Source organism: Nocardioides nitrophenolicus, assembly GCF_016907515.1.
GTDB classification, from domain to species: domain Bacteria; phylum Actinomycetota; class Actinomycetes; order Propionibacteriales; family Nocardioidaceae; genus Nocardioides; species Nocardioides nitrophenolicus.
In genome coordinates this window covers 3,937,050-3,992,315 of the sequence record NZ_JAFBBY010000001.1, presented here as the reverse complement: position 1 = coordinate 3,992,315, position 55,266 = coordinate 3,937,050, and the positions used below count along the sequence as shown (strand labels likewise).

Here is a 55,266-nt window from a genome sequence, read left to right as displayed (position 1 = left end):
GGTGTGGGCGGGGTGGACGGTCATCGGGGCTCTCCTTCGGTGGGGGTGTGCAGGTGGGCGACCGGGCCCCGGCCGCGGCCGAGGGTCCAGTCCTTGCTGAGCTGGAGCTGGCGGGCGACGAAGGCGTCGGCGCGGGCGGCGGCGGTGGCGAGGTCGGCGCCGTGGGCGAGATGGGCGGCGAGTGCCGCGGAGTGGGTGCAGCCGGTGCCGTGGTCGTTGGTCGTCGCGATGTCGCCGCCCCGGGTGACCAGCACCCGGCCGCCGGGCCGGCCCAGCGCCTCGAACTCCTCCTCGTTGGGCGTGGCGACGGTGGCGACCGGCAGCAGCACGTCGCGATAGGCGGCCACGACCTCGGCCGGCGCGAGCACCGCGCCCGACGTCGCCACGATCACCGGGTCGACGACGAGCAGGCGGTCGGCGCACCGCTCGGCGACCAGGCGCACCACCTCGGGCGTGGCCAGCATCCCGGTCTTCACCGCGACCGGCGCGAGGTCCTCGAGCACCGCGTCGAGCTGGGCGGCGACCACCGCGACCGGCACCGGATGGATCGCCCGCACCCCCGTCGTGTCCTGCGCGGTGACCGCCGTGACCACGCATGCGCCGTGGACGCCGAGCGCGGCGAAGGTCGCGAGGTCGGCGGCGATGCCGGCCCCGCCGCTGGAGTCGGTTCCGGCGATGGTGAGGACGACCGGCGGGCTCATCGCACTGCCTCGACCAGCGCCGCGACCACCGCCGCCGGGTCGGGAGCCCGCATCACCGCGCCCATCACGGCGACGCCGTAGGCGCCGGAGTCCCGCGCCCGTGCGGCGTTCTCGGGCGTGACCCCGCCGAGCGCGTAGACCGGCAGCGGTGCCGCGGCGAAGGCCGATGGGTGGAGCGGCGGTCCGTAGCCGGGCTTGCTCGCCGTCGGCGCGTACGGCGACAGCGTGGCCCACCACGCCCCGTCGGCCGCCGCCCGCTCCAGGTCGGCCCGGCTGTGGCAGGAGCGTCCCCAGCGGGTCGCGACCACGGGGACCGGGGCACCGGCCGGGAGGTGCACGCCGCCGCAGCCCGGCACGGCGCGGTGCGCGGCGACCACCTCCAGCCCGCGGCCGCGCGCGTGGTCGGCGAGCGCGGCCCGCTCCCCGTCCGGCAGGTCCGGCTCGCGGAGGAGCACGGTGCGCAGCCCGCCGTCGGCGGCCGCGCTGATCACGTCGCACAGCGAGCGTCCCGAGGGCAGCTGGCCGCGGTCGGTCAGCAGCACCACCCGGCGGCTCACGAGATCAGCCCCAGCACCGGGCTCGACGCGCGGGCCCCGGCCCGGCGCGGCACCCGGCCGGCGCCGTACGCGAGCCGGCCCGCCTCGACCGCCAGCCGCAGCGCCGCGGCCATGGCGACCGGGTCCTCGGCCCGGGTCACCGCCGTGGCGGCGAGCACGGCGTCGCAGCCCAGCTCCATGGCGAGGGCGGCGTCGCTCGCCGTGCCCACGCCCGCGTCGAGGACCACGGGTACGTCGACCGCGGCCCGCACCGCCGCGATCGCGTGCGGGTTGAGGACGCCCAGGCCCGAGCCGATGGGTGAGCCGAGCGGCATCACGGCCGCGCAGCCGACGTCGACCAGCCGGCGGGCCAGGACCGGGTCGTCGGTCGTGTAGGGCAGCACCACGAAGCCGCGCCGGACCAGCTCCTCGGCCGCGTCGAGCAGCTCGACCGCGTCGGGCAGTAGCGAGGTCTCGTCGCCGATCACCTCCAGCTTCACCCAGTCGGTGCCGAGCGCCTCGCGGGCCAGCTCGGCGGTCAGCACCGCCTCGCGGGCCGACAGGCAGCCGGCGGTGTTGGGCAGCAGCCGCACCCCGGCGTCGCGGAGGGCGGCGAGCAGGCCGCCCTCCGCGAGGGAGGAGGTCCTGCGGATCGAGACGGTGACCAGGCCGGGTCGCGCGGCCGCCAGCACCGGCTCGACGAGCGCGGTCCGGGGCAGCCCACCCGTGCCGAGCAGCAGCCGCGAGGACAGCGGCTCGCCGGCGATCACGAGCGGGGTGCTCATCCGCCCTGCACCGCCGTCACGAGCTCGACCACATCACCGTCGGCCAGCCGCCGCGACGACCAGCCGCCGCGCGGGACGACCTCCTCGTTGACGGCGACCGCGATCCCGTGGGGGCGGGCGGCGCCGAGCCGGAGCTCCAGCAGGTCGGCGACGGTCGCCGCGTCGACGGCGACCGGCTCTCCATTGCAGGTGATGGTCAGGGTCATGGTTCTCCTCCGAAGGTGCGACGGGGATCGAGGCACGGCTCGACGTGACCGGTCTCGAGGTGGTCGGCGACCAGCCGCGCGGTCAGCGGCGCCAGCAGGACGCCGTGCCGGTAGTGGCCGGCGGCGAGCACCACCCCGGCGACGCCGGCGGGGCCCACCAGCGGCAGGCCGTCGGCCGTGGCGGGACGGTCGCGGGCGGTGCCCTCGACCAGCTCGGCGCGGTCCAGCGCGGGCCACAGCGCCCGCCCGGCGGCCAGCAGCCGCAGCGCTCCCCCGGCGCTCACCACCGGCGGTCCGGCGTGCGCCTCCGAGGTCGCGCCGAGCACCACCCGGCCGTCGCCACGCGGGACCAGGTAGACGGCCTCGCCGCCCACCCAGCCGCGGACGGTACGACGGGGCGGGTCGTCGGAGCGCAGCCGCAGGATCTCCCCGCGCACGCCGGACACCAGCCCGCGCCACGGCTCGGGCAGCGCGGTCCCGGTGGCGACGACGGTCGCCTCGGCGTCCGGCCGTGGCGTCCCGCGCAGCTCCACCCGCGCCAGCAGGGCCGCACAGACCGCGCGCGGGTCCACGCTCGCCTCCTCCGGCAGCAGCGCGCCGCCGGCGACCCGCGCCAGCGACGGCTCCGCGGAGCGGACGCCGGCCCGTCCCAGCAGCTCGACGCGATGTCCGTGCCGGTGCAGCAGCGCGGCCTGCCGCTCGACCTGCTGGAGGTCACCGGCGTCGTAGCCGGCCAGGAGGGTCCCGGTCCGGCGCAGCTCGACGCCGAGGCGCGCCGCCAGCGCGGGCCACAGCCGCAGGGAGGCGAGGCCGAGCCGCAGCAGCTCCTCCTCGCCGTGCCAGACCTCCGCGGCCGGACTGAGCATCCCCGCGGCGGCGTACGACGCTCCGCCGACCGGGTCGGGGTCCACGACGACGACGTCGAGGCCGCGCCGGCCGAGCTCCTCGGCGACCGTCAGCCCGACGATCCCGGCGCCCAGGACGTCGACCCGCATCAGCCGACCGCCGCGACGAGCTCCTTCGCTGCCAGCAGGGGATCCGGTTGTCGCCAGATCGCGCCGATCGCCGCCACGCCGGCGGCACCGGCCGCGCGCACCTCGCCGGCGGTCGCCGCCGTGATGCCGCCGATCGCGACCAGCGGCAGCACTCCGGCCGCCTCGCTCACCGCGGGCACGCCCAGCGGGCCGGGCAGTCCCCGCTTCGAGGCGGAGGCGAAGACCGGCCCGAAGCCGGCGTAGTCGGCCCCAGCATCCGCGGCGGCGGCGACCTCCGCGCGGGAGCGACAGGTGGCGCCCACCAGCAGCGCCGGAGCCAGCCGGCGGGCGTCGGCGACGGCCAGGTCGTCGGCGCCGAGGTGCACCCCGTCGGCGTCCGCGGCGAGCGCGACGTCGAGCCGGTCGTTGACCACGACCAGGGCGCCCGCCGGGCGCACGGCCGCGACCACCGACCGGGCCAGCGCGACCAGCGCGCCGGTGGCCAGGGACTTCGCCCGGACCTGGAAGCCGTCGACCCCGGCGTCGGCCAGGGCGGGCAGCAGGGAGAGGTCGTCGCGTTGCGAGACCAGGCAGAAGAGGTGAGGCGTCATCGTTTCCGTTCCTTCGCCGGCATGATCCGGATCAGGTGTGACGGTCGGAGCGGCTCCAGCTCCCTCTCAGCCCGCTGCCGCGGACTCCCGTGGGTTGTCGGCCGCGACGTTAGCACCCTCGTGCGTCGTGAGGTAGCGCCGCACCGCCAGGGCGGCCGCGCGACCCGCCCGGTTGCCGCCGATCGTGCTGGCCGAGGGGCCGTAGCCGACCAGCTGCACCCGGGGGTCCCGGACGGCGGTCGTGGCGGTCTGAACGTCGGCGCCGCTCTGCAGCAGCGCGATCCCGCCCCGCTCGCTGCGCAGGTGGAGCGGCGCGAGGTGGGCGACGGCGGGCCGGAAGCCGGTGGCCCACAAGATCACGTCGGCCCGCTCGAAGGACCCGTCCGCCCAGCGCACGCCGTCGGGCTCGATCCGCGCGAACATGTCGCGGCGCCGCTCGTAGACGCCGAGGCGGGCCGCCTCCTGCTCCTGGGGGCGCAGTGCCAGGCCGGTGACGCTGACGACGCTCGCGGGCGGCAGCCCCTCGCGGACCCGCTCCTGGACCAGGCCGATGGCGTGCCGGCCGACGTTCTCGTCGAAGTCGTCGCGCCACACCGGTGGCCGCCGGGTCACCCAGACCACCTCGGTGAGCGGCGCGAGCTCGCCGAGGAACTGCACGGCCGAGGCGCCGCCGCCGACCACGACGACCCGCTTGCCGCGGAAGTGCTCGGGGCCGGGGTAGTCGGCGGTGTGCAGCTGCTCGCCGAGGAAGGTCGCGGCGCCCGGGTAGGCGGGCACGAACGGCCGGGTCCAGGTGCCGGTGGCGTTGACCAGGGTGCGCGCGGTCCAGGTCCGCTCCCCCGCGTGGACCACCAGCAGCCCGCCCTCGTCGGTGACCCGGTCCACCCGCACCGGCCGGACCACGGGCAGCCGGTGGTCGTCCTCGTAGCGGCCGAACCACGCGGGCACCACCACATTGGCCCGCTCGCGCGAGTCGCCGGGAGCCGGTGCGTCCGGCAGGTCCGCGACACCGTGCACGTCGTGCATCGACAGCGAGTCCCACCGGTGCTGCCAGGCGCCGCCGGGACCGGGGTTGGCGTCCAGGAGCACGTGGTCGATGCCGAGCCGGGTCAGGTGGAAGGACGCCGACAGGCCGGCCTGGCCGGCGCCGATGACCACCGCGTCGTAGACGTGCACGCCGGCAAAACCACCGTTCCGGTGCGGATATGCCCCGCGGCGTGACATTGTGAGTGATTCTTCGTTAAAACCTCACGGAAATCACCACCTCGGCTCGCTCGGCGTGCCCGGATGGTGGTTTCCTTGGGGGGACATCCGAATACCGTCATCACACGAATGGGAATGGGGTCCCGTGAACGTGCGCAAGTTCGTCTCCTTCTTTGCCTTCGCCTTGGCAGGCGCGGGGCTGGTCGCCGTTCCGGCACCCGCGGCGCAGGCCGCCGACCCGGTCTACTGGTCCTACGCCGCCAGCACCGGCGCGACGTACGTCAAGGTCCTCGACGGTGTCGTCCAGTCCGACCTGACCGCGCAGTCCGGTGTCACCGGCGGCGCGAAGTCCAGCAGCTCCAAGAACAGCACCGCCGCCGTCAACGTGCTCAACCTCGCCCAGCTCGGCGCGGTCGAGACCAAGACCGACGCGGTCGTCTCCCAGGTCCTCGGCCAGCCGCAGACCACGCTCAAGTCGTGGGCGCGGGTGGCCAATGTCAGCCTGCTCGGCGGCCTGATCACCGCCGACGCGCTCGAGACCACCGTCAGCACCACCGGTCGGGCCGACGGCAACGGCTCGGCGACGGCCAACCACAAGCTGGCCAACATCAAGATCGCCGGCGCCAAGCTGCCGCTCAACATCCCCAAGAACTACGCGGTCACCATCCCCGGCATCGCCAGCGTGACCCTCAACTACACCCTGCACGGCAAGGTCGAGCAGCCCGAGGGCGACCTGATCGGCACCATGAGCTGGGCCGTCGGCGTGACCCTGCTGCAGCCCTTCGGCGGCTACTCCGCCGGCGTCACGCTGCTGGTCAACCCGGTCAACCAGTACCTCTCCGAGGTCCAGCCCTCCTCCGGCGCCGGCCTGTTCGGCACCGCCTACGGCAGCCGGGTCCAGGCCAACGTCTCCGACGCCGTCACCGTCGTCAGCGACCCGACGGCCCGGGTGATCACGCCCTTCGGCTCGAGCAACGGCCAGACCAAGACCAACTCGACGCTCGCGGTCCGGGTGCCCGGCATCCTGACCACCGGCGCGATCTCCTCGACCACGAACTCGACGAAGGACGCCTTCGGCAACGCCGAGATCACCAACACCAACCGCACCGCCGGCATCGACCTGCTCGGCGGCCTGGTCAAGGCCACCGCGGTCAAGGTGACCGCCCACGGCAAGCTCGCCGACGGGCAGTGGACCTCCGACATGAAGCTGGAGCTGGTCAACCTCGTCATCGCGGGTCAGCGGATCCCGATCGACGTCGCGCCCAACACCATCCTCAACATCGCCGGGCTCGGCCAGGTCGCGATCAACCTGCAGCAGACCGACACCAGCGTCGGCTACCAGAACATGATCACCGCGGTGAAGGTCACCCTCGACACCGCCCAGGCCGGCCTGCCGGTGGGCGCGGTGATCGAGCTCGGCGTGGCCTACACGGGCATCGTCCCGCCGGCCGCCTGAGCAGTCGCACGCACGACCGTCGAGGGGTCGGGTCGCCATCAGGCGGCCCGGCCCCTCGGCCGTTGCGGAACGGCGATATCCTCGGTAGCCGTGGCTGAAGCTGAGTTCCGTTACTCCGACCTGCTCCCCACCGGCAAGGACGACACGCCCTACCGGTTGATCACCACCGACGGCGTCGAGACCGTCGAAGGACCGGACGGCCGGACCTTCCTCAAGGTCTCCCCCGAGGCGATCCAGCAGCTCACCGCCGAGGCGATGCACGACATCAGCCACTTCCTGCGCCCGGCGCACCTCGCCCAGCTGCGCAAGATCATCGACGACCCCGAGGCCTCGGGCAACGACCGCTTCGTGGCGCTCGACCTGCTCAAGAACGTCAACATCTCCGCGGGCGGCGTGCTCCCGATGTGCCAGGACACCGGCACCGCGATCGTGATGGGCAAGAAGTCCGAGGGCGTGCTCACCGGTGCCGACGACGCCGAGTGGATCTCGCGCGGGGTCTACGACGCCTACACCAAGCTCAACCTGCGCTACAGCCAGCTCGCCCCGCTCACGACGTACGACGAGAAGAACACCGGCTCCAACCTGCCGGCCCAGATCGAGCTCTACTCCACGCCGGGCGCCGACGGGAAGTCGCCGGAGTACAAGTTCCTCTTCATGGCCAAGGGCGGCGGCTCGGCCAACAAGTCGTTCCTGTTCCAGGAGACGAAGGCGATCCTCAACCCCAAGCGGATGCTGGAGTTCCTCGACGAGAAGATCCGCTCGCTCGGCACGGCCGCGTGCCCGCCGTACCACCTCGCCGTGGTGATCGGCGGCACCAGCGCGGAGTTCGCGCTCAAGACCGCGAAGTACGCCAGCGCGCACTACCTCGACAACCTCCCCACCGAGGGCTCGATGGACGCCCACGGCTTCCGCGACCTCGAGCTCGAGGAGGAGGTCTTCAAGCTGACCCAGTCCTTCGGCATCGGCGCGCAGTTCGGCGGCAAGTACTTCTGCCACGACGTGCGGGTCGTCCGGCTCCCTCGCCACGGCGCCTCCTGTCCCGTCGCGATCGCGGTGTCCTGCTCCGCCGACCGCCAGGCGCTCGGCAAGATCACCGCGGAGGGCGTCTTCCTCGAGCAGCTCGAGACCGACCCGGCGCAGTACATGCCCGACGCCGGTGTCGCCGAGGACATCTCCGGCGGCGAGGTCGTCAAGGTCGACCTCAACCGGCCGATGAGCGAGATCCTGGCCCAGCTCTCGTCGTACCCGGTCAAGACGCGGCTCTCCCTCACCGGCCCGCTCGTCGTGGCGCGCGACATCGCGCACGCCAAGATCCAGGAGCGCCTCGACGCCGGCGAGGAGATGCCCGACTACCTCAAGAACCACCCGGTCTACTACGCCGGCCCGGCCAAGACCCCCGAGGGCATGGCCTCCGGCTCGTTCGGCCCCACCACCGCCGGCCGGATGGACTCCTACGTGAAGTCCTTCCAGGCCGCCGGCGGCTCGATGGTCATGCTCGCCAAGGGCAACCGCTCCAAGCAGGTCACCGAGGCGTGCGGGGAGTACGGCGGCTTCTACCTCGGCTCCATCGGCGGCCCCGCCGCGCGGCTCGCCCAGGACTGCATCAAGAGCCAGGAGGTCATCGAGTACCCCGAGCTCGGCATGGAGGCGGTCTGGAAGATCGAGGTCGAGGACTTCCCGGCCTTCATCGTCGTCGACGACAAGGGCAACGACTTCTTCACCGACCCGGGCGGCGCGGTGACCGTGCCGATCACCGGCATCCGGGTGCGCTCGGCCGAATAGCCGCCGGGTAGCCCGCCCTGCCCCGGGTACCGCCGGGGCATGGCTGTCACCGCGTTCCAGGACCTCCCGCTCGCCGACCGCGACCGCTCGTGGGACGGCGACGCCGCCGAGAAGCGCGTGCGCCGCTGGGCGGGCGCGGAGGACGAGCCCAACGAGAAGTACCGCGACGCCCACGTCTGGTACGACGCGGACGCGAAGGACAACTTCACCGCCTACAAGCTGCTCATCGCCGATGTCGTCGACGACCGGCTGGTCGCCGTCCCCCGAGGCGTGATGGCGGCCGGCAACGTGCTGCAGGGCGCCCGGGGCGGCGTCGACCTGCCCGACAAGGACGTCGACCGGGTCAAGAGCCACCTGGCGAAGTACTACCACAAGCTGGACGACACCGCGCCCTGGGACGAGGACTGAGCGGGAACCCTGGAGCAGTGCGAGCCGTTCACCAGGCATGCGCTGCCCCATCGACGAGACCACGCTGGTGATGAGCGAGCGGAACGGCATCGAGATCGACTACTGCCCCCAGTGCCGGGGCGTGTGGCTGGACCGCGGCGAGCTCGACAAGATCATCGACCGCTCCGTCGGCCTTCCCCAGCCCACCGCGGCCCCGCAGCCGCAACAGCCGCAGTACGACGGCTACCGCGAGCCTCGCCAGCAGCAGGGCTACTCCAAGAAGCGCAAGCGCGAGTCCTGGCTCAGCGAGCTCTTCGACTGAGCGCGGCCCAGGGGGGCGCGCAGTACGGTCGGAGGGTGAGCACTCCCGGCTTCCGCACCGAGCACGACTCCATGGGCGACGTCCTCGTCCCCGCCGACGCCCTGTGGCGCGCCCAGACCCAGCGCGCGGTCGAGAACTTCCCGATCAGCGGCACCCCGATCGAGCCGGCCCTGATCCACGCCCTCGGCCACGTCAAGGCGGCCGCCGCGAGCGCCAACGCCGCGCTCGGCGTACTCGACGCCGAGGTCGCCGACGCGATCGCCACGGCCGCCCGCACGGTCGCCGCCGGCGAGCACGACGACCAGTTCCCCATCGACGTCTTCCAGACCGGCTCCGGCACCAGCTCCAACATGAACGCCAACGAGGTGATCGCCTCGCTCTGCGCCCGGGCCGGCGTCACCGCCCACCCCAACGACCACGTCAACGCGAGCCAGTCGAGCAATGACACCTTCCCGACCGCGATCCACGTCGCCGCCGCGCTGGCCGTCACCGGCGAGCTGGTGCCGGCGCTCGAGCGGCTCGCGGCGTCCTTCGAGGCCAAGGCCGAGGAGTTCGCCGGCCTGGTGAAGTCCGGGCGCACCCACCTGATGGACGCGACCCCGGTGACGCTCGGGCAGGAGCTCGGCGGCTACGCCGCCACCCTCCGGTACGGCGTGGAGCGGCTCGCCGCCGTCCTGCCCCGGGTGCGGGAGCTCCCCCTCGGCGGCACGGCCGTCGGGACCGGCATCAACACCCCGCCCGGCTTCGCCGCCGCCGCGATCGCGGCGCTGGCCGAGGCGACCGGCCAGGAGTTCACCGAGGCGCGCAACCACTTCGAGGCCCAGGGCACCCGGGACTCGCTGGTCGAGCTGTCCGGCGTCCTCAGGACGATCGCGGTCGGGCTCACCAAGATCTGCAACGACCTGCGCTGGATGGGCTCGGGCCCGACCACCGGCCTCGCCGAGATCCACCTGCCCGACCTCCAGCCGGGCTCCTCGATCATGCCCGGCAAGGTCAACCCGGTGCTGCCGGAGGCGACGCTGATGGTCTGCATGCAGGTGATCGGCAACGACGCCGCCGTCACCGCGGCCGGCGCGAGCGGCAGCTTCGAGCTCAACGTCGCGATGCCGGTCCTGGCCCGCAACGTCCTCGAGTCGGTCCGGCTGCTCGCCGCCGCCTCCCGCACCCTCGCCGAGCGCTGCGTCGACGGCATCACCGCCGACGCCGACCGGATGCTGCGCTACGCCGCCTCGTCGCCGTCGGTGGTCACGCCGCTCAACAAGTACCTCGGCTACGAGGCGGCCGCCACGATCGCCAAGCAGGCGCTCGCCACCGGCAGCACCATCCGCGAGACCGTGCTCGCGCTCGGGTACGTCGAGCGCGGCGAGCTTACCCTCGAGCAGCTCGACGCCGCCCTCGACCTGCCGTCGATGACCCACCCCTGAGGGCCGGTCGGCGGATTCATCACGGGATGTAGGCGAATGGCCGCTTCTGTAGCGGAGTTCCGCTACAGAAGCTCGCACTCACCTACATCCCGTGATGAATCCGTATCCCCCCCACCAACGCCGTCCTCAGCCGCGCCGGCGCCCGGTCAGGGCCGCGGCCGCGATCACGGCGACCGCCGCGACCACGACCTGCCACAGGTGGCGGATCCAGTCGATGCCGTTGGTCGCGTTGTCCCAGGTGGCCTCGTGGCCGTCGAACGGCTTGTTGTTGTGCCCGAACAGCCCCCAGTACAAGAAGCTGCCGACCAGCATGCCGACGATGCCGCACAGCACGGTCAGCCAGAACGGGAACTTCGCGCGGTCACCGGGCGCCACGGCCTTGCCGATGACTCCGATGATCGCGCCGCCGACGATCGTCACGATGATGGTCCACAGCATGGCGCTCTCCTCCGGTCACACGGGGCACCCGAGCCCCGTCCCTCTGCATCATGCACCCGGAAGGGCGCCGCGCCGCCGGATCCGGGGACGTCGGCGTGGCGCGCGGCACGAGCGACGCGCTCGCGCCAGCCGGCTCAATACCAGCCGTGGGACTCGCTGTGTCCCCAGGCGCCGCAGGGGCTGCCGTAGCGGGCCTTGATGTAGCCGAGGCCCCACCTGATCTGGGTGGCCGGGTTGGTGGCCCAGTCGGAGCCGGCCGAGGACATCTTCGAGCCGGGCAGCGCCTGCGGGATGCCGTACGCGCTCGAGCTGGGGTTGTCGGCGTTGACCCGCCAGTTGGACTCGCGGGTCCACAGCGAGTCCAGGCAGCCGAACTGGCTGGAGGAGAAGCCGAACTCGCCGAGGAGGGCGCGGGCGATGTCGCGCGGGTCGGAGTCGGAGAGCTCGCGGCTGTCGGTGATCGCCGTGGTGCGGGAGCCGGCCAGGTCGACGGACTTCGCCGGCACCGCCTCGGGGCGGCGGTCGTCACGCGACACGACGGGCTCGCGGCGCTCGGTGGTCTCGGTCGGCAGCGCGCTGGCGCCGACGTTGGCGATGGCGTCGAGGTCGGCGGCGCCGGCGGCCGGCGCGGTGGTCTCCTGGCCGATCACGCCCGCGGCGACCGACACGCCCGTGACGGCCACGGCCACCGAGGAGAGCAGGACGACATTGCGGGCAGCCTTGCGTGGGGCCTGCGCGATGTGGGCGTGCTTGGGGGCACCGCGGTGCTTGGGCACGGGCTTCGCGTGTTTCGACAAGTGCTCGTATTCAGGCTCGACTACATGGGGGTGGCCACCGCCCGATCGGGCCCGACGTCGCTGTCGTCACCGCCAGCGGCCAGCGACCACCATGCCTGACGAGGAGGGCTCAGGCAAACCGAACGGCCGAAAACCCGCCGTTCCGTACGCCGCAAGCGACCGCACGCTCCCCACCTGTCACATCCGTCCCAGAACCGGGGTCAGTAGACGTAGATCGACTGTCCTCGCGAGCTCGCCACCGAGACCTTCGCCCGGTTCTTCGGGACGAAGCGGACGTACATCGCGCCGTACTCGTCGTAGCGCTGGGCGTCGAAGCCGCGCGGCAGCCGCAGCACGAAGCTCGTCGGACCGGTACGCCGCACCGCGCGGGCCACGATCACCTTGGGCGGGATCTCCGGCTCGATGTTCTCCACGATGAGCGCCAGCCGGCCGACCGGGCGCTTGCCGTTGCTCTGCGACACCCGGACCCGGATCGCGTAGCGCTCCGGATGTGCCATCGAGACGTCGCCCTTGGGGAAGCGCGCCCGCACCTTCGCCGTCACGGCGGCCACCGGGTCGGGGGTGCTCCGGTAGGACACGCCGGCGTAGTCGGCCTGGGGGGCGAGGGTGACCTGGTAGGAGACCTGGTGGCCCCGGTCGGCCGTGGCCACCCGGTAGCTGCGGCCCGTCGCGCCGGGGATCGGCGTCGCGTCGCGGTACCACTGGTAGGACGTCACGCCGAAGGTCAGGGCGGAGTCGTTGGCGAACCAGGCGTCCACCCAGATCCGGTCCCCGACCGAGAGTCGCTGCCCGGGAACCTCGATCAGTCCGACGCCACCGTCGAGCATCCGGTCGACGCGACTGAGGTAGTACTGAGCGGCCCAGGTGACCGGAACCTTCTGGGTCGTCCCGGCGACCAGGTCGAGCGTCAGCTGCTGGCTCCCACCCGCGACGTACCTCGACGCGGTGAGGGTGACCGTCTGGCGGCCCGGCTCGAGCAGGTAGGTCTGGTAGCTCTCGGCGGCCTCGCGCACCGTGTTCGAGACGGCGTCGTGGGCGAGGACGCCGTGGGAGACCTGCCTGCCCTTGGTGTCCTTGCTCTCGAAGCTCACCCGGGTGCCCTGCGGCGTGGCCAGGTCGCCGAGGTCGCGAGCGGCCTTGCCGAACCGGACCAGCCGGGCTCCTGCGGGCGGCGGCGCGTCGGTGCGGGTCATCTCGGTGGTGAGGGTCTCGCCGAGCACGCTGGCGCGGATCCCGCCGTCGGCTCCGCTGCCGTCGTACCAGGTGGGGAGGGCGGTGCTGGTCCCCTCGCCCGTCGAGATCAGGACGGCGAACGAGCCGCCCTTGGTGTAGTCACCCGGCCGCAGCACGAACCGGCCGTCGGGGCCGGTGGTCGAGCCGTCGTTGTCCGCTGCCCGATGCCCGGCACGGAACAGGGTGACCTCGACACCGGCGACCGGCGCGCCGTGGTCGTCGACCACGCGCCCGGTGATCGGTGCCCGCGCCGCCGCGGCACTCGCGGGCACCGAGCCGACGGGAGCGAGGAGCCCGAGGACGAGGGCGGGCAGCAACAGGTGACGTGGCTTCACGCCGCGGAGCCTGCCCACCCCCTCTCGGCTCACACCACGACGTTCTCCAGCATCTCGGTGACCAGCGCCGCGATCGGCGAGCGCTCGGACCGGGTGAGCGTGACGTGCGCGAAGAGCGGGTGCCCCTTCAGCTTCTCGACCACAGCCACCACGCCGTCATGCCGGCCGACCCGGAGGTTGTCGCGCTGGGCGACGTCGTGGGTGAGCACCACCTTGGAGTTGGCGCCGATCCGGGAGAGCACGGTGAGCAGCACATTGCGCTCCAGCGACTGCGCCTCGTCGACGATGACATAGGAGTCGTGCAACGACCGGCCCCGGATGTGGGTCAGCGGCAGCACCTCGAGCATGCCGCGGTCCAGGATCTCGTCGACCACGTCCTTGGAGGTCAGGGCACCGAGAGTGTCGAAGACGGCCTGCGCCCAGGGCGACATCTTCTCCGACTCCGAGCCCGGCAGGTAGCCGAGCTCCTGGCCGCCGACGGCGAAGAGCGGGCGGAAGACCACGACCTTCTTGTGCTGCTGGCGCTCCATCACGGCCTCCAGGCCCGCGCACAGCGCGAGGGCGGACTTGCCGGTGCCGGCCCGGCCGCCGAGGGACACGATGCCGACGTCGGGATCGAGCAGCAGGTCGAGGGCGACCCGCTGCTCGGCGCTGCGACCGTGGATGCCGAACGCCTCCCGGTCCCCGCGCACCAGGTGCACCTGCTTGTCGGGCCCGACCCGGCCCAGCGCCGTGCCGCGCTCGGAGAGCAGCACCAGGCCGGTGTGGCACGGCAGCTCGCGCGCGTCGGCCAGGTCGAGGGTGCCGTCGTCGTACAGCTCGTCGAGGTCGGCGGCGCTCACCTCCATCTCGGCCATGCCGGAGTAGCCGGTGTCGGAGTCGCTGATCGTCTCCCCGCGGTACTCCTCCGCCGCGAGGCCGACGGCCGAGGCCTTGATCCGCATCGGCAGGTCCTTGGACACCAAGGTGACGTCGTGCCCCTCGTCGGCGAGGTTGCGGGCCACCGCCAGGATCCGGGTGTCGTTGTCGCCGAGCCGGAAGCCCGACGGCAGCGACGAGGCGTCGGTGTGGTTGAGCTCGACGCGGACGGTGCCGCCGTCCTCCCCCACGGGCACGGGCGTGTCGAGCCGGCCGTGGCTGACCCGCATCTCGTCGAGCATCCGCAGCGCGCTGCGCGCGAAGTAGCCCAGCTCGGGGTGGTGCCGCTTGCCCTCGAGCTCGGTGATCACGACCACCGGCAGGACGATCTCGTGCTCGGCGAACCGGCGCAACGCCCCCGGGTCGGCCAGCAGCACGCTGGTGTCGAGGACGTACGTACGGCGCTGGGTGCTGCTCTGTGCCCCATCGTGACTGGTTCCCACGACTCACCTCACCGGACCGCACGCGCCACGAGGGCCGCCCCGGCCCTATTCCTTGTGGACGGACCGGGCTGCGCAGTCGTGATGGTTCACGTCGGGCCTCCCGATGTGGCCGGCTTCCCCACCTGCCACTGCCTCGGAAAGTACGCCGGGCGGCAGGCCGATTCGCGCGCCACGCCGCGTCCGCGACGTTAATGTCAGATGACGCGTCGGTAAGCGAGGTCGGTGATCGCGCGGCCCTTGGCGATGCCCTTGCGCTCGAACTTCGTCACCGGCCGCTCGGCCCAGCGCTCCACCACGCCGCCCTCGAGCGCCGGCTCGGCGTCGAGTACGTCGACCATCTGCTCGGCGTAGTCGGCCCAGTCGGTCGCGAGGCGCCACAGCCCGCCCGGGGCGAGCCGCGAGGCGATCATGGCGGCGTACTCCGGGTTCACCAGGCGCCGCTTGTGGTGGCGGGTCTTGTGCCACGGGTCCGGGAAGAAGGTCCACAGCTCGCTGATCGTGCCGGGCGCGATCAGGTGCTCCAGGGTCCACACGGCGTCGACGCCGCTGAACCGGACGTTCGTCGCCCCCGCCTCCGCCACCCGGCCCAGGCCCTCCGCCACACCGGGCCGCCAGACCTCCAGCGCCAGCACGTTGGCCTCGGGGCGGGCCGCCGCCAGCGCCGCCGTGGCCTCGCCGACCCCGCCGCCGATCTCGACGACCAGCGGCGCCTCCCGGCCGAACCACCGCGCCCACGAGAAGTCCGGGTCGTCGACCGCCTCGTCGGGGATCACCCAGCGCTCGGCGTACGCATCCCAGGCGGCCTGCTGCCGCGGGGTGAACCGGCTGCCCCGTCGGGTGTAGGTCAGCACCTCGCGCATCCGCCGACCGTCCTCGGTCTGCTTGTGGTGCGGTCGCGCCGGCCGCACGCCCCCCTTGCTCTGCTCAGCCACCCGGCCATTCTCCGGGCTGACCGACCGCGGCCCCAAACCCCGGGCCGGGTGCCCGCGCTAGTGCTGCGGTGGCCCGTACGACACGTGCCCGGGAACGGTGCTGGACGTGCCGATCAGGTTCCCGTCGAGGTCGTAGGCCGGCAGCGTCTCGACCCCGCCGTTGCGCTCCACCTCCGCCTGGTGGGCCAGCGCCTCCTCGGGGCTCGACGGACTCCACCACAGGTCGGCCTTCGTCACGAACCCGAGTCGGCCGTCGTCCATCGTGACGGCGATCAGGTCCGGGGCCTCGTCGAGCGAGTCCGCCTCGGCGTCCGAGCCGTAGGTCAGCCCGGCACGTGTGCGCGGGAAGTCCCGGAACGCCAGCCGCACCGTCGCCGGGTCGGTCATGGTCGTCGCGGTCGTCGTGGTCGTGGCGGACTGAGGCGGGGGCGCCGTGTCGTCGGCGAACGAGGTGCCCGCGGCGAAGGCACAGCCGAGCACCGCGACGACGGCGGCGAGGCCCGCGGCGATCCTGATGTCCACGTCCGCTCCCCTCAGCAGTCACCGAGCCAGGCGACCACGTTACGCCGGTCCACGACACCCCGACAAAGCAGGAGGCCCCCGCTGCCGAAGCAGCGGGGGCCTCCCTCGAAGCAGGTCAGATCACTTGGTGATCTTCGTGACCCGGCCGGCGCCGACGGTGCGGCCACCCTCGCGGATCGCGAACTTCAGACCCTCGTCCATGGCGATCGGCTGGATCAGCTCGACCGTCATGTCCGTGTTGTCGCCCGGCATGACCATCTCGGTGCCCTCGGGAAGGGTCACGACGCCGGTCACGTCGGTGGTCCGGAAGTAGAACTGCGGACGGTAGTTGTTGAAGAACGGCGTGTGACGGCCGCCCTCCTCCTTCGAGAGGATGTAGACGCTGGCCTCGAAGTTGGTGTGCGGGGTGGTGGTACCCGGCTTCACCACGACCATGCCGCGCTCGACGTCCTCGCGCTTGGTGCCACGGAGGAGCAGACCGACGTTCTCACCGGCCTGGCCCTCGTCGAGCAGCTTGCGGAACATCTCGACACCGGTGACGGTGGTCTTCTGCGAGCCCTCGCGGATGCCGATGATCTCGACCTCCTCGTTGACCTTGACGATGCCGCGCTCGATGCGACCGGTGATGACGGTGCCACGACCGGTGATCGTGAAGACGTCCTCGACCGGCATGAGGAAGGGCTTGTCGACCTCACGCTCGGGCTGCGGGATGTACTCGTCGACGGCCGACATGAGCTCGAGGACCGACTGGCCCCACTTCTCGTCGCCGTTGAGGGCCGGGAAGGCCGCGACGCGCACGACGGGAACGTCGTCGCCCGGGTACTCGTACTCGGAGAGGAGCTCGCGCACCTCCATCTCGACGAGCTCGATGAGCTCGTCGTCGTCGACCATGTCGCACTTGTTGAGCGCGACGACCAGGGCGGGGACGCCGACCTGGCGGGCGAGCAGGACGTGCTCGCGGGTCTGCGGCATCGGGCCGTCGGTCGCGGCGACCACCAGGATCGCGCCGTCCATCTGGGCGGCACCGGTGATCATGTTCTTGATGTAGTCGGCGTGACCGGGGCAGTCGACGTGCGCGTAGTGGCGCGCCTCGGTCTGGTACTCGATGTGCGCGATCGAGATCGTGATGCCGCGCTGCCGCTCCTCGGGAGCCTTGTCGATCTGGTCGAACGGCGAGGCCTCGTTGAGGTCCGGGTACGCGTCGTGCAGGACCTTCGAAATGGCCGCCGTCAGCGTGGTCTTGCCGTGGTCGATGTGACCGATCGTGCCGATGTTGACGTGCGGCTTGGTCCGCTCGAACTTCGCCTTAGCCACTGGGGCTCCTCCTGGTGTGTTGTTACTTGACTCGTACTAGTGGGGTGGTGCGCCGAGGGTCTGCAGGGAGCAGTCCCGGTGGGGACTACTCGCCGCGCGCCTTCTTGATGATCTCGTCGGCGATGTTCGTGGGAACCTCGGCGTACGAGTCGAACTCCATCGAGTACGACGCCTGACCGGAGGTCTTGGACCTCAGGTCGCCAACGTACCCGAACATCTCGGACAGCGGCACGAGGGCGCTGACGACGATGTCGCCGTGACGCTCCTCCTGCGCGCGGATCTGACCGCGACGGCTGTTGATGTCGCCGATGACCGTGCCGAGGAAGTCCTCGGGGGTGGTCACCTCGACGGCGAACACGGGCTCGAGGAGGACCGGACGCGCCTGGCGCGCGGCCTCCTTGAACGCCTGGATGCCGGCGATCTTGAACGCGAGCTCGGACGAGTCGACGTCGTGGTAGGCGCCGTCCTCGAGGGCGACCTTCACGTCGACCATCGGGTAGCCGGCGAGCACGCCGAACTCCATGGCCTCCTGGGCGCCGTTGTCGACCGAGGGGATGTACTCGCGCGGCACGCGACCGCCGGTCACGTTGTTGACGAACTCGTAGCCCGCACCCAGACCGGTCTCGGGGTCGATGTTCGGGGCGATCGAGATGACGATCTTGGCGAACTGACCCGAGCCACCGGTCTGCTTCTTGTGGGTGTAGCTGTGGTTCGCGACCTCCGCGCGGATGGTCTCGCGGTAGGCGACCTGCGGCTTGCCGACGGTCGCCTCGACCTTGAACTCGCGCTTCATCCGGTCGACGAGGATCTCCAGGTGGAGCTCGCCCATGCCGGAGATGATGGTCTGGCCGGTCTCCTCGTCGGTCTTGACGACGAAGGTCGGGTCCTCCTCGGCGAGTCGGCCGATGGCCACGCCGAGCTTCTCCTGGTCGGCCTTGGTCTTCGGCTCGATGGCGACCGAGATCACCGGGGCCGGGAAGGTCATCGACTCCAGCACCACCGGCTTGGCGTTGTCGGAGAGGGTGTGACCGGTCCGGGTGTCCTTGAGGCCCATGACGGCGACGATCTGGCCCGCGCCGACCGACGCGATCTCCTCACGCTTGTTGGCGTGCATCTGGTAGACCTTGCCGATCCGCTCCTTGCGGCCGTTGCTCGCGTTGAGCACGGTCGCGCCGGCCTCGAGCTTGCCGGAGTAGACGCGGACGAAGGTCAGCTTGCCCAGGTGGGGGTCGGCGGCGATCTTGAACGCGAGGGCCGAGAGCGGCTCGTCGCTGGACGGCTTGCGGACGACCTCGTTCTCCTCGGTCTCCTCCGCGCCCGGCTTGTGGCCGACGATGGCGTCCACGTCGAGCGGCGAGGGGAGGTAGTCGACGATCGCGTCGAGCAGGGGCTGGACGCCCTTGTTCTTGAACGCGGTGCCGGTGAGGATCGGGTTGACCTTGTCGGCCAGGGTCGCGCGACGGATGGCGGCCTTGAGGGTCGGCACGTCGAACGTGTCGCCGTCCTCGAGGTAGGTCTCCATGATGTCGTCGTCGGCCTCGGCGAGGGTCTCGACGAGCTTCTCGCGGTACTCCGCGGCCTTGTCGGCCAGGTCGGCGGGGATCTCCTCGACGACGTAGTCCTCGCCCTGCTGGGTCTCGCCGCGCCAGACCTTGGCGTTCATCTCGACCAGGTCGACGACGCCGATGAAGTCGCCCTCGGCACCGATCGGGATCTGGAGGATCAGCGGGGTGGAGTTGAGCTTCTGCACGATCGAGTCGACGACGCGGTAGAAGTCCGCACCGGTCCGGTCGAGCTTGTTGACGAAGCACATCCGCGGGACGGCGTACTTGTTGGCCTGGCGCCACACGGTCTGCGACTGGGGCTCCACGCCGGCGACACCGTCGAAGACAGCGACGGCGCCGTCGAGGACGCGCAGCGAGCGCTCGACCTCGACGGTGAAGTCGACGTGCCCGGGGGTGTCGATGATGTTGATCTGGTGCTTCTTCCACCAGCAGGTCGTCGCGGCCGACGTGATCGTGATGCCGCGCTCCTGCTCCTGCTCCATCCAGTCCATCGTGGCGCCGCCATCGTGGACCTCACCGATCTTGTAGGTGATGCCGGTGTAGAACAGGATGCGCTCGGTGGTGGTGGTCTTGCCGGCGTCGATGTGCGCCATGATGCCGATGTTGCGAACGACGTTCAGGTCCGTCGTGATGTCGACTGCCACGTGAGTCAGCGTTCCTTAGGTAAGGGGATGGAGCCGGTGGACCGGAGCGGGCGCCGTGGTGACGGGCCCGCCCCGGTGAGGATCACCAGCGGTAGTGAGCGAAGGCCTTGTTGGACTCGGCCATCTTGTGGGTGTCCTCGCGCTTCTTCACCGCGGCACCGAGGCCATTGGCGGCGTCGAGGATCTCGTTCTGCAGGCGCTCGGCCATGGTCTTCTCGCGACGCTCCTGGGCGTAGCCGACCAGCCACCGCAGCGACAGGGTCGTGCCGCGGTTGCCCTTGACCTCGACGGGGACCTGGTAGGTCGCGCCACCGACGCGGCGGGACTTGACCTCGAGCGCGGGGCGCACGTTGTCGAGCGCGCGCTTGAGGGTGATGACCGGGTCGACGCCGGTCTTCTCGCGGGTGCCCTCGAGAGCGGAGTAGACGATCCGCTGAGCGACCTGCTTCTTGCCGTCCTGGAGCACCTTCGACACCAGCTGGGTCACCAGCTGCGAACCGTAGACCGGGTCGACGTCGATCGGGCGCTTCGGCGCGGGGCCCTTGCGCGGCATGTCAGCTCTTCTCCTTCTTGGCGCCGTAGCGGCTGCGAGCCTGCTTACGGTTCTTCACGGCCTGGGTGTCCAGGGCGCCGCGGATGACCTTGTAGCGAACACCGGGCAGGTCCTTCACACGACCGCCGCGGACGAGCACGATCGAGTGCTCCTGGAGGTTGTGACCCTCACCCGGGATGTAGGCGGTGACCTCGACGCCGCTGGAGAGGCGCACGCGGGCGACCTTCCGGAGGGCGGAGTTCGGCTTCTTGGGGGTGGTGGTGTAGACGCGGGTGCACACACCGCGTCGCTGGGGAGATCCCTTCAGGGCAGGCGTCTTGGTCTTCGACACCTTGTCCTGGCGGCCCTTGCGGACCAACTGCTGAATGGTGGGCACCTGGTGGTTCCCTTTCGGTCTGTTCTCACGGCCGGGCACGGTGCCTGGCTCGGGGTGAAGCGTTGCTGCGGAGTGCCGGAGTGCTCCCCCGCGGCCCGCGCCGATGAGGGCGATCGGCCGGAGGGCATGCTCGACGTGCCGGGTGGCCCCAGACACGAGAATCGAGATTACCGGCCGTCCCAAAGGCGGGTCAAAATGCCGAGCCTAGCCTGGGGACGACCCGGATCAGGTCAGCCACCGGGTGATCGGGTCGATCGCGAAGTAGACGACGAACAGGCCGGCCACCACCCACAGCAGCGGGTGCAGGTCGCGGGCCTTGCCGCGCACCAGCTTGAGGAACACGTAGGACACGAACCCGGCCCCGATGCCGACCGAGATCGAGTACGTGAACGGCATCAGCACGATGGTCAGGAAGGCCGGGATCGCGATCTCGACGTCGTCCCAGGCGATGCCGGTGATCTGCTGCATCATCAGGAAGCCGACCAGCACCAGCGCCGGCACCGCCGCCTCCGACGGGATCATCGCGACCAGCGGCGAGGCGAAGATGGTGACCAGGAAGAGCACGCCGGTCACCACCGAGGCGAGGCCGGTGCGCGCGCCCTCGCCGACCCCCGAGGCGGACTCGATGTACGACGTGTTCGACGAGACGCCCGCCGCGCCACCGGCGATCGCGGCGACCGAGTCGACGACCAGGATCCGCTCCGCGTGGGGTGGCATGCCCTCCTCGTCGAGCAGCTTCGCCTCGGCGCCGATGGCGGTCATCGTGCCCATGGTGTCGAAGAAGTCGGCCAGCATGAGCGAGAAGACGAGCAGCAGCACGGTGACCACGCCGACCTTGTCCCACGAGCCCAGCAGGTTGAACTCGCCCAGGGTGCCGAAGTCGGGAGCGTGGAAGTCCCCGGTCCAGGCCGGGACGGTGAGCGCCCAGCCGCCGGCCTTCTCCGCCGACGTGCCGAGGTCGCCGATCGCCTCGACGATCACGGCCACCACCGTCATCACGACGATCGAGATCAGGATCGCGCCGCGGACCTTGCGCACCCACAGCGCCAGCATCAGCAGCAGGCCGACCACGAAGACCAGCACCGGCCAGCCGCTCAGGCTGCCGTCGGCGCCGAGCTGGACCGGGACGGTCGTCTGGGCGGCGTCGGGGATCCGCTTGACGACGCCCGCGTCGACGAAGCCGATCAGGGCGATGAACAGGCCGATGCCGACCGAGATGGCGACCTTGAGCTGCGCGGGGACGGCCCGGAAGACGGCCGTGCGGAAGCCGGTGAGGACGAGCACCAGGATGAGCACGCCCTCGATCACCACCAGGCCCATCGCGTCGGCCCAGGTCATCTGGCTGGCGACCGCGAACGCCAGGAAGGCGTTGAGGCCCAGGCCGGTGGCCAGCGCGAGCGGGTAATTGGCGACCACGCCCATCAGGATGGTCAGCACGCCCGCCACCAGCGCCGTGCCCGCGGCGATCGCGGCGAGGTTCGGGGCGCTGCCGCCGCCGAGGTACTGGCCGTCGATGTCGGTGGCGTAGCCGAGGATCAGCGGGTTCAGCACCACGATGTAGGCCATCGTGAAGAAGGTGACCACGCCGCCGCGGAGCTCCTGACCGAGGCTGGAGCCTCGCTCGGAGATCCGGAAGAAGCGGTCGAGCGGGTTCGCGGGAGCGACGGGTTCGGCCGAGTTCACGGCCGAAGCATGGCAGGCCCCACGACCGGGGTCGAGCCGGAGGTGGTCCCGACGCGCTCCTCGGCCGCCCGGCGGACGACCACGGCGAGGCCGACGCCGGCCAGCACCAGCGCTCCCCCGACGACCAGGGTCCAGCGCGCGCCGAACTGCTCGCCGATCCAGCCGATGACGGGCGAGCCGATCGGTGTACCGCCCATCACGATGGTCATGTAGAGCGCCATCACCCGCCCGCGCAGCGCCGGGGCGGACTCGGTCTGCAGCAGCGCGTTGCACGAGTTGAGCACGGTGATCACCGAGAAGCCGAGCAGGGGGCACAGCAGCACGAAGGTGAGGTACGTCGGCACCAGGCCGGCCGCGATCTCCAGCACGCCGAACGCCACCGCGGCGCCCATCAGCAGCCGCACCCGCACCCGCGAGCGGCCGGCCGCGACCAGGGCCCCGGCGAGCGAGCCGATCGCGAGGACCGAGCCGAGCACGCCGTACTCCTCGGCGCCCTTGCCGAAGACCTCGGTGGCCATCAGCGCCGAGGTGATCTGGAAGTTCATGCCGAAGGTGCCGACGAAGAAGACCAGCACCAGGATCATCAGCATCTTGGGCTGGCCGCGCAGGTAGGTGATGCCCTCGCGCAGCATGCCGGGCGTGCGGGCGGCGGGGCGCGGCGAGTGGAGCGTCGAGGCGTCCATCCGGCGCAGCTGCGCGATCACGGCGAGGTACGACAGCGCGTTGGCGAGGATGACCCAGCCGGTCGCGCGCATGCCGCCGCCACCGAGGCCGATCAGCAGGCCCGCGAGGCCGGGGCCGATCAGCCGCGCGGCGTTGAACGCCGCCGAGTTGAGGCTGACGGCGTTGGTCACGTCGTCGGCGCCCACCATCTCGGAGACGAAGGCCTGCCGGGCGGGGGCGTCGAAGGCGGCGCCGATGCCGAAGACGAACGCGATCACGTAGACGTGCCAGGTCTCGGCGACGCCGAGCACGGCGACCAGGCCGAGTGCGAGCGAGGCCAGCGCCATCATCGCCTGGGTGACCTGGAGCAGGACGCGCTTGGAGATGCGGTCGGCGACCACGCCGGCGTACGGCGAGAGCAGCAGGACCGGCAGGAACTGCAGGCCGGTCGTGATGCCGAGCGCGGCGCCGCCGTTGCCGGGGATGGTCAGGACCAGCCAGTCCTGCGCGACGCGCTGCATCCAGGTGCCGACGTTGGACACCAGGCTGCCGGCGAAGTAGAGCCGGTAGTTGGGGTGGGACAGGGAGCGGAATCGGGGGCTCGTGGTCTCTCCTTCGGGTCGATCGGTGTCGGTCGGTCTGTCGGCGGCGTCAGTCGGCTTCGGACAGGCGCTGCAGGATGGGCGCGGCGCGGCGCAGCACGTCGCGCTCCTCGGCGGTCAGGTCCTCGAGCCGGCGCGAGAGCCAGCGGTCGCGCCGGGTCACGTCGGCGCTGACGACGGCCCGGCCCTCGTCGGTGATCCGGACGACGACCTGCCGACCGTCGCTGGGGTGCGCGCACCGCTCCACCAGCCCGGCGTCGGCCAGGCCGGTGACGGTGCGGGTGATGCTCGGCGGCTGCACCTGCTCGCGGGCGGCGAGCGCGCCGATGGTCAGGTCGCCCTGCCGGTTCAGCGCGTAGAGAACCGCCATCGAGGTGACGCTCAGGTCGTTGTCGGGGTGCCGCTCGCGGAGCAGCCGTCGCCGTAGGCGCATGACCGAGAACCGGAGCTCGGCGGCGAGCCCCGCGTTGGTGCGAACACGCAGTTCCGGAGTCGGCATATCGTTAGCATAAGTCATTACCTCTGCTAACTATTCCGCCGGGAGTAGCATCGATCCCGTGGAGCTCCGCGACGACCAGCCGACCCAGCACGAGTTCGGCAGCCGGACCTACCTGATCGCCCCCGTCGAGCCGCTCGACGTCGACGGCGTGCGCACCGTCCAGGTCGGCACCCTGCTCTTCCTGGTCGCCTTCGTCGGCCTGCTGCCGTTCTACGGCCGGCTCGAGGAGGACGGCCGCACCTGGCTGCTGTGGATGTGCCTCACCGGCGTCGGGCTCGGCCTGCTCGGCTCGGAGTACTGCAAGCGCCGCCGCCAGGTCCGCGCCGAACGCGACCTCGACGCCGATGAGTGACGCCCCCGCTCCCCTCCCCCCGACCCGCTGGGCGCTCGGCGGCTCACGGACCTCCGGGTACGCCGAGCGGTTCGCCGAGCTGATCGCCGACGGCGCCGACGTGGTCGGCGAGGCCCGGCTCGCCGACACCCTCGTCGAGCGCGGCGCCACCATCCTCGACGCCGGCTCCGGGATGGGCCGGATCGGGGCCCACCTGCTCCGCCTCGGCCACCGCGTCACCGCCGCCGAGCCCGACCCGGCCCTCGTCGCCCAGTCCCGCCGCACCTTCCCCGACCTGCCCGTCGTACCGCTGGAGATCCTGGCCCTCACCCCCGACGCCCTCGCCGCCGCCGGCGCACCCGTCGCCTACGACCTCATCGTCTGCGTCGGCAACGTGCTCACCTTCGTCGCCGAGGACACCGAGGTCGCCGTCCTCCAGCGGCTGGGGTCCCTGCTCGCCCCCGGCGGCCGGATCCTGGTCGGCTTCCACCTCCAACAGGGCCCCACCACGGCCCGGGTGTACCCACCCGACGAGTTCGCCGCCGACGTCGCCGCCGCGGGGCTGGTCGTCCAGCACCGGTTCGGCGGGTACGACCTGCGGCCGGTGGACGAGCTGTACTCGGTGGCGGTGCTCAGCCGGGCTTGAGGTGTCGGGCTGGGGTTGGGCTCGGGGTTGGTGCGCTGCAACGAACCCGACCCCCGCGGAAAACCCGCCGGCTCAGAAACTCTCGAGGTCATCCAGCGAGATCGTGTCCACCACCGGCGGCGCGGGGGGCTGGGGCTGCTGGCGCTTGCTGAGGCGCACCTCGGAGTGCCCGCCGCAGCCGTGCTGGAGGGCGACCACCCGGCCGTCGTCGTTGGCGTCGCCGTTGGCGCAGACGCCGAACAGCTCGGAGAGGGGGCCGTTGAGGCGGACCAGGAAGCCGCAGGAGTAGCAGTGGTGGGGCGCGGACTTGGCGATGGGGGCGTCGGGGCCGGCGTCGCCGTCGTACCAGCGCTCGGCGGCGGCGTCGCGGCCCTCGGGCGAGAGCACCCGGACCCGGCCGAGACCGAGGTCCTTGGCGACCTGGCGGATCTGGGCCTTCTCGTCGGTGTCGAGCGGGTCGTCGCCGAAGGAGTACGTCGGCACCAGGCGCGGGTCGTCGTCGGAGACGGGCAGCAGGTCGCCGGGTGACATGTCGCCCGGCTGGAGGCGGTCGCGGTAGGGCACCCAGGCGGGCGCGACGATGGCGTCGGGGCCGGGCAGCAGCACGACCTCGACGACGGTCACCTTGCGCTGGCGGGAGGCGCGGGTGAGAGTGACCGCCCACTGCCAGCCGACATAGCCCTTGCGGGTGCACTCGAAGAGGTGGGTGACGACCCGGAGGCCGTCGACCTGGTGGCCGGTGTGGTCGCCCACGTCGCCGGCGTCGACCTCCTCGAGCAGCGCAGCGCGGGCCGCGTCGACGGCATCGGCGGTGGCGGCGTCGGTCAGCTTGCGCTCCAGGGTGGACACGGGCACAGCATCCCCCATGCCACCGTCGATCGTCACGTCGGGGCAGGCAAGATAGGGGTGTGAGCACGCACGGTCCGGACCCGCGCCCACCGGCCAGCCCGCCGGGCCCCGAGGGCGCACCAAGCCCGGAGCTCACCGAGACCGGCTCGATGCGGGCGGTGGGCTCCAGCCTCGGCACCGGCGCGAAGGCGACGGCGCGGGGGCTCAAGGGGGTCGCCTCGGTGACCGGCCGCGCCAGCCGGGCGACCTTCCGCCAGGCCCGCAAGGCAGCGGGCGCGCAGGGCGCGGAGCGCTCCGGGCTGAACCGGCTGATCGAGCTGCACGCCTGCAACGCGGCGGGCGACTCGGCGTTCGCGATCGCCCTGGCCGGCACGGTCTTCTTCGCCGGCGCGACGAGCGGCGAGCGCGGGCCGGTGCTGCTGTTCCTGGGGCTGACCATGGTCCCGTTCGCGATCGTCGCGCCGCTGATCGGCCCCTTCCTCGACCGGTTCAGCCACGGCCGCCGCTGGGCGATCGGCGCCACCTTCGCGCTGCGCGCGTTCCTGTGCTGGGTGCTGGCCGGGACCCTGGGCGACGGCTCGCCGTGGTTCTACGTCGCCGCGCTCGGCGTCCTCGTCTCCTCCAAGGCGTACGGCGTCGCGAAGGCGGCCGCGGTCCCCCGGCTGCTCCCCGGTGAGATCACCCTGGTGAAGGCCAACGGCCGGGTGGCGCTCGCCGGCGTGGTCGGCGCCTGCGTGTCGGGGCCGCTCGCCGGTGCGGCGTACTGGATCGGACCGGAGTGGGCCTGCCGCTACGCCTTCGTGGTGTTCACCATCGGCACGATCGCCGCGATCCTGCTGCCCAACCAGGTCGACGCCTCGACCGGCGAGGAGTCGCTCGGCTCGGGCGCCCGCCGCAGCGGACTGCCGCCGAAGGTCGCCTTCGCGCTGCGCGCCAACTGCGGGCCGCGGCTGCTGTCGGGCTTCCTGACCATGTTCATGACCTTCGTGATGCTGACCGAGCCGCTCGACGGCTGGGAGAGCAAGACCCGCTCGACGCTGCTGGTCGGCCTGGTCATCGGCGCCGCGGGCCTCGGCAACACGATCGGGATCGTGGTCGCCTCGCTGGCCCGCAAGATCAACCCGGCGGTGATGGTGGTGGTCGCGCTGGTCGCCGACATCGTGGCGCTGGTGCTCGCGACCGTGTTCTACAGCCTGGTCCCGCTGGTGGCGCTCGGGCTGACCGTGGGGCTGATGCAGTACCTCGCCAAGGTGTCCCTCGACTCCACCATCCAGAGCGGCGTGCCGGTGCGGGCCCACGCCAGCGCGTTCGCGAAGGGCGACACCACCCTCCAGCTGGCCTGGGTGATCGGCGGCTTCCTCGGCGTGATCCTGTCCTACCCCGCCGTCAACGGCGTCGGGCTGGCCTTCGCCGCGCTGCTGCTGACCGCCTGGGCGGTGTTCGTGGTGCGCAGCCGGCCCGGGCAGCCGGCGCCGAGGCAGCCGGCGACCTGAGCCGACTGGCTCAGGCCTCCAGCTCGTCGGCGAGCGCGCGCAGCAGCTTGGCCACCGGCTGCGCCGTACGACGGTCGGGGTGCCGGCCGTGGCGGTAGGCCTCGCCGACGCCGTCGAGCAGCCGGATCAGGTCCTCGACGATCGGGACCATCTCCTCGGGCTTCTTGCGCTTGGCCTGCTGCTGGTTGCGGGACACCGAGGCGGGCGCGTCGAGGATGCGGACCTGGAGCGCCTGCTCGCCGCGCCGGCCCTGGGCGATGCCGAACTCGACGCGGGTGCCCGCCTTGAGGGTGGTCACGCCCTCGGGCAGCGCATCGGCGCGGACGTAGACGTCGTCGCCGCCCTGCTGGGAGAGGAAGCCGAAGCCCTTCTCCGCGTCGTACCACTTCACCTTGCCAGTCGGCACGGGTCCGCCCAACCTCTCCTCATCACGGGCGTGCGCACCGGTCGGGCGCACGCGCGGCACATCGTAGTGGGGGTGCCGCCACCTATTCTCACCGACGTGGCAACCGAATTGACCGCCCCGGTACTCCCGGCGCCTCCTCTGCCCCTGACGACCGAGCGGCTGGTGCTGCGCACCGTGCGGGCCTCGGACAGCGCGGCGATCGGCGCCTACTGCGCCGATCCGGAGGTCACCCGCTACCTGCCGTTCCCGGCGCTCGACGCCGCGGGCCTGGCCACGCGGATGGAGCGCCTGGTCGCCGGCACCGCCCCGTCGGAGCCGGGCGAGATCCTGGCGCTCGCGGCGGTCCACGACGGCGTGCTCGTCGGCGACCTGATGCTGCGCTTCGTCGACCGCCACGGCGAGACCGATCCGCCGGCGATCGGCGAGCTGGGGTGGGTGTTCGCCCCCGCGTACGCCGGACGCGGGTTCGCCACCGAGGCGGCCCGGGCCCTGGTCGACCTCGCCTTCGGCCACTACCCCCTCCACCGGCTGATGGCACGGCTCGACCCGCGCAACCTGCCGTCGGCGCGGCTGTGCGAGCGGCTGGGGATGCGCCACGAGGCGCACACCCGCGAGGACTACGCCGACCGCGACGGCACCTGGAGCGACACCGCGGTCTACGGACTGCTGCGCCGTGAGTGGGCCGCCGGCGGCTGAGCCGGGTCAGGCCTCCCGCTCGACCCGCATGGTGCGGTCGCCGAAGCGCACCTCGTCACCCGCGAGCAGGGTGCTCGGGCGCCCCGGCGACAGCGAGCGCGACATGCCCTTGCGGATGACATAGGAGCCGTTGGTCGAGCCCCGGTCCATCACGACGAGCGCGCCGTCGGGAGCGACCTGGAACTGGGCGTGGGTCTTCGACAGCGACATGTCGGAGGAGCGCAGCGGCACCACGTGGCGCGCCTCCTCCCCCGGCCGCGGCTCCGGGCGCCGGCCGACCAACGCCAGGCCCTCGACCACGAAGGCCTCCCCCGTGTCGAAGGCCACCCGCCAGCGCACCGTCGCCGGGCTCGGCGGCACAGCCGGCGCGGCGCCCGGCTCGGGCCGGACCCGGGTCTGCTCGACCGGGATCCGGGGAGCCGCGGGGGTGGGTGCGGGAGCCGGCGGGGCGGGCGGGGGCGCGGGCGGCTGAGGCGCGGGGGTGGGCACGGGGGTGGGCGTGGGGGCAGGAGTCGGGATGGGCGCCGGGGTCGGGGTGGGCGTCGGCTCGGGAACCGGGGTGGGATGCTCCTCGACCGGCGAGGGCAGCAGCCGCATCGCGGTGAGGTTCACGATCTGCTGGGGCCGATCGACCTCCGGCGCAACCTCGACCGGACGCGGCCGGGCGTCGACCACGACGGCGTCGCCGATCCGGTCGTGCAGTCCACGACGCTGCCGGGACGGGTCCATCGCCGCGGTCCAGGCGAAGGTGGCCAGACCGAGTCCGGCGGTGGGCAGACCGGCGAGCCCGAGCACGATCCCGCGCAGCAGCGCGGCGCCGACGCCGATCGGGCGGCCCGTCGTCCGCCGGAGCACGCGCAGTCCGGTCGCGGCCTTCCCGGGCGTCAGCCCCGTCGTACCGACCAGGACGGCGAGCACCAGGCCCACCAGCGCCGCGACGCCGAGGAAGGTGAGCACCACGACGACGCCGTCGTCGGGCTCGACCAGGCGCCACACCGCGAAGGCCGCGGCCGCCGCGATCCCCCAGCCGACCGCGCGGTCGACGACGAACGCCGTGAACCGTCGCTCCATCTCCGCCGGGCGGAGGTCGCCGGCGGCGGGGGGTGGCGGGGTGGGGACGTGCGACATCGAGGGCGCTCCGAGTAGCGGCTGGGTCAGGGACGGGTGACCTGGATGGTGACCCCGTCACCGAGGTTGATGGTCGCGCCGGGGATCAGCTGGACGGCGATGCCGGGCTTGAGGTCCTCCGGTCCGAGTCCCGGCTGGACCAGGACGGTGCCATTGGTCGAGCCCATGTCGGTGACGACGGCGGTGCCGAGGTCGGCGCCGGTGCCGGGGCGCACCTCGACATGGGTCGAGGAGATCTCGTGGAGCCGGCTCGGCACCGTCACCAGCATCGGCTGCTCGGTCGAGGTGAACCGGCGCGCCTCCGGCGCCCGGCCGATCAGCACGGCACGGTCGACGATGATCGACTGACCGTCGGACACGAGCAGCTTGGCGACCGGCTGGGTGACCGGCGGCGCCGCGGGCGTGCCGGGCACGGGCGGGACCAGCGGCGCCGGCGGCTCCCCGGCGCCCGCGACAGTGAAGCCGTCGTGCTCGATGCCGGGTCCGGGCGGGGTAGGGGCGCCGCCGACCGGCTCCCAGGAGCCGACCGGCAGGGGCGGGGCGTCGGGGACCGGCGGGGCGGGAACACCCGGCGGCGGGGGCGGCACCCACCCCGGCGGCGCGACCTCGGTCGCACCACTCAACGGCGGGTACGGCGGCGCCGGGACGGACGGCGTCGCCGGCTCGTCGAGAGGGTCGGCTCCCGTGGGGGCGTCGGCGGTCGCGTCGGCGGGCGCGTCGGTGGCGGCCGGGGTGTCCCACGGGGTCACCCAGCCGTCGGGGGCCGGCTCCTGGGGCGCCGCGGCGGGCTCGGCGGGCTCGTCGACCACCTCCATCACCTCGGTGGCCGGGCCGTCGTCGAGATGGGCCGCCTCGGTCACCGCCGCGCCGCCCTCGTCGAGGGGGCTGGGCTCGTCGAGCGCGAGATGGGCGCCGCCCAGGGCGGGCACCGGCTCGGGCTCGGCGACCGGCTCCGGCTCGGCGGCCGGCTCCGGCTCCGGCTCGGCGACCGGCTCGGCGACCGGCTCCACCACGGGCGCCGGCTCGGGCGCGACGGCGGCGACCACGGCCGGCCGGTCGATCCGGCCGACCCGGACCAGCCCGGTCAGGATCGGGTAGTCGGCGTCGTCGGCGGCCTCGTCGTCGCCCTCACCGGCGGGGAGGCTGATGCTCAGCGCGGTGACGTCGTCGAGGCTGCGCTCGACCCAGGTGTGGCTGGCGCCGCCGTCGACGGTCACGGTCTCGCCGGCCGCGGTGACGGTGGCGACCACGTCGGCGCCGCGGAGCAGGAAGCGGGTCGGGCCCTCGTCGGTGCTGACCAGCACGAAGCCCGGGATCTTGCTCAGGCCGGAGGCGAGCAGGCCGTCGAGGACGTCGTCGAAGCCGGCGCCGCCGTCGACCATCGCCCACAGACCGACGACCTGGTCCTTCTGGGACGCGGGCAGCACGATCGCGGCCTCCGGCCCGAAGACGGCGTACCAGGCACCGCTGCGGTACGACCAGGCAGTGGTGTCGCTCATGGGAGGGCCCCCAACTTCTGCTCCAGACTCAGCCGCTGCGCGTGCGAGTCGTACGGGTCAACGTGTGCCAATCCCACCACATCGACGACGACCGCGGTCGCGTTGTCGTGGCCTCCGGCGGTGACCGCGGCGGCCACGAGGGCGTCGGCGGCGTCGCGCGGATCGTCGTGTTCCGCGAGGAGGGAGGCGATGGTCACGTCGTCCACCATGCCACTGACGCCGTCGGAGCACAGCAGCAGGCGCTCCGCGGCCGCGAGGGGCAGCAGGTAGTAGTCGGCCGCGCCGCTCACCGCGCCCGGCATCGCCGCACCCCCCAGCGCGCGGGTGATGACATTGCGGTTGGGGTGCGTGGCCGCGTCGTCGGGGGTGATCCGGCCGGCGTCGACGAGCTCCTGGACCAGGCTGTGGTCGACGCTGACCTGCTCCAGCTCGCCCTCGTTCCAGCGGTAGATCCGGGAGTCGCCGACGTTGGCCAGCAGCCAGTGCGGGCGGTCGGCGGACTGCACGAGGAGGGCGAGGACGACGGTGGTGCCGGCGGCGAAGTGGTCACCGGCCCCGGCCGCGCGCTGCTCCTCGTCGTAGGCGAGCAGCCGGTCCTGGGCGGCCTGGAGCGCGGCGTCGACGGCGGCGGTGCCGTCCTCGAGGTCGTAGGCCCGGTCGACCAAGCGGGCCAGCTCCTCGACGGCGTACCTGCTGGCCACGTCCCCGCGGTCGTGCCCGCCCATCCCGTCGGCCACCGCGAAGACCGGCGGGTCGGCCAGGAAGGCGTCCTCGTTGACCTGGCGGACCAGGCCGACGTCGCTCGCGGCACCGTGGTGCAGCTCGACCCTGTTCACCGATGTCCTAGCGTTGCACCCGTGGGAGCGGCACCGAGCGGACACCGGTCGTTGGCCGACCAGCTGCGCTCGTGGCCCGACGATCGGCTCCAGCGCCTGCTCACCGCTCGTCCCGACCTGGCCACCCCTGCCCCTCACGACTTCGGACAACTCGCCTCCCGCGCTGCGGTGAGGAACTCGATCGCTCGCGCGCTCGACGGCCTCACCCGAGGCGAGCTCTCGGTACTGGATGCCCTGGTCGTCGCCGGTCAAACCACCGATCCGGAAGTCGCGCGGATCGTCCACGCCGAGCCGTCGTACGTCGCCGCGACCCTCGCCCGGCTCCGCGACCTGGCCGTCGCCTGGGACTCCCCCGAGGGCCTGCGGGCGCTGAGCGGCGTGGCGGACGCGATGGTCGGCGGACCCGATGCCGGCGTGAGCGGGCTGCGGCCCCGGACGGCGTCGCCGCGCCCGGCCGAGGAGATCGCCGAGGCGCTGGCGACGTTGCCGTCGGGCGCCCGGGCGCTGCTCGACCACGTCATCTCCGAGGGAGGCACGGCGAAGTCGGGGTCGGTGCGGGTCGGGCTGCGGCCCGAGGACGCCGAGACACCGGCCGAGCTGCTCGTCGCGCACCGGCTGCTCGTCCCCGGCGGCTCCCTCCTGCCCGGGCTGCTCGTGGTGCCGGGCGAGGTCGGCCTGGTCGTGCGGGGCGGCCGGACCACCGTCGAGCCGGTCGACGTCGCGCCGCCGGTCGCGTCCGAGGAGCGCTCGCCTCGACTGTCGACGAGCGCCGCGCTGGGCGCCGCCACCGACGTCGTACGACGGACCGGGCTGCTGCTCGAGTGGTGGGGCACCCGCCCGGCGACCGCGCTGCGCACCACCGGCCTCGGCGTACGGGAGCTCAAGGCGGCCGCGACCCAGCTCCAGGTCTCCGAGCCCGAGGCCGCGCTGATCGTCGAGCTCGCCCACGAGGCGGGGCTGGCCGCCACCCGTGCCGACGCCGACGGCAACCCGGTGTGGGTGCCGACGTCGGCGTTCGACGCGTGGGCCGAGCGGCCGGTCGCCGAGCGCTGGACGGTGCTCGCGCGGGCCTGGCTGGCGAGCCCGCGGCTGCCGTCGCTGGTCGGCGAGCGCGGCCCGGACCAGAAGCCGTGGAACGCCCTCACCCCCGAGCTGTCGGCCGCCGGGATGCCCGAGGCGAAGGCGATGGCGCTCGCCGCCCTCGCCGACCTGCCCGAGGGACACGGCCTGGCCGCTGGCACCGGCCTGCCGTCGCTGGTCGCGCGGGTCGCCTGGGAGCGGCCGCGCCGGCCCCGGACCCGTCCCGACCTGGTGGCCTGGGCGGTCGCCGAGGCTGCGGTCCTCGGCCTGACCGGGGCCGACGTGCTGGCGCCGTACGCCCGGGTGCTGCTGGCCGGCGACGACCCGGCGCCGGTGCTGGCCGAGCTGCTGCCCGCGCCGGTCGACCACGTGCTGATCCAGGCCGACCTGACCGCCGTCGCGCCCGGCCCGCTCGAGCCGGACCTGGCTCGGCAGCTGCAGCAGGTCGCCGACGTCGACTCCCACGGCGCCGCGACCGTCTACCGCTTCACCCCCGACTCGGTACGACGCGCGCTGGACGCGGGCTGGACCGCGGCCGAGCTGCACGCGTTCGTCCTCGCCGCCTCACGCACCCCGGTCCCCCAGCCGTTGAGCTACCTGATCGACGACGTGGTCCGCTCGTTCGGGCGGCTCCGGGTCGGGCTGGCGTCGTCGTTCGTGCGCTCGGAGGACGAGGCGGCGCTCGCCGCGCTGGTCAACCACCCGAAGGCATCCGGGCTCGGCCTGCAGCGGATCGCACCGACGGTGGTCGTCTCGACGCTGCCGATCGACGTCCTGCTGCCCCGGCTGCGCGAGCTCGGCCTGGCGCCGGTCGTCGAGGGGCCCGACGGCGTGGTGCGGGTCGGCGCCGCGGACTCCCTGCGCGCCCGCACCCCCCGCACCCGCGAAAGTGCCGACGCCGCCCGGTCCGCCGCTCGGCAGGCGGCGCAGGTCGTCGCCGCCGTGGCGACGCTGCGCGAGGGCGACGAGGCGGCGCGGACCCGGCCGGCGTCCGCCACCGCCCCGGGTGGCGGCGTGCTCTCCGCGCTGCGCGAGGCGATCGAGCGGCGCGGCGTCGTCCTGATCGGGTTCACCGACAACCAGGGAGTCGTGTCCGAGCGGTCGGTGCGCCCCCTGGTCGTCGAGGGCGGCCAGCTCACCGCGCTCGACGCCGATGCGACCGACGACGACCCCGACGCGGAGCGGCGCTACGCCGTCCACCGGATCAGCCGGGTCATCCCTGTCGGGTGACCCTCTAAACTCGTGCGGTGACAGACGGACCCCTCATCGTGCAGTCGGACAAGTCCCTGCTGCTGGAGGTCGACCACCCCCAGGCCGCGGAGTGCCGCAAGGCCATCGCGCCGTTCGCCGAGCTGGAGCGCTCGCCGGAGCACATCCACACCTACCGGCTGACCCCGCTGGGCCTGTGGAACGCCCGCGCCGCCGGTCACGACGCCGAGCAGGTGGTCGACACGCTGCTGACCTGGTCGCGCTACCCGGTTCCCCACGCGCTGCTGGTCGACGTCGCCGAGACGATGGCGCGCTACGGCCGGCTCCGGCTCGAGAAGCACCCCGTCCACGGGCTGGTGCTGGCCTCCAGCGACCGGCCGGTGCTCGAGGAGGTGCTGCGCGCCAAGAAGGTCGCCGGCATGCTCGGCGCGCGCCTCGACGACGACACCGTGGCGGTGCACCCCTCCGAGCGCGGCAACCTCAAGCAGGCGCTGCTCAAGCTGGGCTGGCCGGCCGAGGACTACGCCGGCTATGTCGACGGCGAGGCCCACGCCATCGCACTGGCCGAGGACGACTGGACGCTGCGCGACTACCAGCGCGACGCGGCCGAGTCGTTCTGGCACGGCGGGTCCGGTGTCGTCGTGCTGCCCTGCGGGGCCGGCAAGACGCTGGTCGGCGCGGCCGCGATGGCGCACGCGCAGGCGACCACGCTGATCCTCGTCACCAACACCGTGAGCGCCCGGCAGTGGAAGGACGAGCTGGTCCGGCGTACCTCGCTGACCGAGGACGAGATCGGCGAGTACTCCGGCACCGTCAAGGAGATCCGGCCGGTCACCATCGCGACGTACCAGGTCATCACCACCAAGCGGAAGGGCGTCTACCCCCACCTCGAGCTGTTCGACGCGCGCGACTGGGGCCTGATCGTCTACGACGAGGTGCACCTCCTCCCGGCGCCGATCTTCCGGATGACCGCCGACCTGCAGGCCCGGCGCCGGATCGGGCTGACCGCGACCCTGGTCCGCGAGGACGGCCGCGAGGGCGACGTGTTCTCGCTGATCGGGCCCAAGCGGTACGACGCCCCGTGGAAGGACATCGAGGCCCAGGGCTGGATCGCGCCCGCCGACTGCATCGAGGTCCGGGTCTCGCTGCCGGAGGCGTCACGGATGTCGTACGCGACGGCGGACCCCGAGGAGCGCTACCGGCTGGCCGCGTGCACGCCCGAGAAGCTGGGCGTGGTCCGGGACCTGGTGACCCGGCACGCCGGGCAGCCCACGCTCGTCATCGGTCAGTACCTCGAGCAGCTCGCCGAGCTGGGCGAGGCCCTGGACGCGCCGATCATCACCGGACAGACGACGGTCAAGGAGCGGCAGCGGCTCTTCGACGCCTTCCGGTCGGGCGAGATCGGGCTGCTGGTCGTGTCGAAGGTCGCGAACTTCTCGATCGACCTGCCGACCGCCGAGGTCGCCATCCAGGTCTCGGGGTCCTTCGGGTCACGCCAGGAGGAGGCGCAGCGGCTGGGCCGGCTGCTCCGGCCGGGTCCCCCGGGTCCCGGCGGCGAGCGGAAGGTCGCGCACTTCTACACGGTCGTGGCCCGCGACACCGTCGACGCCGAGTTCGCGCAGAACCGGCAGCGCTTCCTGGCCGAGCAGGGCTACGCCTACCGGATCATCGACGCGGAGGACCTCGCCGGCGCCTGAGCGACCACGCCCAGGTGCACCCCGCTCGCCGTCGGGGCGACGGCCTCGTCGACGAGCGCGATCGCGTGGTCGGCATAGGTGATGAGGGCGGCCGCATCGCCCGGCGCGACGGCGTACCCACCGACCGGCGAGCCGGTGTGGTCGAAGTCGCCGCTCGGGCTCACCGCGACCCAGTCGGCGGCGGAGGCCCGGAGCACGTCGAGCGCGGCGAGGTGGGTGAGGAAGAAGGAGCGGTACGCCTGCGGATAGCCCGCGCGGTCCATCACCGGTGTCCCGCCGACGTCGGGCAGGAGCGAGGCGAGGCCGACCCACACCAGGCGGGCGTCGGGGGCCCCGGCGAGAAGGGCCCGGGTCGCGGCCGGCAGGAACTCAGCCGGGTCCCGGGACTGGTCGAAGACGCCGGCGATCACGGCGTCCTTGCCGGCGGCCAGGGCCCGGACCGATGCCGGGTCGGTGACATCGCCGGTGCGTACCTCCACGCCGCGCGGGGCGTCGTACGCCGCCGGGTCGCGCACGACGGCGGTGACCCGGTGTCCGCGACGGCGGGCCTCCGCGACCGCCGTCCGTCCGGCGCGGCCGGCGGCGCCGATGACGAGGATGCTCTTGCTGGTCGGGTCCTGCGCAGGGGTTGCGGTCATGACGGCGACGCTAGGTCCGGGTGTGGTTACCGCCCGGATACCTAGAGTGGGATCCATGACGCCGCTGCGAGCCGACATGTTCGACGAGATCTGCCCGTCGACCCTCGTCCCGCTCCGGATGGGCGACAAGTGGGCGCCGCTGGTGATCCGCTGCCTCGAGGACGGCCCGCGCCGGTTCTCCGAGCTGCGGGTCCCGATCCGGGCCAGCGCGAAGGTGCTCACGACCTCGCTGCGGCGCCTCGAGCGGGACGGCTTCGTGAGCCGCCGCGCCGAGGGCCGCTCGGTCGACTACGCGCTGACGCCGCTCGGCCGGAGCCTCGCGGGACAGCTCGAGTCCTGGTGCCGCTGGACCGAGGCGAACTGGGACGAGCTCCTCGACGCCCGTGACCCCGTCTGATCCGACCTCCCCCGCGACGTCTCGGCGGATCAGCCGGGACGGCACGACGGTGACCTCGAAGGGGACCGTCGCCGTCCACTCCTCGTCGCCGGCGATCGCGGCGACGGCGACGTAGGCGCCGTCGCGCAGCTCCCGCGCGGTCAAGGCGATCTCGTCGGACTCGACGTCGACGACCCCGTAGGCGGCCACCCCGCTCCGCTCGTAGATCCGCTTCCTCTGGCCCAGGTCACGACGGCGCGTGGTCGGCCAGGGCAGGCCGCGTAGAGCACCACCAGCAGCTCGGTACTCACGAGCTGATTGGGGGACGAGGCGCCGGCTTCCCGAGATGACTGAAGGTCCATGCCGACGATCATCGACGCAGAACGCCGATCCGCCGAGCATGGACCTCCAGCCTGTGGAGAAGTCGCCGTCAGGCCGCGACGACCCCCGCGTCGGCGACCACCAGCGCCCGCTCCAGGATCTCGGTGACCGCACCGACCGGCGTGACGGTCAGCGCGTCGAGGATCTCGGCCGGGACGTCGTCGAGGTCGGGCCGGTTGCGCTCGGGGATGAACACCTCGGTCACGCCGGCCCGCTGCGCGGCGAGCAGCTTCTGCTTCACCCCGCCGATCGGCAGCACCCGTCCCGACAGGGTGACCTCGCCGGTCATCGCGATGTCGGAGCGGACCGGGCGACCGGTCAGCAGCGACACCAGAGCGGTCACCATGGTGACACCGGCGGACGGGCCGTCCTTGGGCACGGCGCCCGCCGGGAAGTGCACGTGGATCGACCGCTCGAAGGCACTGGCCGGGATGCCGAGCTCGTCGGCGTGCGAGCGCACCCACGACAGGGCGATCCGCGCCGACTCCTTCATCACGTCGCCGAGCTGGCCGGTCACGGTCAGCCCGGTCTCGCCGGCGGCGACCGAGGTCTCGACGTAGAGCACGTCGCCACCCATCCCGGTCACCGCGAGGCCGGTCGCCACGCCGGGGACCGACGTGCGCTCCTCGACGTCGGGAGTGAACCGCGGCCGGCCGATCAGGTCGACCAGCGACGCGACGTCGATGTCGACCCGCGTCACCGAGCCGGCGGCCAGCCGCGCCGTGGCCTTGCGGAAGGCCTTGGCGAGCAGCCGCTCGACCTGGCGTACACCCGCCTCGCGGGTGTAGTTGGCCGCGATCTCGCGCAGCGCCTCGTCGCTGATGCTCACCTCGTCGGGACTCAGCGCCGCGCGCTCGAGCTGGCGCGGGACGAGGAAGTCACGGGCGATCGCGACCTTGTCCTCCTCGGTGTAGCCGTCGATCGAGACCAGCTCCATCCGGTCCAGCAGCGCGGCCGGGATCGAGCCGATGTCGTTGGCCGTCGCGATGAACAGCACGTCGGACAGGTCCAGGTCGAGCTCGAGGTAGTGGTCGCGGAAGGTGTGGTTCTGCGCGGGGTCCAAGACCTCGAGCAGCGCGGCCGCCGGGTCGCCCCGGTAGTCGGAGCCGACCTTGTCGACCTCGTCGAGCAGCACGACCGGGTTCATCGAGCCGGCCTCCTTGATGGCCCGCACGACGCGGCCGGGCAGCGCACCGACGTACGTGCGGCGGTGGCCGCGGATCTCCGCCTCGTCGCGCACGCCGCCGAGGGCGACCCGGACGAACTTGCGGCCCAGGGCACGGGCGACCGACTCGCCGAGCGAGGTCTTGCCGACGCCCGGAGGTCCCGCCAGCAGGACGACGGCGCCCGAACCCCGGCCGCCGACGACCTCGAGTCCGCGCTCGGCGCGGCGGGCCCGGACCGCGAGGTACTCGGTGATCCGGTCCTTCACCTCGTCGAGGCCGTGGTGGTCGGCGTCGAGGACGGCGCGCGCGGCGACGACATCGGTGTCGTCCTCGGTCGTGACGCTCCACGGCAGGTCGAGCACGGCGTCGAGCCAGGTCCGGATCCAGCCCGCCTCGGGGTTCTGGTCGCTGGACCGCTCCAGCTTGTCGACCTCGCGCAGCAGCGCCTCGCGGACGCCGTCGGGCACGTCGGCCGCCTCGACCCGGGCGCGGTAGTCGTCGCCCCCCTCGGGGTCGCCCTCGCCGAGCTCCTTGCGGATCGCGGCGAGCTGCTGGCGCAGCAGGAACTCGCGCTGGTTCTTCTCCAGCGACTCGCGCACGTCGGCGTCGATCTTGTCGCTGACCTCGGACTCCGCCACGAAGTCCCGGGTCCACTCCACGAGCAGGCGCAGGCGCTCGCCGACCTCGGGGGTCTCCAGGAGCTGGCGCTTGCGGTCGTCGGAGAGGTACGGCGCGTAGCCGGCCGTGTCCGCCAGCGTCGCCGGGTCGTCGATCCGGGTCACCTGGTCGGCGACCTGCCAGGCCTCGCGGCGCTGCAGCAGGCCGACCACCAGCTTGCGGTAGTCCTCCGCGAGCGCGCGCACCTCGTCGTCAACGACGCCGCCGTCGACCGGCTCGACCTCGACCCACAGGGCCGCGCCAGGACCGGTCACGCCGCTGCCGATGCGGGCCCGCCCGCCGGCCTTGAGCACCGCCGCCGGCTCGCCGCCGGAGAAGCGGCCGACCTTCTCGACGCTCGCCACGACGCCGTAGGACGCGTAGCGGTCCTCGAAGCGCGGAGCGAGCAGGACCTGAGCGGTCTCCCCGCTCTCGCGGGAGGCGATCTGGGCGGCGTCGATGGCGGCTCGGGCGGGCTCGTCGAGCTCGACCCGCACCACCATCCCGGGGAGCACCACCACATCGGAGAGGAACAGCACCGGAAGCTGGATCGGGTTCGTCATGCACCTTCCAATGCGTTCCGGGTTCGTGGTGTTCCGGCGTTCGCGGTGGGCGAACTGGGGAACTCCCCGGCCTCGATCAGTCGAGCAGCCGCGCCGGGACGAGGGTGAGGTCGTAGGGCGCGGCCGCGGTCCACTCCTCCTCGCCCGCGACCAGCGCGGCCACCTCGTAGCGACCTTCGCGCAGCTCCCAGGCGGTCAGGCTCGGCACCTCGGGATCGAGCACCCAGTACGACGGCACCCCGGCCCGCTGGTAGAGCCGCTTCTTGCGCACCTGGTCCCGTCCGCGACTGCTCGGCGAGAGGATCTCGACGACGAGCAGCGGGGCGCCCGTCAACCCCCGCTGCTCGGGACGGTCCCGCTCCACGACCAGCAGGTCCGGCTCGACCACCGACAGCTCCTCGAGCTGCACGTCGAAGGGCGCGGCAAGGACGACGAGACCTTCAGGGCGGGCCAGGTGAAGTGCGACATGAAGGGCACCCGACATCCGCTGATGGTCGAACGACGGCGCCGGCGACATCACGATCTCACCCTCGAGCAGCTCGTAGCGGTTGCCGTCGTCGGGCATCCGGTCGAGGTCGGCCCGGGTGTGGCCGGGCCCGAGGGTGGGGGTGGTCATGGGTCTCATCGTGCCTCCTCACGGCGAACACCCGCCAGCGTGCGCCCGCGCCCCGCTCGGGTCGCGCCGGTCAGCTGTCATGGACACCTCCCTTCGTCTCCCTTCGTCGTCGTGGACCACACCCTGCCGGACAGGGCCGTCAGGCGCGGCGCGCGGACGGCCGGGCTGTGGAGAACGCGCGACGACAGGGCGCCTGGGGAGGAACAAGGGCGGCTACGGGGACCCGTGGGGCGCGGGAAGCGGGTCAGACCTCGACCGTGCCGCCGCTGCGCCAGTACACATCGCTCTCGCGGGTGAGGAAGCCGTCGTCGACGAGGTGGCGGCGCAGCGCCGCGTGGTCGTCGTGGACCTCCTGGAGGATCGCGTCGACCTCACGCCAGCCGTAGCGCCGGCCGGGCTCGAAGCGCTGCGCCACGTGGTCGAGCACGACCAGCCGCTTGGCGTGCCGGGTGGGCAGGTCCAGCAGCCGCCCGTCGGCGGAGAAGAAGCGGCGCAGGACCTGCTGGTCGTCGGGGCTCACCCCTCCTTTGTAGCCAACTCCAGCCCCAGCCGGCGACCGAGTTCCGCCACGGAAAGCCCCCACGTCTCGCGGACGACGACCGCGGAGCCGCCGACCTCGAAGATCCCGTGGTCGGTGTAGACCCGGCTGACGCAGCCGACGCCGGTGAGCGGGTAGGTGCACACGGGGACCAGCTTGGGTGAGCCGTCCTTGCCGAACAGGCCCATCATCACGAAGACGTCCTTGGCGCCGATGGCGAGGTCCATCGCTCCGCCGACGGCGGGGATGGCGTCGGGGCGCCCGGTGTGCCAGTTGGCGAGGTCGCCGTTGGCGGCGACCTGGTAGGCGCCGAGGACGCAGACGTCGAGGTGGCCGCCGCGCATCATGGCGAAGGAGTCGGCGTGGTGGAAGTACGACGCCCCGGGCAGCTCGGTGACCGGGACCTTGCCGGCGTTGGTGAGGTCGGCGTCGACCTCGTCGCCGTGGGCGGCCGGCCCCATGCCGAGCATGCCGTTCTCGGTGTGCAGGATGACGCCGAGCTCGTCGGGGAGGTGGTCGGCGATCTTGGTGGGCTGGCCGATGCCGAGGTTGACGAAGGAGCCCTCGGGGATGTCGCGCGCGATCACCTCGGCGAGCTCGTCCATGGTGAGCGGACCGCGGTCCAGGTGCTCGACGGTCATCAGCGGGCTCCCTGCACGGTGTAGTGGCGGGCCTCCACGGCGACCACGCGGTCGACATAGATGGACGGGGTGACGACGGCCTCGGGGTCCAGCTCGCCGGTCTCGACGAGCGAGGACACCTGGACGATCGTCGTGGTCGCCGCGGCGGCCATGACCGGCCCGAAGTTGCGGGCGGTCTTGCGGTAGACGAGGTTGCCGAGCCGGTCGGCGGCGTGGGCGGAGATGAGCGCGTAGTCGCCCTTGATCGGGTACTCGAGCAGGAACTCGCGCCCGTCGATGACCCGCGACTCCTTGCCGTCCGCGAGCGGGGTGCCGACGGCCGTGGGGCTGTAGAAGGCGCCGATCCCCGCTCCGGCGGCGCGCATCCGCTCGGCGAGGTTGCCCTGCGGCACGACCTCCAGCTCGACCTTGCCGGACAGGTAGAGCTCGTCGAAGACGTACGAGTCGGCCTGGCGCGGGAACGAGCAGACCACCTTGCGCACCCGGCCGGCCTTGAGCAGCGCGGCCAAGCCGACCTCGCCGTTGCCGGCGTTGTTGGACACGATGGTGAGGTCCGTCGCGCCCTGCCGGATCAGCGCGTCGATGAGGTCGAACGGCATGCCGGCCAGGCCGAAGCCGCCCACCAGGACGGTGGATCCGTCCTCGATGCCGGCCACCGCCTCGTCAGCGGTGTCGAGCAGAGCGGTGCGCGCCATCAGGAGGCCGCCACGTTCTCGAGCACGACGGCCAGGCCCTGGCCGACGCCGATGCAGATGCCGGCGACGCCCCAGCGCTGACCGGTCTCGCGCAGCACCTTGGCGAGGGTGCCGACCAGCCGGCCGCCGGAAGCCCCGAGCGGGTGGCCCAGGGCGATCGCGCCACCGCGCTGGTTCACGATCTCGGGGTCGATCGGCCAGGCGTCCACGCAGGCGAGCGACTGCACCGCGAACGCCTCGTTGAGCTCGACCGCGCCGACGTCCGACCAGGAGATGCCGGCCCGGGCGAGCGCGGCGTTGGCCGCCTCGACCGGCGCGTACCCGAAGGCCTGGGGCTCGAGGGCGTACGCCGCCCGGCCGGCCACGCGGGCCAGCGGCGTCGTACCGATCCGGTCGGCGGCGGCCTCCGAGCCGAGCAGCACGGCGGAGGCGCCGTCGCTCAGCGGCGACGCGTTGCCGGCCGTGATGGTGCCGTCCTTGCGGAAGACCGGCTTGAGGCCGCCGAGCGACGCGGGGGTGCTGCCGGGCCGGATGCCTTCGTCGCGGGTGAGGTCGACGCCGTCGACCGGGACGACCAGGTCGTCGTAGAAGCCGTCCTCCCAGGCCTGGTGCGCGAGCTGGTGCGAGCGAGCGGCGAACTCGTCCTGGCGCTCGCGGGAGATCCCGAACCGCTCCTGGAGCTGCTCGTTGGCCTCGCCGAGGCTGACCGTCCACTCCTTCGGCATCCGGGGGTTGACCAGGCGCCAGCCCAGGGCCGTCGAGACGGCGGTGACGTCGGCGACCGGGAAGGCGCGGTCGGGCTTGGGGAGCACCCACGGGGCCCGGGTCATCGACTCGACGCCGCCGGTGAGGACGATGTCGGCGTCGCCGGTCTCGATGGTGCGCGACCCGACCATCACGGCGTCCAGGCTCGAGCCGCAGAGCCGGTTGACGGTGGTCGCGGGGACGCTGACCGGCAGTCCGGCGAGGAGCGCCGCCATCCGACCGACGTTTCGGTTGTCCTCCCCCGCCCCGTTGGCGTTGCCCCAGACCACGTCACCGATCGCGGCGGGGTCGAGGCCGGGGGTGCGGGCGAGGACCGAGGAGACCGCGGCGGCGCCGAGATCGTCGGCGCGGACGCCGGCGAGGGCGCCGTTGAACCGGCCGAACGGGGTGCGGACCGCTGCGTAGACGAAGGAGCTCACCCCACCGACGCTAGGCGCCGAAGTTGATATTGTGAAGGATCAGTATTCGACACGATTGAGACGAAAACAGATATGGACCTGCTGCGCCACCTGAGGTACTTCGTGACCGTCGCCGAGGAACGCCACTTCGGCCGCGCGGCCGAGCGGCTGCACATGGCCCAGCCGCCACTCTCCCAGCAGATCCGCCGCCTGGAGGCCGAGGTCGGCGTCCAGCTGTTCGTGCGCACCACCCGCCGCGTCGACCTCACGGCGGCCGGATCCGCCTACCTGAGCCGGGCGCGGGCGATCCTCGCCGAGGTCGACGACGCCGCCGACGAGGCCCGCCGGGTGGCGGCCGGCGCGGTCGGTCGGCTCGCCATCGGCTGCGTCGGCTCGGCGACCTACAGCCTGCTCCCGGCCCTCTCGCGCCGGCTGGCCGAGGAGCTGCCCGGCATCGACTTCGCCTTCCGTGGCGAGATGCTGGTCGCCGACCAGGTCGAGGCGCTGCGCACCGGTGCGATCGACGTCGCCCTGCTCCGCCCGCCGGTCGACGACGCCACCCTGGCGGTGACCCCGCTGCGCGAGGAGCGGCTCGTGGTCGCCGTACCCGCCTCCCACCCGCTCGCCGCCCGCAAGCAGGTCCGGGTCGCCGAGCTCGCGGAGTCCGACCTGATCGTGCACTCCGCCGGCCGACGCTCGGCGATGTACGACGTCGTACGCGGCCTGTTCGCCGACGCCGGGCTGACCCCGCGGATCCGGCACGAGGTCGGCGAGACCTCGACCCTGGTGACCCTGGTGGCCGGCGGCCTCGGGGTGGCCGTCGTGCCCGAGCCGGTCGGCGCCCTCACCCTCGACGGCGTCGCCTTCCGCCCGCTCGTGCGGCCGGCCCGGACTGTCGAGCTCGCCGTCGCCCACCGCGCCGCGCGGACCGAGCCGCACCTGCACCGCACCCTGGCGGTGCTGCGGGACCTGATCCGGGTCAGCGGGTAGCGGCGATCACGGCGGTGAGCCGGGCGTGCAGGTCGAGCAGCTCGCCCATGGGCAGCCCGAGCCGCTCCACGATCGCGGGCGGGATCGCCTCGGCGTCGTCGCGCAGCGCCCGGCCACGCTCGGTCAGCACCACGGCCAGCGCCCGCTCGTCGCGCGGGTCGCGCTCGCGCCGCAGGTAGCCGGCCGCCTCCAGCCGCTTGAGCAACGGCGAGAGCGTGCCCGGGTCGAGGTCGAGCAGCCGCGAGAGCTCGGTGACGCGCAGCGGCTCGCTCTCCCACAGCGCCAGCATCACCAGGTACTGGGGATGGGTCAGGCCCAAGGGCTCGAGCAGGGGTCGGTAGAGCGCGATGACATTGCGGGACGCGATGGCCAGGGCGAAGCAGACCTGCTGGTCGAGCGCGAGCGGGTTCTCGAGCCGCGGACGGGAATCAGGGGTGGCCGGCATGTTGTTAGCGTAGCAATAGTTGGTGTACAAACTATTGCCACGCAAACTACTCACCAGGAGACCACCATGGCCCGCACCGATGTCCTCGTCGACGGCGACTGGCTCGAGGAGCGCCTCGGCGCCCCGGGCGTCGTCGTGATCGAGGTCGATGAGAACGCCGCCCTCCACGGCACCAGCCACGTCCCGGGCTCGACCAGCCTCGACTGGTCGACCGACCTGCGCCAGGTCCCCCGGCGCGACGTGGTCGACCAGTCCGCCTTCGCCGCGCTGCTCAGCCGCCACGGCGTCAGCAACGCCGACACCGTCGTCCTCTACGGCGGCGACAACAACTGGTTCGCGGCCTACGCGTACTGGGTCTTCAAGCTCTACGGCCACGCGGACGTCCGCCTGCTCGACGGCGGCCGCAAGAAGTGGGAGCTCGAGGGGCGCCCGCTCGACGACGTCGTCACCCACCGCGCCGAGTCGACGTACACCGCCGGTCCGGCGGACCCGACGCTGCGCGCCTTCCGCGACGACGTGATCGCGGCGATCGGCGCACGCGAGATCGTCGACGTCCGCTCCCCCGCGGAGTTCAGCGGCGAGATCCTCGCACCGGCGCAGTTCCCGCAGGAGCAGCCGCAGGTCCCCGGCCACGTGCCGACGGCGGTCAACGTGCCCTGGTCGCAGGCGGCCGCCGAGGACGGCAGCTTCCGCGGCGACGACGAGCTCCGGGCCCTGTACGGCGCCGCCGGGCTCGCCCTCGACGACAGCCCGGTCACGGTCTACTGCCGAGTGGGCGAGCGCAGCGCGCACACCTGGTTCGTGCTGCACGAGCTGCTCGACCTGCCCGACGTCCGCAACTACGACGGCTCGTGGGTGGAGTACGGCTCGCTGATCGGCGCCCCGGTGGAGGTCTGACGATGACCACCGACACGAGAACGGACGCCGCACCCCGTCGCCGCCGACACCTGATGGACCCGGCCCACCCCGTCCGGCCGGTCGACGACCACGCGCTGACCAACGTGCAGCGCTGGGTGATGTCGACGCTGGCGGTGTTCACGATCGCCCATCTCGCCGCCGGACTGGTGGTCGCCGCACTCGAGGTCCCGGAGTCGGCGACGACGGCGCGCGTCGGGCTCAACGTCATCGCGGGCGCGTTCGGCGTCCTGGCGGTGGCCGCCGGGCGCGCGATCCACCGCCGCTCCCCACTGAGCCCGTGGCTGCTGGTCGGACTGCTGCCGACCGCGGTGGGCCTCGGGCTCGCCTTCGGTTGAGCAGGCGCGAACGGTCCGCGCATTAATAACATGAGGTTATGAATGCGCTGATTATTCGTCTTTGTGCTTCTGGATCACTCCGATCTAGCGTGATGGGACCGCGTGACGACCACCACACCCGCGTCGTCACCGGGCCGGCCGACCGGAGGAGGTGACCCATGGATCTCAAGCAGCTGCGCTACTTCGACGCCGTCGCCGAGACCTGTCACTTCGGCCAGGCCGCCGAGCGCCTCCACCTCGCCCAGCCCGCCCTCTCCCAGGCCGTGCGGCGGCTCGAGGCCGAGCTCGACGTGCTCCTCCTCGCCCGCACCACCCGCCAGGTCAGCCTGACGCCGGCCGGAGAGTTCTTCCATCGCGAGGTACGCCGGATCCTCGGCGACCTGGACGCCTGCGTGGTCGGCACCCGCAGCATCGCCGAGGGCAGCCGCGGCCTGCTCCGGGTCGGGTTCACCGGCACCAGTGCGTTCACCCAGCTGGCCCGGCTCTCCCGGATCGTCCGCGCCTCGCTGCCGGGCGTCGCACTCGAGGTGCAGGCCGACCTGCTCACCCCCGGCCAGGTCGAGCGGCTGGTCGATGGCCGCCTCGACCTCGGCGTGCTGCGCGGGCCGGTCGCCGAGCGCGGCATCGAGACCCGCAGTCTGCTGCAGGAGCCGCTCGTGCTCGCCCTGCCCGCCGACCACCGGCTGGCGGCCGAGCCCGCGCTCGAGGTCGTCGACGTCTCCGCCGACGAGTTCGTGGCGTACGCCGACACCCGCTCCGCGGTCAACGAGGCGATGGTGTCGAGCTGCCTGCGCGCGGGCTTCTCCCCCACCATCACCCACCGCGCGCCCGGCACGGCCGCGCTGCTCGCGCTCGTGGCCGCCCAGCTCGGCGTGGCGCTGGTGCCCGAGTCGGTGCGCAGCATGCAGCTGCAGGGCGTGGTGTTCCGGGACGTCGCGGATGCCACGACCATCGACCTCTCCCTCGCCTGGCGGGCCGACGACCCCTCGGCCCTGGTGGCCGGCGCGCTCGACGTACTCGACCGCGACGGGTTCTTCTCCGCCGCCCCGACCCCGCTCCCCGCCCCCTGAGGACTCCCATGAAGATCACCGCGATCGAGGCGATCCCCTTCCGGATCCCCTACGTCAAGCCGCTGAAGTTCGCGAGCGGCGAGGTGCACGTGGCCGACCACGTGCTGGTCCGCGTCCACACCGACGACGGGGTGGTCGGGGTCGCCGAGGCGCCGCCGCGTCCGTTCACGTACGGCGAGACGCAGCGCGGCATCCTCGCGGTGATCGAGACCATCTTCGCGCCGCAGGTCGTCGGCCTCGCGCTCACCGACCGCGAGCAGATGGCCGCACTGATGGGCCGAACGGTCGGCAACCCGACCGCGAAGGCCGCGATCGACATGGCCGTGTGGGACGCGCTCGGCCGCACCCTCGGGCTGCCGGTGTCCGAGCTGCTCGGCGGCTACACCGACCGGATGCGGGTCTCCCACATGCTCGGCTTCGACCAGCCGGCCGCGATGGTCGAGGAGGCCGAGCGGATGCGCGAGGTCCACGGCATCACCACCTTCAAGGTCAAGGTCGGCCGGCGTCCCGCAGCCCTCGACGTGGCCGTCGTCCGCGCGCTGCGCGAGGGCCTGGGCCCCGACGTCGTGCTGTACGTCGACGGCAACCGCGGCTGGACCGCCTCGGAGTCCGCGCGGGCGATGCGGCAGATGGCCGACCTCGACCTGGCCTTCGCCGAGGAGCTCAGCCCGGCCGACGACGTCCTCGGGCGGCGCTGGCTGGTGCAGCAGCTCGACGTCCCGTTCATCGCCGACGAGTCCGCGACCACGCCGGCCGAGGTGACCCGCGAGGTCCTCGGCGGCGCGGCCACCGCGCTCTCCATCAAGACCGCCCGCACCGGGTTCACCGGCTCGCAGCGGGTGCTCCACCTCGCCGAGGGGCTCGGCCTCGAGGTGGTCATGGGCAACCAGATCGACGGCCAGCTCGGCTCGATCTGCTCCGTCGCGTTCGGCGCCGCCCACCAACGCAGCAGCCTGCACGCCGGCGAGCTGTCCAACTTCCTCGACATGAGCGACGACCTGCTCACCGAGCCGCTCCGCATCGAGAACGGCGAGCTCGCCCTGCGCCCCGGCGCCGGGCTCGGCGTCGAGATCGACGACGACAAGCTCCGTCGCTACCGCACCGACATCTGAACCGCACCACCCCAACCCGAGAGGACACCGCCATGACCACCGAGGTCGCCACCGCCGCCGCATCCGGCGCCAGCGCCACCGAGCGCTTCCACTCCGACAAGTCGCCCTACGCGGCGGTCAAGGACACCCCGCCCGAGCGGGTCGACCGGCTCGCGCGGCGGGTGCTCGACGCCGTCTACCAGACCGTCCGCGACGAGAAGGTCACCTACGACGAGTTCAACGCGCTCAAGGCGTGGATGATCAGCGTCGGCGAGGACGGCGAGTGGCCGCTGTTCCTCGACGTGTGGCTCGAGCACGTCGTCGAGGACGTCAACACCGCGCACCGCGAGGGCAACAAGGGCTCGATCGAGGGCCCCTACTACGTCCCGGGCGCGCCCGAGCACGGCAGCAAGGGCACCATCGACATGCGCGAGGGCGAGTCCGGCACCCCGCTGCTGTGGACCGGCACGGTCACCTCCACCGACGGCACCGTCCTCGAGGGCGCGCTCGTCGAGCTGTGGCACGCCGACGCCGACGGCTTCTACTCGCAGTTCGCGCCCGGCATCCCGGAGTGGAACCTGCGCGGCAACTTCCGCACCGACGCCGACGGCGGCTTCGAGATCCACACGATCCAGCCGGCGCCGTACCAGATCCCGACCGACGGCTCCTGCGGCAAGCTGATCGCCGCCGCCGGCTGGCACGCCTGGCGCCCCGCCCACCTGCACGTGAAGGTGTCGGCGCCCGGTCACGAGCTGCTCACCGCCCAGCTCTACTTCCCCGGCGACGAGCACAACGACGACGACATCGCCTCGGCCGTGAAGCCGGAGCTGCTGCTGGACCCGAAGCCGCAGGCCGACGGCTCGGTCACCGTCGACTACGGCTTCGTGCTCGACCCGGTGCGCTGATGCTCTTCTGTGTCCGGATGGACGTCGACATCCCGCGCGACCTCGACCCTGCCGAGAGGGAGGCCGTGGTCGCGCGGGAGCGGGCGTACTCCCAGGAGCTCCAGCGCGGCGGCGAGTGGGCGCACATCTGGCGCATCGTCGGGCTGTACTCCAACATCAGCATCTTCGACGTCGGGTCGAACGCCCGCCTGCACGAGATCCTGTCGAACCTGCCGCTGTTCCCCTTCATGCGGATCGAGGTCACGCCACTGACCGAGCACCCGTCGGCGATCTGATGCTGCCCTCGATCGCGGTCCGCCACCTGGCCGGCCAGCCGGGACGGCCCCTGCTCGTCGTCGGCCCCTCCCTCGGTACGACGGTCGACCGGCTCTGGGGGCCGGTCGCCTCCGCGCTGCCCGGCTGGAACGTCCTCGGCTGGGACCTGCCCGGCCACGGCGCCAGCCCGGCGGTCGACCGGCTCACCCCCGGCTTCTCGATGGCCGGGCTGGCGGCGGCGGTGCTGGCCGCGGTCTCCGACGCGGCCGGCCGCGATGTCGCCTTCGCGTACGCCGGCGACTCGGTCGGCGGCGCCGTCGGGCTCCAGCTCGCGCTCGACCACCCGCTGCGCGTGACGTCGCTGGCGGTGCTGTGCAGCGAGGCCGCCTTCGGCACCTGGTCCACCTGGCCCGAGCGGGCCGCCCTGGTCCGCGCCTCGGGCATGGACCCGATGGTCGCCTCCTCCCCCGCCCGCTGGTTCGGCTCCCGGGTCGGCGAGGCGGACCCACGCCGCGCGGCCGCCGCCGCCGACCTGGCCGCGGTGGACCCGGAGAGCTATGCCCGGGTCTGCGAGGCGCTCGCCGGCTTCGACGTACGCTCGCGGCTCGGCACCGTGAGCGTTCCCCTGCTCGCGGTCGCCGGCGCCGACGACGTCGCGACGCCGCCGGCGGCCCTGGAGGCGTTGGCCGCCGGCGTACCTGACGGGCGGGTGGAGGTGCTGGCCGGCGTCGGCCACCTGGCGCCGTACGAGGCTCCGGAGGAGGTCGCCGCGCTGCTCGCCGAGGGCCTCAGCCCTCGTTCGCCTCAGCGAACTGCTCGTGGTTGCGGATGACCTCGGCGATGATCACGTTGAGGATCTTCTCCGCGAAGTGCGGGTCCAGCCCCGAGCTCTCCGCCATCGACCGCAGCCGCGCGATCTGCACCGCCTCACGGGCGGGATCGGCGGGCGGCATGGCGGCGCGCGCCTTGAGGCGGCCGACCGCCTCGGTGCACTTGAACCGCTCGGCCAGCAGGTGCACGAGGGCGGCGTCGAGGTTGTCGATGCTCGACCGCAGTCGGTGGAGCTCGGCCCGGGCGTCGTCTGCACTCACACCCCGAATCCTGCCCTACCTCGCGTCGTTCGAGGTCGCCGTCCCACGGGCGGCGCCGGCGGCGGCGCTGTAACACGCTGTCCACACGACTTCCCGGCGGTTGTCCGCAACAAAGGCCCCGATTGGGGCCGGTTCGCGCTGACAAGCGACAGGCAGACGGGTGGACAGCGTGTTACAGCGGCGTGGACGACCGGGCAGCCCGAGCCCCGAGGCCTAGGATCCGAGGTCCAAAGACCCGACCCGAGAGGACGCCCCATGAGCGACGACCAGGTGATGTACACCCTCGAGCCGCACGAGCAGCCGACCCGCTGGTACAACATCGTCGCCGACCTGCCGACTCCTCCTCCGCCGCCGCTGCACCCCGGCACCCACCAGCCGGTCGGGCCCGACGACCTGGCGCCGCTGTTCCCGCCGGAGCTGATCGCGCAGGAGGTCACCGCCGAGCGGTACGTCGACATCCCGGAGCCGGTGCTCGACGTCTACCGGCAGTACCGCCCCAGCCCGCTCTACCGCGCCCGCCGCTGGGAGCAGAAGCTCGGCACCAGCGCCCGGATCTACTACAAGTACGAGGGCGTCTCGCCGGCCGGATCCCACAAGGTCAACACGGCCGTGCCGCAGGTCTACTACAACAAGCTCAACGGGATCACCCGGCTCACCACCGAGACCGGCGCCGGCCAGTGGGGCACCGCCCTGTCCTACGCCAGCGCCCTGTTCGGGGTGACCTGCGAGGTGTGGCAGGTCGGGGCGTCGTACGACACCAAGCCGCAGCGCCGCACCCTGATCGAGGTCTTCGGCGGCAAGGTGCACCGCTCGCCGAGCCGGCTGACCGAGTCGGGCAAGGCGTTCGCCGAGGAGCACCCTGGCTCGCTCGGCATCGCGATCTCCGAGGCGGTCGAGGTGGCGGCGCAGGACCCGGAGGCGAAGTACGCGCTGGGCTCGGTGCTCAACCACGTGCTGCTCCACCAGACGGTGATCGGCGAGGAGGCGCTGCTCCAGCTGGCCAAGGCCGGCGAGTCGGGCGCCGACCTGGTCCTCGGCTGCGCGGGCGGCGGCTCGAACTTCGCCGGCCTGGCGTTCCCGTTCCTGCGCGAGAAGCTCGCCGGCAACCAGTCGCCCCGGATCCTCGCCGTCGAGCCGAGCTCGTGCCCGACGCTGACCCGCGGGGAGTACCGCTACGACTTCGGCGACACCGCCGGCCTCACGCCGCTGATGAAGATGCACACCCTGGGCCACGACTTCGTGCCCTCGACCATCCACGCCGGCGGGCTGCGCTACCACGGCATGGCGCCGCTGGTCTCCCACACCGTCCACGAGGGCCTGATCGAGGCGACCGCCCTGCACCAGAGCGAGTGCTTCGAGGCGGGCGTCGAGTTCGCCCGCACCCAGGGCATCGTCCCGGCGCCCGAGTCGTCCCACGCCCTCGCCCAGGCGCGCCGCGAGGCGCTCGCGGCGACCGAGGCCGGGACCTCGCCGGTGATCGTGGTCGGCCTGTCGGGTCACGGGCTGCTCGAGCTCGGCGCGTACGAGAGCTTCCTCAGCGGCCGCCTCGAGGACGACCCGCTGTCGGACGAGGCGCTCAGCGAGGCGCTGGCCAACGTGCCGGTGGTCGGCTGACGTCGTCGGGCGGCGCGCGATGCGAGCCCCGACCCGCAGTGCCCTGATCGTCACCGTCCCGGAGGCGGACGGGGTCGTCGGGCCGCATCGCGCGCGCTTCGACCGGGCCGCGGCCTGGGGCGTGCCCGCCCACGTCACGGTGCTCTTCCCGTTCCTGCCGCCCGAGCAGGTGACCCCGGACGTGCTCGGGCGGCTCGCCGACGCCGTCGTGGCCGTGCCCGCCTTCACCGCGAGCTTCGCCGAGACCGCGTGGTTCGGCGAGGACGTGCTCTTCCTGGCTCCCCGGCCCGCGGACCGGTTCGTGGCGCTCACGAGCGCCGTCACGACCGCCTTCCCCGGCCAGCAGCCGTACGGCGGCGCCCACGCCGAGGTGGTCCCCCACCTCACCGTCGGGCACGACGCGCCCGTCACGGCCCTGCGCGCCGCCGAGGTCGAGGTCCGCGGCGCACTGCCCGTCACCGCCGAGATCGCGGCGGTCGAGCTGTGGCAGGGCGGCGACGAGGAGGCGTCCTGGGCAGCCGTGGACGCGCTGCCTCTCGGCCGCCGGGGGCGCGCCACGGTGCGCCCGGCGCGGCCCGACGACGTGGCCGCCGTCGTCGCGGTCGGTCACCTGACCTGGCCCGCCACCTACACGCCGATCGCCGGCGCGGAGTACGTCCGTCGCGGCCTCGCCGAGTGGTGGTCGCCGGCGGGGACAGCCGACGCGATCGCCGCGGGGCGGGTGCTCGTGGCCGAGTCAGACGGCCAGGTCGTCGGCGTGGCGACGTACTCCCTCGACGGCGAGGTCGTCGACCTCTGGAAGCTGTACGTCGTGCCGTCCGCGCAGGGCACCGGCGCCGGCGCCGCGCTCCTCGACGCGGTCGTGTCCGGCCCCGGCGTCGGGGCGAGCGAGATCCGGCTCGCGCACCTCGCCGGCAACGAGCGGGCCCGCGCGTTCTACGAGCGCCACGGCTTCACCGAGACCCACCGCACCGCCGACGCGCTCGGCGGGCCCGACAGCGTCTGGATGCGGCTACCTCTGCGGAAATGACGTGTGCAACGCATTTCCACCGACCTAGCCTCGCCCCATCATGGAGAAGATCACGCCGAAGCTCCTGAACTGGGCTTCGATCCTCGAGCAGGGCACCCGCGACCAGGCGGTGACGACGGCGAGCATGCCGTTCATCCACCCGCACCTCGCGCTGATGCCCGACGCCCACCTGGGCCTGGGCGCGACGGTGGGCTCGGTCATCCCGACCCTCGGCGCGATCATCCCGGCGGCGGTCGGCGTCGACATCGGCTGCGGCATGATCGCGGTGCGCACGACGTACACCGCCGACGAGCTGCCCGCCGACCGGCGATCGCTGCGGGAGGCCATCGAGCGGGCGGTCCCGCTGTCGGCCGGCGCGGCCAACCAGCGCATCTCCCGGGCGCACACCGAGCGCCGGATCGAGGAGCTCACCACAGCGGCGGAGCGGGCGGGCTTCGCGCCCGGGCGCTACGCGAGCCGCTGGGAGCTGCAGCTCGGCACGCTCGGCTCGGGCAACCACTTCATCGAGGTCACCGTCGACGAGGAGCGGCGGGTCTGGCTGTTCCTGCACTCCGGCTCGCGCGGCGTCGGCAACAAGATCGCGCAGCACCACATCGCGATCGCCCGCGAGCTGTGCGCGAAGTGGTGGATCGACCTGCCCGACAAGGACCTCGCCTACCTCGCCGAGGGCACCGACGAGTTCTGGGCCTACATCCGCGAGATGCGGTGGGCGCAGCGCTACGCCCTGCTCAACCGCGAGGAGATGATGGACCGGGTGGTCCGCCAGTTCGCGGAGTGGGTCGGGCTCGGCTCGGCCGACGACGTCGAGCGGGTCGAGGAGATCAACTGCCACCACAACTACACCGAGCAGGAGCGGCACTTCGGCAAGGACGTCTGGCTCTCCCGCAAGGGTGCGATCAACGCCGAGCGGGGCCGCCCGGGCCTGATCCCGGGCTCCATGGGGACGGCGTCGTACGTCGTCAGCGGGCTCGGCAACCCGGTCGCCCTCAACTCCGCGCCGCACGGCGCCGGACGGGAGTACTCCCGGTCGAAGGCCCGGCGGACCTTCACCCGGGAGCAGCTGCGGGAGGCGATGGCAGGCATCGAGTACCGCGACACCGACGCCTTCGTCGACGAGATCCCGGCGGCGTACAAGGACATCGACCGGGTGATGGCCGACGCCGCCGACCTCGTCGAGATCCGGCACACGCTGCGCCAGATCGTGAACGTGAAGGGCGACTGACCCGCTCGGTGTGGGGGTGCCGGTGACAGCGGCCGGGGTGGTCGGTTTGAATACCGGGATGGAGGACGACCATCCCGACCTGACCGACCTGCCCTGGCCGCTGACCGGGGCCGACGCGCTGCGCGAGGAGCTGCTGGCGGCATACGCCGACCCGAGCCGCGGCCACCACGGCACCCGCCACCTCGCCGAGGTGCTGCAGCGGCTCGACGAGCTCGCGGCCGCCGGGGCGGCGTACGATCGCACTCCGGTGCTGCTGGCCGCCTGGTTCCACGATGCCGTCTACGACGGCGAGCGGGACGCCGAGGAGCGCTCGGCGACCTGGGCCGAGGACGCGCTGCCGGCCCACACCGACCCGGCGACGGTCGCCGAGGTGGCCCGGCTGGTGCGGCTCACCGAGCACCACCGCCCGGCACCCGAGGACGCCAACGGCTGCGCGCTGTCCGACGCCGACCTGTCCATCCTGGCGGCGGGCCGCGAGCGCTACGACGAGTACGTCGCGGCGGTCCGCACCGAGTACGCCCACCTGCCCGACGATGTCTTCGCGATGGGCCGCGCCGACGTGCTGCGCGGGCTGACCGATGCGCCCGAGCTGTTCCGCACCGCGCCCGGACGCGCGCGCTGGGAGGCCCCGGCGCGCGCCAACGTGGCCCGCGAGCTGGCGGAGCTGACCGCGTCGCTCTAGGGACGCCCGTCACAATGGAGCGTGTGGACGACAGCGTGATCTTCCAGGCCCGGGCACAGGTGCTGGCCGACCTGCAGGCCTGCGCCCTCGGTACGCCGGACTCCGTGACCCTGCTCGAGGACGCCTGCTCCGAGCGCCGATGGTGGCTCGGCCAGTGGCCCGAGGGAGCGCCGTTCATCGCCGGGCTGGTCGCCCAGGACGTCCAGGACGGCCTCGCCGACCGGTTCGGCCGGCATGCCCGCGAGGGCCTGTGGCCGCTGTGCCCCCAGTGCGACGGCGGGCCGGTGCACGCGCTGCACATCGAGCCCGACCTCGGCGGGCCGGACCCGACCTGGGTGTGCGAGGAGTCGGGGGTGGCGGTCGCCCCGCTGGGGTCGCTCAGCCACGCGACAGCAGGCTGAGCGCGGCAC

At 72.9% G+C, this 55,266-nt stretch carries 59 protein-coding genes, 1 pseudogene and 1 riboswitch (1 of these 61 cut by a window edge); of the genes and pseudogenes, 25 read left to right on the top strand and 35 right to left on the bottom strand.

The features are described 5' to 3' along the window. From thiC to JOD66_RS19300, 8 genes are all read right to left on the bottom strand, one after another. Positions 1 to 24: the start of a phosphomethylpyrimidine synthase ThiC gene (gene thiC, locus JOD66_RS19335; RefSeq protein WP_204838444.1), read on the bottom strand. 1,647 nt of this gene lie to the left of the window's left edge; only the first 24 of its 1,671 coding nucleotides appear in the window; its start codon is at positions 22 to 24; the stop codon falls past the left edge of the window. After that, entirely contained in the window at positions 21 to 701 is a 681-nt protein-coding gene (gene thiD, locus JOD66_RS19330; protein ID WP_204838443.1) for a bifunctional hydroxymethylpyrimidine kinase/phosphomethylpyrimidine kinase, read from the bottom strand. The genes thiC and thiD overlap by 4 nt, the downstream gene beginning before the upstream one ends. Further along, positions 698 to 1,258, bottom strand: a complete 561-nt coding sequence (locus tag JOD66_RS19325; RefSeq protein WP_204838442.1) for a thiamine phosphate synthase — start codon at positions 1,256 to 1,258, stop codon at positions 698 to 700. The genes thiD and JOD66_RS19325 overlap by 4 nt, the downstream gene beginning before the upstream one ends. Next, the gene (locus JOD66_RS19320) at positions 1,255 to 2,022 is read right to left on the bottom strand and encodes a thiazole synthase (protein ID WP_204838441.1); all 768 of its coding nucleotides are present in this window, start codon (positions 2,020 to 2,022) and stop codon (positions 1,255 to 1,257) included. Before JOD66_RS19320 ends, JOD66_RS19325 begins: the two co-directional genes overlap by 4 nt. Further along, positions 2,019 to 2,228 (bottom strand): sulfur carrier protein ThiS, encoded by a 210-nt coding sequence (gene thiS, locus JOD66_RS19315; RefSeq protein ID WP_204838440.1) that lies wholly within the window; start codon positions 2,226 to 2,228, stop codon positions 2,019 to 2,021. The genes JOD66_RS19320 and thiS overlap by 4 nt, the downstream gene beginning before the upstream one ends. Next, positions 2,225 to 3,223 carry an FAD-dependent oxidoreductase gene (locus tag JOD66_RS19310; protein WP_204838439.1) on the bottom strand — a complete coding sequence of 333 codons (999 nt, stop codon included), beginning with the start codon at positions 3,221 to 3,223 and terminating at the stop codon, positions 2,225 to 2,227. Before JOD66_RS19310 ends, thiS begins: the two co-directional genes overlap by 4 nt. Beyond that, positions 3,223 to 3,813 (bottom strand): thiamine phosphate synthase, encoded by a 591-nt coding sequence (thiE, locus tag JOD66_RS19305; RefSeq protein ID WP_204838438.1) that lies wholly within the window; start codon positions 3,811 to 3,813, stop codon positions 3,223 to 3,225. Before thiE ends, JOD66_RS19310 begins: the two co-directional genes overlap by 1 nt. After that, positions 3,805 to 3,914: riboswitch (TPP riboswitch) on the bottom strand. It overlaps the preceding gene by 9 nt. Continuing rightward, positions 3,880 to 4,989, bottom strand: a complete 1,110-nt coding sequence (locus JOD66_RS19300; RefSeq protein ID WP_204838437.1) for an FAD-dependent oxidoreductase — start codon at positions 4,987 to 4,989, stop codon at positions 3,880 to 3,882. (Overlaps the previous riboswitch by 35 nt.) A gap of 172 nt (positions 4,990 to 5,161) precedes the next feature. Here JOD66_RS19300 and JOD66_RS19295 point away from each other — a divergent pair, with 172 nt between their 5' ends. From JOD66_RS19295 to JOD66_RS19275, 5 genes are all read left to right on the top strand, one after another. Continuing rightward, positions 5,162 to 6,472: a choice-of-anchor P family protein gene (locus JOD66_RS19295; protein ID WP_204838436.1), complete on the top strand. Its 1,311-nt coding sequence runs from the start codon at positions 5,162 to 5,164 to the stop codon at positions 6,470 to 6,472. A gap of 90 nt (positions 6,473 to 6,562) precedes the next feature. Then, the gene (locus tag JOD66_RS19290) at positions 6,563 to 8,254 is read left to right on the top strand and encodes a fumarate hydratase (RefSeq protein ID WP_204838435.1); all 1,692 of its coding nucleotides are present in this window, start codon (positions 6,563 to 6,565) and stop codon (positions 8,252 to 8,254) included. 39 nt (positions 8,255 to 8,293) lie between these two features. Then, on the top strand, positions 8,294 to 8,662 hold the full coding sequence (locus JOD66_RS19285; RefSeq protein ID WP_204838434.1) for a hypothetical protein: 369 nt from the start codon (positions 8,294 to 8,296) through the stop codon (positions 8,660 to 8,662). A 37-nt stretch (positions 8,663 to 8,699) separates the two neighbouring features. Further along, the gene (locus tag JOD66_RS19280; RefSeq protein ID WP_204838433.1) at positions 8,700 to 8,963 is read left to right on the top strand and encodes a TFIIB-type zinc ribbon-containing protein; all 264 of its coding nucleotides are present in this window, start codon (positions 8,700 to 8,702) and stop codon (positions 8,961 to 8,963) included. A 35-nt stretch (positions 8,964 to 8,998) separates the two neighbouring features. After that, positions 8,999 to 10,387: a class II fumarate hydratase gene (locus tag JOD66_RS19275; protein ID WP_204838432.1), complete on the top strand. Its 1,389-nt coding sequence runs from the start codon at positions 8,999 to 9,001 to the stop codon at positions 10,385 to 10,387. 126 nt (positions 10,388 to 10,513) lie between these two features. On the opposite strand, the gene JOD66_RS19270 is transcribed toward JOD66_RS19275, so the two are convergent. The 13 genes and pseudogenes from JOD66_RS19270 to JOD66_RS19210 all read right to left on the bottom strand — a co-directional run bounded on the left by JOD66_RS19270 (position 10,514) and on the right by JOD66_RS19210 (position 23,904). Next, positions 10,514 to 10,825 carry a GlsB/YeaQ/YmgE family stress response membrane protein gene (locus JOD66_RS19270; RefSeq protein WP_204838431.1) on the bottom strand — a complete coding sequence of 104 codons (312 nt, stop codon included), beginning with the start codon at positions 10,823 to 10,825 and terminating at the stop codon, positions 10,514 to 10,516. Positions 10,826 to 10,959: 134 nt separating this feature from the next. Next, positions 10,960 to 11,601, bottom strand: coding sequence for an aggregation-promoting factor C-terminal-like domain-containing protein (locus tag JOD66_RS19265; RefSeq protein ID WP_307823609.1), 642 nt, complete (start codon positions 11,599 to 11,601; stop codon positions 10,960 to 10,962). A gap of 221 nt (positions 11,602 to 11,822) precedes the next feature. Then, on the bottom strand, positions 11,823 to 13,190 hold the full coding sequence (locus JOD66_RS19260) for a carboxypeptidase regulatory-like domain-containing protein (RefSeq protein ID WP_204838429.1): 1,368 nt from the start codon (positions 13,188 to 13,190) through the stop codon (positions 11,823 to 11,825). A gap of 29 nt (positions 13,191 to 13,219) precedes the next feature. Next, on the bottom strand, positions 13,220 to 14,551 hold the full coding sequence (gene phoH2, locus JOD66_RS19255; RefSeq protein ID WP_204838428.1) for an RNA 5'-3' helicase PhoH2: 1,332 nt from the start codon (positions 14,549 to 14,551) through the stop codon (positions 13,220 to 13,222). 194 nt (positions 14,552 to 14,745) lie between these two features. Further along, positions 14,746 to 15,483 carry a tRNA (guanosine(46)-N7)-methyltransferase TrmB gene (trmB, locus tag JOD66_RS19250; RefSeq protein ID WP_307823608.1) on the bottom strand — a complete coding sequence of 246 codons (738 nt, stop codon included), beginning with the start codon at positions 15,481 to 15,483 and terminating at the stop codon, positions 14,746 to 14,748. A 57-nt stretch (positions 15,484 to 15,540) separates the two neighbouring features. Then, positions 15,541 to 16,005 (bottom strand): hypothetical protein, encoded by a 465-nt coding sequence (locus JOD66_RS19245; RefSeq protein WP_204838427.1) that lies wholly within the window; start codon positions 16,003 to 16,005, stop codon positions 15,541 to 15,543. 120 nt (positions 16,006 to 16,125) lie between these two features. Then, entirely contained in the window at positions 16,126 to 17,319 is a 1,194-nt protein-coding gene (tuf, locus tag JOD66_RS19240; RefSeq protein WP_141800192.1) for an elongation factor Tu, read from the bottom strand. A gap of 85 nt (positions 17,320 to 17,404) precedes the next feature. Beyond that, entirely contained in the window at positions 17,405 to 19,528 is a 2,124-nt protein-coding gene (gene fusA / locus JOD66_RS19235) for an elongation factor G (RefSeq protein WP_204838426.1), read from the bottom strand. An 82-nt stretch (positions 19,529 to 19,610) separates the two neighbouring features. Further along, the gene (rpsG, locus tag JOD66_RS19230; protein WP_203048417.1) at positions 19,611 to 20,081 is read right to left on the bottom strand and encodes a 30S ribosomal protein S7; all 471 of its coding nucleotides are present in this window, start codon (positions 20,079 to 20,081) and stop codon (positions 19,611 to 19,613) included. 1 nt (position 20,082) lies between these two features. Next, positions 20,083 to 20,457, bottom strand: coding sequence for a 30S ribosomal protein S12 (gene rpsL / locus JOD66_RS19225; RefSeq protein ID WP_203048413.1), 375 nt, complete (start codon positions 20,455 to 20,457; stop codon positions 20,083 to 20,085). Positions 20,458 to 20,682: 225 nt separating this feature from the next. Further along, positions 20,683 to 22,140 carry an NCS2 family permease gene (locus JOD66_RS19220; RefSeq protein ID WP_204838425.1) on the bottom strand — a complete coding sequence of 486 codons (1,458 nt, stop codon included), beginning with the start codon at positions 22,138 to 22,140 and terminating at the stop codon, positions 20,683 to 20,685. Then, positions 22,137 to 23,423: pseudogene (locus tag JOD66_RS19215) on the bottom strand (MFS transporter); the annotation flags it as partial. The pseudogene JOD66_RS19215 and the gene JOD66_RS19220, both read right to left, overlap by 4 nt. A 31-nt stretch (positions 23,424 to 23,454) precedes the next feature. Next, entirely contained in the window at positions 23,455 to 23,904 is a 450-nt protein-coding gene (locus tag JOD66_RS19210) for a MarR family transcriptional regulator (protein ID WP_239545343.1), read from the bottom strand. A 58-nt stretch (positions 23,905 to 23,962) separates the two neighbouring features. On the opposite strand from JOD66_RS19210, the gene JOD66_RS19205 reads away from it, so the two are divergent. Together JOD66_RS19205 and JOD66_RS19200 are read left to right on the top strand one after the other, a co-directional pair. Beyond that, a complete protein-coding gene (locus JOD66_RS19205; RefSeq protein WP_204838423.1) occupies positions 23,963 to 24,256 on the top strand; it encodes a DUF2530 domain-containing protein in 294 nt (97 codons plus the stop codon). Continuing rightward, positions 24,249 to 24,881 carry a class I SAM-dependent methyltransferase gene (locus JOD66_RS19200; protein ID WP_204838422.1) on the top strand — a complete coding sequence of 211 codons (633 nt, stop codon included), beginning with the start codon at positions 24,249 to 24,251 and terminating at the stop codon, positions 24,879 to 24,881. Before JOD66_RS19205 ends, JOD66_RS19200 begins: the two co-directional genes overlap by 8 nt. A gap of 72 nt (positions 24,882 to 24,953) precedes the next feature. On the opposite strand, the gene JOD66_RS19195 is transcribed toward JOD66_RS19200, so the two are convergent. Beyond that, a complete protein-coding gene (locus JOD66_RS19195) occupies positions 24,954 to 25,730 on the bottom strand; it encodes a DUF3027 domain-containing protein (protein WP_307823607.1) in 777 nt (258 codons plus the stop codon). A 59-nt stretch (positions 25,731 to 25,789) separates the two neighbouring features. On the opposite strand from JOD66_RS19195, the gene JOD66_RS19190 reads away from it, so the two are divergent. After that, entirely contained in the window at positions 25,790 to 27,223 is a 1,434-nt protein-coding gene (locus tag JOD66_RS19190) for an MFS transporter (RefSeq protein ID WP_204838421.1), read from the top strand. Positions 27,224 to 27,233: 10 nt separating this feature from the next. Here the strand turns inward: JOD66_RS19190 and JOD66_RS19185 are convergent, their stop codons facing one another. After that, positions 27,234 to 27,629, bottom strand: coding sequence for a cold-shock protein (locus JOD66_RS19185; RefSeq protein ID WP_204838420.1), 396 nt, complete (start codon positions 27,627 to 27,629; stop codon positions 27,234 to 27,236). Between the two features lie 96 nt (positions 27,630 to 27,725). Between JOD66_RS19185 and JOD66_RS19180 the strand changes: the two genes are divergently transcribed. Beyond that, positions 27,726 to 28,325, top strand: a complete 600-nt coding sequence (locus JOD66_RS19180; protein WP_204838419.1) for a GNAT family N-acetyltransferase — start codon at positions 27,726 to 27,728, stop codon at positions 28,323 to 28,325. A gap of 6 nt (positions 28,326 to 28,331) precedes the next feature. Here JOD66_RS19180 and JOD66_RS19175 read toward each other — a convergent pair whose 3' ends face one another. Genes JOD66_RS19175 through JOD66_RS19165 form a run of 3 tightly spaced genes read right to left on the bottom strand, consistent with a single transcriptional unit; the run spans position 28,332 to position 31,788 of the window. Next, positions 28,332 to 29,453, bottom strand: coding sequence for an RDD family protein (locus tag JOD66_RS19175; RefSeq protein WP_204838418.1), 1,122 nt, complete (start codon positions 29,451 to 29,453; stop codon positions 28,332 to 28,334). Positions 29,454 to 29,479: 26 nt separating this feature from the next. After that, positions 29,480 to 30,952: an FHA domain-containing protein gene (locus JOD66_RS19170; RefSeq protein WP_204838417.1), complete on the bottom strand. Its 1,473-nt coding sequence runs from the start codon at positions 30,950 to 30,952 to the stop codon at positions 29,480 to 29,482. Beyond that, positions 30,949 to 31,788 (bottom strand): PP2C family protein-serine/threonine phosphatase, encoded by an 840-nt coding sequence (locus JOD66_RS19165; RefSeq protein ID WP_204838416.1) that lies wholly within the window; start codon positions 31,786 to 31,788, stop codon positions 30,949 to 30,951. The genes JOD66_RS19170 and JOD66_RS19165 overlap by 4 nt, the downstream gene beginning before the upstream one ends. 21 nt (positions 31,789 to 31,809) lie before the next feature. Here JOD66_RS19165 and JOD66_RS19160 point away from each other — a divergent pair, with 21 nt between their 5' ends. Next, on the top strand, positions 31,810 to 34,098 hold the full coding sequence (locus JOD66_RS19160; protein WP_204838415.1) for a helicase-associated domain-containing protein: 2,289 nt from the start codon (positions 31,810 to 31,812) through the stop codon (positions 34,096 to 34,098). Between the two features lie 17 nt (positions 34,099 to 34,115). Then, on the top strand, positions 34,116 to 35,774 hold the full coding sequence (locus JOD66_RS19155; protein WP_204838414.1) for a DNA repair helicase XPB: 1,659 nt from the start codon (positions 34,116 to 34,118) through the stop codon (positions 35,772 to 35,774). Here JOD66_RS19155 and JOD66_RS19150 read toward each other — a convergent pair. Then, complete coding sequence (locus tag JOD66_RS19150; protein ID WP_204838413.1) at positions 35,735 to 36,412, bottom strand: NAD(P)-dependent oxidoreductase; 678 nt, start codon at positions 36,410 to 36,412, stop codon at positions 35,735 to 35,737. The two genes, JOD66_RS19155 and JOD66_RS19150, sit on opposite strands and share 40 nt — an antisense overlap. 55 nt (positions 36,413 to 36,467) lie before the next feature. On the opposite strand from JOD66_RS19150, the gene JOD66_RS19145 reads away from it, so the two are divergent. Further along, positions 36,468 to 36,809, top strand: a complete 342-nt coding sequence (locus tag JOD66_RS19145) for a winged helix-turn-helix transcriptional regulator (protein ID WP_204838412.1) — start codon at positions 36,468 to 36,470, stop codon at positions 36,807 to 36,809. A gap of 409 nt (positions 36,810 to 37,218) precedes the next feature. On the opposite strand, the gene lon is transcribed toward JOD66_RS19145, so the two are convergent. The 6 genes from lon to JOD66_RS19110 all read right to left on the bottom strand — a co-directional run bounded on the left by lon (position 37,219) and on the right by JOD66_RS19110 (position 43,229). After that, positions 37,219 to 39,555, bottom strand: a complete 2,337-nt coding sequence (lon, locus tag JOD66_RS19135; RefSeq protein WP_204838411.1) for an endopeptidase La — start codon at positions 39,553 to 39,555, stop codon at positions 37,219 to 37,221. A gap of 76 nt (positions 39,556 to 39,631) precedes the next feature. Further along, positions 39,632 to 40,171, bottom strand: a complete 540-nt coding sequence (locus tag JOD66_RS19130) for a Uma2 family endonuclease (RefSeq protein ID WP_239545339.1) — start codon at positions 40,169 to 40,171, stop codon at positions 39,632 to 39,634. Positions 40,172 to 40,415: 244 nt separating this feature from the next. Beyond that, a complete protein-coding gene (locus JOD66_RS19125) occupies positions 40,416 to 40,691 on the bottom strand; it encodes a DUF2087 domain-containing protein (protein ID WP_204838409.1) in 276 nt (91 codons plus the stop codon). Then, the gene (locus JOD66_RS19120) at positions 40,688 to 41,350 is read right to left on the bottom strand and encodes a 3-oxoacid CoA-transferase subunit B (RefSeq protein WP_204838408.1); all 663 of its coding nucleotides are present in this window, start codon (positions 41,348 to 41,350) and stop codon (positions 40,688 to 40,690) included. The genes JOD66_RS19125 and JOD66_RS19120 overlap by 4 nt, the downstream gene beginning before the upstream one ends. Further along, positions 41,350 to 42,045 carry a 3-oxoacid CoA-transferase subunit A gene (locus JOD66_RS19115; protein WP_204838407.1) on the bottom strand — a complete coding sequence of 232 codons (696 nt, stop codon included), beginning with the start codon at positions 42,043 to 42,045 and terminating at the stop codon, positions 41,350 to 41,352. The genes JOD66_RS19120 and JOD66_RS19115 overlap by 1 nt, the downstream gene beginning before the upstream one ends. Next, positions 42,045 to 43,229, bottom strand: coding sequence for a thiolase family protein (locus JOD66_RS19110; RefSeq protein WP_204838406.1), 1,185 nt, complete (start codon positions 43,227 to 43,229; stop codon positions 42,045 to 42,047). Before JOD66_RS19110 ends, JOD66_RS19115 begins: the two co-directional genes overlap by 1 nt. 72 nt (positions 43,230 to 43,301) lie before the next feature. Here JOD66_RS19110 and JOD66_RS19105 point away from each other — a divergent pair, with 72 nt between their 5' ends. After that, positions 43,302 to 44,198: a LysR substrate-binding domain-containing protein gene (locus JOD66_RS19105; RefSeq protein WP_204838405.1), complete on the top strand. Its 897-nt coding sequence runs from the start codon at positions 43,302 to 43,304 to the stop codon at positions 44,196 to 44,198. On the opposite strand, the gene JOD66_RS19100 is transcribed toward JOD66_RS19105, so the two are convergent. Next, positions 44,188 to 44,643, bottom strand: a complete 456-nt coding sequence (locus JOD66_RS19100; RefSeq protein ID WP_204838404.1) for a MarR family winged helix-turn-helix transcriptional regulator — start codon at positions 44,641 to 44,643, stop codon at positions 44,188 to 44,190. The genes JOD66_RS19105 and JOD66_RS19100 overlap by 11 nt on opposite strands. A 66-nt stretch (positions 44,644 to 44,709) precedes the next feature. Between JOD66_RS19100 and JOD66_RS19095 the strand changes: the two genes are divergently transcribed. The 7 genes from JOD66_RS19095 to JOD66_RS19065 all read left to right on the top strand — a co-directional run bounded on the left by JOD66_RS19095 (position 44,710) and on the right by JOD66_RS19065 (position 50,049). Then, the gene (locus JOD66_RS19095; RefSeq protein WP_204838403.1) at positions 44,710 to 45,540 is read left to right on the top strand and encodes a sulfurtransferase; all 831 of its coding nucleotides are present in this window, start codon (positions 44,710 to 44,712) and stop codon (positions 45,538 to 45,540) included. A gap of 2 nt (positions 45,541 to 45,542) precedes the next feature. Next, a complete protein-coding gene (locus tag JOD66_RS19090) occupies positions 45,543 to 45,896 on the top strand; it encodes a hypothetical protein (protein WP_204838402.1) in 354 nt (117 codons plus the stop codon). A gap of 158 nt (positions 45,897 to 46,054) precedes the next feature. Then, entirely contained in the window at positions 46,055 to 46,966 is a 912-nt protein-coding gene (locus JOD66_RS19085) for a LysR family transcriptional regulator (RefSeq protein ID WP_204838401.1), read from the top strand. Between the two features lie 8 nt (positions 46,967 to 46,974). After that, positions 46,975 to 48,078: a mandelate racemase/muconate lactonizing enzyme family protein gene (locus JOD66_RS19080; RefSeq protein ID WP_204838400.1), complete on the top strand. Its 1,104-nt coding sequence runs from the start codon at positions 46,975 to 46,977 to the stop codon at positions 48,076 to 48,078. A gap of 32 nt (positions 48,079 to 48,110) precedes the next feature. Beyond that, positions 48,111 to 48,962 carry a catechol 1,2-dioxygenase gene (catA, locus tag JOD66_RS19075; protein WP_204838399.1) on the top strand — a complete coding sequence of 284 codons (852 nt, stop codon included), beginning with the start codon at positions 48,111 to 48,113 and terminating at the stop codon, positions 48,960 to 48,962. Next, positions 48,962 to 49,237, top strand: a complete 276-nt coding sequence (gene catC / locus JOD66_RS19070; RefSeq protein ID WP_204838398.1) for a muconolactone Delta-isomerase — start codon at positions 48,962 to 48,964, stop codon at positions 49,235 to 49,237. Before catA ends, catC begins: the two co-directional genes overlap by 1 nt. Then, complete coding sequence (locus JOD66_RS19065; RefSeq protein ID WP_204838397.1) at positions 49,237 to 50,049, top strand: alpha/beta fold hydrolase; 813 nt, start codon at positions 49,237 to 49,239, stop codon at positions 50,047 to 50,049. Before catC ends, JOD66_RS19065 begins: the two co-directional genes overlap by 1 nt. On the opposite strand, the gene JOD66_RS19060 is transcribed toward JOD66_RS19065, so the two are convergent. Then, positions 50,006 to 50,308, bottom strand: coding sequence for a chorismate mutase (locus JOD66_RS19060; RefSeq protein ID WP_204838396.1), 303 nt, complete (start codon positions 50,306 to 50,308; stop codon positions 50,006 to 50,008). The two genes, JOD66_RS19065 and JOD66_RS19060, sit on opposite strands and share 44 nt — an antisense overlap. A 255-nt stretch (positions 50,309 to 50,563) precedes the next feature. Between JOD66_RS19060 and JOD66_RS19055 the strand changes: the two genes are divergently transcribed. The 5 genes from JOD66_RS19055 to JOD66_RS19035 are packed head-to-tail and all read left to right on the top strand — an operon-like array spanning position 50,564 to position 55,257. Beyond that, positions 50,564 to 51,922 (top strand): TrpB-like pyridoxal phosphate-dependent enzyme, encoded by a 1,359-nt coding sequence (locus JOD66_RS19055; RefSeq protein ID WP_204838395.1) that lies wholly within the window; start codon positions 50,564 to 50,566, stop codon positions 51,920 to 51,922. Between the two features lie 19 nt (positions 51,923 to 51,941). Further along, on the top strand, positions 51,942 to 52,952 hold the full coding sequence (locus JOD66_RS19050; RefSeq protein WP_204838394.1) for a GNAT family N-acetyltransferase: 1,011 nt from the start codon (positions 51,942 to 51,944) through the stop codon (positions 52,950 to 52,952). 40 nt (positions 52,953 to 52,992) lie between these two features. Next, positions 52,993 to 54,174 carry an RtcB family protein gene (locus JOD66_RS19045; protein ID WP_204838393.1) on the top strand — a complete coding sequence of 394 codons (1,182 nt, stop codon included), beginning with the start codon at positions 52,993 to 52,995 and terminating at the stop codon, positions 54,172 to 54,174. A gap of 58 nt (positions 54,175 to 54,232) precedes the next feature. After that, positions 54,233 to 54,856 (top strand): HD domain-containing protein, encoded by a 624-nt coding sequence (locus JOD66_RS19040; protein ID WP_204838392.1) that lies wholly within the window; start codon positions 54,233 to 54,235, stop codon positions 54,854 to 54,856. Positions 54,857 to 54,870: 14 nt separating this feature from the next. Then, positions 54,871 to 55,257 carry a DUF8819 family protein gene (locus tag JOD66_RS19035; RefSeq protein WP_204838391.1) on the top strand — a complete coding sequence of 129 codons (387 nt, stop codon included), beginning with the start codon at positions 54,871 to 54,873 and terminating at the stop codon, positions 55,255 to 55,257. The last annotated feature ends 9 nt before the right edge of the window (positions 55,258 to 55,266 follow it).

Coding starts and splice junctions, on each gene's coding strand:
- thiE (WP_204838438.1), bottom strand. CDS start 3,813: ATGACGCCTCACCTCTTCTGCCTGGTCTCGCAACGCGACGACCTCTCC.
- JOD66_RS19280 (WP_204838433.1), top strand. CDS start 8,700: ATGCGCTGCCCCATCGACGAGACCACGCTGGTGATGAGCGAGCGGAAC.
- JOD66_RS19095 (WP_204838403.1), top strand. CDS start 44,710: ATGGCCCGCACCGATGTCCTCGTCGACGGCGACTGGCTCGAGGAGCGC.
- JOD66_RS19320 (WP_204838441.1), bottom strand. CDS start 2,022: ATGAGCACCCCGCTCGTGATCGCCGGCGAGCCGCTGTCCTCGCGGCTG.
- JOD66_RS19130 (WP_239545339.1), bottom strand. CDS start 40,171: ATGACCACCCCCACCCTCGGGCCCGGCCACACCCGGGCCGACCTCGAC.
- thiS (WP_204838440.1), bottom strand. CDS start 2,228: ATGACCCTGACCATCACCTGCAATGGAGAGCCGGTCGCCGTCGACGCG.
- JOD66_RS19100 (WP_204838404.1), bottom strand. CDS start 44,643: ATGCCGGCCACCCCTGATTCCCGTCCGCGGCTCGAGAACCCGCTCGCG.
- JOD66_RS19285 (WP_204838434.1), top strand. CDS start 8,294: ATGGCTGTCACCGCGTTCCAGGACCTCCCGCTCGCCGACCGCGACCGC.
- JOD66_RS19085 (WP_204838401.1), top strand. CDS start 46,055: ATGGATCTCAAGCAGCTGCGCTACTTCGACGCCGTCGCCGAGACCTGT.
- JOD66_RS19035 (WP_204838391.1), top strand. CDS start 54,871: ATGGAGCGTGTGGACGACAGCGTGATCTTCCAGGCCCGGGCACAGGTG.
- JOD66_RS19105 (WP_204838405.1), top strand. CDS start 43,302: ATGGACCTGCTGCGCCACCTGAGGTACTTCGTGACCGTCGCCGAGGAA.
- JOD66_RS19045 (WP_204838393.1), top strand. CDS start 52,993: ATGGAGAAGATCACGCCGAAGCTCCTGAACTGGGCTTCGATCCTCGAG.
- JOD66_RS19310 (WP_204838439.1), bottom strand. CDS start 3,223: ATGCGGGTCGACGTCCTGGGCGCCGGGATCGTCGGGCTGACGGTCGCC.
- JOD66_RS19150 (WP_204838413.1), bottom strand. CDS start 36,412: ATGACCGCAACCCCTGCGCAGGACCCGACCAGCAAGAGCATCCTCGTC.
- JOD66_RS19065 (WP_204838397.1), top strand. CDS start 49,237: ATGCTGCCCTCGATCGCGGTCCGCCACCTGGCCGGCCAGCCGGGACGG.
- JOD66_RS19175 (WP_204838418.1), bottom strand. CDS start 29,453: ATGTCGCACGTCCCCACCCCGCCACCCCCCGCCGCCGGCGACCTCCGC.
- JOD66_RS19145 (WP_204838412.1), top strand. CDS start 36,468: ATGACGCCGCTGCGAGCCGACATGTTCGACGAGATCTGCCCGTCGACC.
- thiD (WP_204838443.1), bottom strand. CDS start 701: ATGAGCCCGCCGGTCGTCCTCACCATCGCCGGAACCGACTCCAGCGGC.
- JOD66_RS19170 (WP_204838417.1), bottom strand. CDS start 30,952: ATGAGCGACACCACTGCCTGGTCGTACCGCAGCGGTGCCTGGTACGCC.
- JOD66_RS19080 (WP_204838400.1), top strand. CDS start 46,975: ATGAAGATCACCGCGATCGAGGCGATCCCCTTCCGGATCCCCTACGTC.
- JOD66_RS19040 (WP_204838392.1), top strand. CDS start 54,233: ATGGAGGACGACCATCCCGACCTGACCGACCTGCCCTGGCCGCTGACC.
- JOD66_RS19115 (WP_204838407.1), bottom strand. CDS start 42,045: ATGGCGCGCACCGCTCTGCTCGACACCGCTGACGAGGCGGTGGCCGGC.
- lon (WP_204838411.1), bottom strand. CDS start 39,555: ATGACGAACCCGATCCAGCTTCCGGTGCTGTTCCTCTCCGATGTGGTG.
- catC (WP_204838398.1), top strand. CDS start 48,962: ATGCTCTTCTGTGTCCGGATGGACGTCGACATCCCGCGCGACCTCGAC.
- JOD66_RS19055 (WP_204838395.1), top strand. CDS start 50,564: ATGAGCGACGACCAGGTGATGTACACCCTCGAGCCGCACGAGCAGCCG.
- JOD66_RS19270 (WP_204838431.1), bottom strand. CDS start 10,825: ATGCTGTGGACCATCATCGTGACGATCGTCGGCGGCGCGATCATCGGA.
- JOD66_RS19050 (WP_204838394.1), top strand. CDS start 51,942: ATGCGAGCCCCGACCCGCAGTGCCCTGATCGTCACCGTCCCGGAGGCG.
- JOD66_RS19090 (WP_204838402.1), top strand. CDS start 45,543: ATGACCACCGACACGAGAACGGACGCCGCACCCCGTCGCCGCCGACAC.
- JOD66_RS19120 (WP_204838408.1), bottom strand. CDS start 41,350: ATGACCGTCGAGCACCTGGACCGCGGTCCGCTCACCATGGACGAGCTC.
- JOD66_RS19200 (WP_204838422.1), top strand. CDS start 24,249: ATGAGTGACGCCCCCGCTCCCCTCCCCCCGACCCGCTGGGCGCTCGGC.
- JOD66_RS19210 (WP_239545343.1), bottom strand. CDS start 23,904: ATGCCGACTCCGGAACTGCGTGTTCGCACCAACGCGGGGCTCGCCGCC.
- rpsG (WP_203048417.1), bottom strand. CDS start 20,081: ATGCCGCGCAAGGGCCCCGCGCCGAAGCGCCCGATCGACGTCGACCCG.
- catA (WP_204838399.1), top strand. CDS start 48,111: ATGACCACCGAGGTCGCCACCGCCGCCGCATCCGGCGCCAGCGCCACC.